This is a genomic window from Pseudomonas sp. JV241A, assembly GCF_900275665.1.
Taxonomy (GTDB): domain Bacteria; phylum Pseudomonadota; class Gammaproteobacteria; order Pseudomonadales; family Pseudomonadaceae; genus Aquipseudomonas; species Aquipseudomonas wadenswilerensis.
On sequence record NZ_OPYO01000015.1, the window covers coordinates 110720 to 164928 of the forward strand.

Genomic DNA, 54209 nt, shown 5'->3' on the forward strand with positions numbered 1-54209 from the left:
TCCACGCGTATCGGCCTGTATGGCAAGTGGGGTTCCGGCAAGACCAGCGTGCTGAATTTCATTGAAGAGCAGGCGCGCATTCGCAATGAAAGCAAGTCGGACGGTATCACCTGGGTGGTCGTACGCTTTTCAGCGTGGGATGCCGAAGGCCGTGACGGGGTGATCCAGCGGTTCTATCAGGCGTTGCTGGAGCAACTTGAAAAAGGTGCTTGGGCGGGCAAGTCATTCAAGGATCTGGGGCGTGGAATCGCCAGGCTACTGGGCAATGTTGCCGAGATTGGCAAGTCAGTTGCACAAGTTATGGACCCTATTACCGGGACGATGGTTAGCAAAGGCACCCAGATTGCCGAGCAAACGGGCCAGCTACTGAGTTCAAAGCTGGCCTTCAATCGCAAAGAGCTCGAAGCGCTATGTGCTGACCTCCAGCGCACACGCATCGTGGTGTTCATCGATGACCTTGACCGCGCCGACCCGACCGCGATCCCCAAGGCAATGCTGGCGTTGCGCGAGTTGCTCGACTGGCCGAGCTTCGCCTTCGTCCTGGCCTTTGACCTGGATGTTGTGAGCAAAGCACTGAGCCTGTACTCGGCCGCCTATGGTGAGAATGGGCAACGCTTTCTCGAGAAGATCATCGATATTTCCATCACCCTGCCGGAGCCTACACCAGAGCAGGCCAAGCGCTTGGCGTGGCGAGCATTTCGCGAATGTTGCCCCTTTATTCCCGAGGCAGCGTTCACGCGAATGGCTCAGTGGTTTCCTGCCAACCCTCGTCTGGTCAAAGCGATCACCCGTGACCTGGGGCAACTGAAAACCGTTGCGCGTCGCCACGGCGATGACGAGCTCGCGTGGGATGCAATCATTTTGCAGACCATCATCAGGCATGAAGCCCCGAAAACCCTCGAACGTCTGGAGCCGTCCTTGCTGGGCCTGGGTGGGCGGTCGTTGCGCGGCGAAACCGATGAAGAGCGAGAGGCGTTTGAGCGTGAAGCCATTCAACTGACGCTGGGAGCAACAGTACCTGATCTTGCGCCAGCTTTTGTGCGGCTGAAAAACCAGTTTTCAGCCCTGCACGATCTGCGAAAATTTACTAATCCCGCACGTGCACGGTACGAGATGGGGCTGCTGGCGCAGGAACCGGGTATCACCCTTCAGGAGCATCGGCGTTTCTTGAATGAGTGGGCCGCTGACTTCGACGACCAGCGAATCGATCTGCTTCTTGAAGAAGGGGGGGAGGCCGCTCAGGCTGAAGTGCCGGAGGTTGCCTTGAACCTGATCTGGTTGACGATTGATTCATACTGCCAGGGCATGCGTGAGCTGGCGTCTCAGATTGATCAGCGTGTCTATGACCAGCAACTGCAGTACCTTGGTGTTCAGCTCAAACTGCTTGAACACGTCTGGGGGGAGACGCCGCACCCAGCGCTCCATGATGTCTCTGGCCATTACGGTTTGTGCTGCAGTTTGATCGACGGGTTGTTGTCCCTGCGCGAGCGTGATGAAGGTCAGCCAAGGCAAGCGCAGTACCAGCGCGAAATCGCACTGGTGACGGCAGCGGCAACCACGTGCAGTGATCGTGTACGGCTATACGATTGGGCGATGGAAAAGTTGCTCGCCGGTGGCATCGCGTACCTGTATGACTCGCATAAAAGGACACGACTCGAAGGTGTCGCCAACCTGCTCAAGGATGATGCGGTATCGGATTTGTTGACGGTGTTCGAGGCCCCAATGGGCGTCGAACGGTTGTTCAAAGACCCTTCGCCAGCGGCCATTCAACGACAGTGGCGCTTGTTCAATGCCAGGTCACCCTTTTACCAGGAGGCTGGTCAGGCCAAGCTGATCGCATGGCTGGAAAGCACTGCCAATGACAGGCAGGCCGAAGGCGTCGTCGCTGGTAACATGCTTGATTATCTTGTGGGATTGGCGGTTCACAACCATACCGGCGCTGAGGGTGGAGGCCATGACGTGCAAAGGTTGCAGGCGCTGATTCCTGTTGCCTGGGACGCGGCGATGAAGCGTAGCGAGTACCACTGCTTCCCCAAACAGTTGCTCGATAAATGGGACAGTCTAGTCAATGCGGGCATCGACAAGAGCTGGATTCCACTGCCGCCAAATCTGGCAGAACTGGACAGGCAACGAAGCAACTGAGTTATGCCCGTTACCTGTAGAAAGCGCTCACGGCAGCAATGAAAACGGAGCAGCAGCACAGCACTGCTCCCAGTGCCTGCCCCCATCCGGCCAACGCCAAGCCCGCGCCAATCAACCCGTAATACAACAACCCAAACAACGCTCCCGCCGTCCCCCGGCAATCCCCGTACTCAACCAGCGCCGAGCCCAGCACCAACGGAATCGCCATGGCAAAGGCGCCGAGCATAAAGGCCATGGCCACGGCGATCAGCCAATGTTCGCCCAGCAGCAGTATCGCCAGCGCTGCCAGCAGGTTCACTGCGCACGCCAGATTGAGCAGCGTTGCCTGGCTGACACCACGCGCCAGCAATAGCGCATTGAGGCGCGCGCCAAGCAGCGAGCCCAGCGCCAGCAACACGCCGCTATAGCCAAACAGACTTTGCAGCTGCAAACGCTGGAAAATGAACGGCGCCAAGCTGTACCAACTGAACACGCCGATGTTGAACAACGCCACCAGCAGCGTCGCCAGCAACACCCGACGATCACCGAGCATGCGCCGCAAGGTGCCGATCAAACTGGCGCGATGGGGTACCTGTGGGCGGGTTTCCGGCATGGTTCGCCAGCTCCATAACAGCAACGCCAGCGCCAGCAGCAACTGCGCGGCCAGCACGCCACGGTAACCCAAAGCCTCGGTCAGCAGCGATCCACCGAGCACGCCAATCGCCGGGCTGATCGCCAGGAAAACGCCGATCAGGGAAAACACCCGCGCCAGTTCCGCACCGCTATGCACGTCCCGCAGCGCGGTTTGCGTCACCACCGAGCCGACCGCAGCGGCAAAGGCGGCAACCATGCGCGCGGCGAGCAGGCCGCTGAAGCTTGTGACCAGCAAGGCTGCCAGCGATGCCAGGCCGTACAGCAGCAAGCCGGCAAGCAATGTCGGGCGGCGGCCCCAGAGGTCGCACAGCCGACCCCAGACCAGCACGCCAATGGCAAAGGCGGCGAAGTACAGCGACAGGGTTTGCGCCGCCTGCGCAGGCGTTACCCCGAAGCCCTGGCCGATATCCACCAGGGCGGGGCTGTAGAGGGTTTCGGCGATCTGCGGGAACATCAGCAGGGCCGTGGCCAGGGTCAGCCAGGTGCGGTGGGTCATAAGTAGCGCCCGGTGAGAAAAAGGGCGCTCATGGTAGACGGCAGGCGATGGGTGTATTGTCGCGGTCTGGTCTAAAAATAGTGAATATCGGACAACCTGCATGGCCTGGCTGGAACCCACCGCCACTTTCGACCCGGACCGCTTCGGCGCGCCCATCGTCGGCATCTGCTCGGCCCTGGGCGAACACGATTCTGGCGTCCATCAGCACCGCCTGGGGCAGGTGCTGTTCACCCGCCAGGGCTGCGTGCGCATCGACGCCCAGGCGCCGGATCTGCTCTGTCTGCTGCCGCCGACCCGCGCGGCATGGATTCCCGCCGGCATAGCCCATCGGGCGCGGATGCGGGCGACCGTCGATTATCGCTCGGTGTACCTGGACCCCCGGCACTGGCCGCATTTGCCTGCTGAAGTGGTGATCCTTGACGTCAATCCGCTGTTGCGCGAACTGCTCGAGCGCATGGCCGAGGCACCGTTCGCAACCGACTGGAGCCAAGGCGCCGCCGCGCATCTGGCCGGCCTGTGCATCGCCGAACTGCAGGCCGCCGGGCAGCAGCCGATGCGTTTGCCGCTGCCCCGGGATCGACGCCTGGCCAGCCTGGTAGAGGGGCTTGAGCAGTTGCCGCCGCCGCTGCACGAACTGGCTCGCACGGTCGGCGCCAGTGAGAAAACCATCGGCCGTTTGATCCGCCGTGACACTGGTATGTCATATCAGCAATGGCGTCAGCAGTGGCGGCTGGTACGTGCGGTAGAGCAGTTGGCGATCCATCAACCGCTGTCCCAGGTGGCGCTGGAACTGGGCTTTGCCAGCGACAGTGCCTTCATTGCTTTCTTCAAAAGCATGACCGGCAGTACGCCTCGGGGTTATTGCCGCTGAGGCAACTGTTGCGCAATAAATTCGCTGCGCTGTAGCGCTTGTCCCGGCTGGAGATCCGTTACTGTCGTCACTCGGAGCTTACCAGGAGGGCGTGCGATGCTCGATATGCAAACGCTGGTCATCTTTGCTGGCGCGGTAACCCTGTTGCTGCTGTCGCCCGGGCCGAACATGGCTTTTGTCATCAGCCATGGGCTGTCCATGGGTTGGCGTGGCGGGCTGGCGGCGGCGCTGGGTATCAGCCTGGCTGACCTGTTGCTGACTGTGCTGACGGCTACCGGTGTCACCGCACTGATCGCCGCCTGGCCGCCGTCGTTCGACATCATCCGCTACAGCGGCGCGGTCTACCTGTTATGGATGGCCTTCAAGCTGTTGCAGCCGCGCACGGTGGGCATGGGCGAGGGGTCGCGTGAGACATCGCTGGCGGCGGTGTTGGTTGCAGCGACCTTGAACAGCCTGCTCAACCCCAAGGCGCTGCTGTTTTTTATCGTGTTCTTGCCGCAGTTCGTGGTGCCGGCCAAAGGCGCAGTGGCCCAGCAATTGTTGCTGCTGGGGCTGGTGCTGAGCGTGATTGCCCTGGTGTTTCATGTGGTGCTGGGGGCGTGTGGCGGAGTGCTTAGCCGTTGGTTCAGTGGCAAGGGGCGCCTGGCCAGGTTGCAGCCGCGCTTGCTGGCCAGTGTGCTGGCGTTGCTGGCGCTGCGGTTGATGTTGATGCAGCGCCCGGCGTGAATGCCCGGCTCCCACATGTGGGAGCTGGCCTTGCCGGCGATGGGCTGCAGAGCAGCCCTAGATTCAATCCTGCAGGTCGTCCTCGCTCATCCACTCAAGCGCATCCGCCAGCGCCACCTCGGCCACCCATTCACTGAAGCTGCGGGTCACTTGTTCATAGCTCAACCGCGAGCGTAGCTCGAGTTTGTCGGCAAACGACAAATGCACGGTGATGACCTTGTCTTCAATCACCCCGTCGCGCACCACGAAGAAGGCAAAGTCCTCCCGATCCTGGCGGCGGGCGAACAGGTAAACCTCGAAGTCCGCCCCGGTTTCCTTGGCAAAGGCCCTGGCGGCGAAGGCGTTCCTGGTCAGGTCAGGCGCTTGTTGCAGCGACGCCTGGGTATCGCAGAAATACCAGGGCTCCCAGTCGGTCAGGCCTTTGTGAATGAACCAGCGGTAGGCAAGCGGGTAGGGCATTGGCTTAGTCCGTTAATGAGTGCAGGCGCGCCGGTACTCGCCCGGCGTTACGCCATAGGCTTGCTTGAACTGCCGGTTCAGATGGCTCTGGTCAGAAAAACCCAGGGCGAAGGCGACGTTGAACGGCAGGCAGTCGTTTTTCAGCAGTTCACGGGCGCGGCTCAGGCGCCGTTGCTTGAGCCAGGCATGGGGCGGCAAGCCGGTGGCCTGGCGGAACACCCGGGCAAAGTGGAAGGGCGAGAGATTCACCGCTGTGGCGAGTTCTTCCAGCGATGGCGGATAGGCCAGGCGGTTGTCCATCAGTTCCTTGGCCCGGGCCACGGCGCACGGTTCGTTGCCGGGCGTGCGCGCCTCGCCCGCGCGGGCATGGCGCTGCACCAGCAGCAACACCGCCTCGCGCCAGGCGGTTTGTTGTTCCAGGGCGCTGGCGCCGTGCTCGGCCGAGCAGTGCAGCCAGCTGAAGGCCTTGGCCAGTTGCGGGTCGTGCAGCACGCTGGCGTCAAAGCGCGGCAGGCCGTCGCGCTTGAGTTCCAGTTCGTCGAGCACGCCGGTGATGCGTTCGCTGTCGGGGTAAAAGCCGCGATAGCGCCAGCCGTCTTCGCTGGCCTTGGCGCCGGTGTGCAGCTCGTCGGGGTTGATCAGGACCATGCTGCCGACCGGCGCCAGGTGTTCGCTGCCGCGGTGCCAGAAGCGCTGGGCGCCGGACTCGATGATGGTGATCACGTAGCCTTCGTGCACATGGGGGGCGAAGCGCTGCTGAAAATAACGCGCATGCAGCATCTCGGTGTCACCGAGCGCCGAGGCTTGCCAGAAACGGGTCTGTTCCTTGTGTGCAGGGTTCATGGGCTGCCGTTCAACCACCAACGAAAGACAAAAAAGAAGGCCATGCTCAGCAGCATGCTGATCAAGGTGCTGCGGGTCAACAGCACCAGCACTACGGCCACCAGCGAACCGATCAGGTACGGGTTGCTCAGGCTCAGGTCGAGCTGGTGGCCGGGCAGAAAGACGATAGGCCCGCAGATCGCGGTAAGCATGCCCGGTACGGCGAAGCCGAGGAACTGCCGGGCATTGGAGCTCAGGCGCAGGGGCAGGCGCGGTTCCAGAAAGGCATAGCGGTTGAGGAACACCAGCAGGCCCATGCCGATAATCAGGGCGAAGATCATGAGCGTGCTCCACTGAATTTCTGACAGATGAAACCTGCGCTCATGCCCAGCAGGCCGGCGGCCACCAGGCCGATGTCCCAGTGCCAGGCACTGAACAGCACCGAGCAGAACAACGACACCGCCACGCACACCACGGTGGGCAGGTTGCGCACCAACGGCGCGATCAGGGCGACGAAGGTGGCGACAATCGAGAAGTCCAGGCCCAGTTGGTCGAGGTGCGGAATGTTCTGCCCCAGGATGATCCCGGCCAGGGTGAACAGGTTCCAGGCAATGTAGAACGTCAGGCCCACCCCCAGGGCGTACCAGCGATTGAACTGCTGTTTGTCGTACTGGCTGGTGAGGGCGAAAAACTCGTCAGTGAGCAAGAAGCCCAGGCCCAGCCGCCAGCGAGTCGGCAGGCCCGACAGCACCGGGCGCATCGACAGCCCGTACAGCAGGTGCTGGGACGTCAGCAGCAGGGTGGTGAGGAGGATCGAAAACAGGTTGGCGCCGCCCTTGAGCATGCCGATCGCCACCAGTTGCGCCGCGCCGGCAAAGACGATGGCCGACAGGCCCTGGCCTTCCCAGGGCGTGAGGTTGGCTTCAATGGCCATGGAGCCGGCCAGCAACCCCCAGGGGGCAACGGCAAGGGACAACGGCAGGATGGCGATGGCGCCACGGATAAAGGCCTGGCGGGCGAACGGCGGACTGGGCATGGACGGCAGCAACAACCAATGAACACGGTTGTACAGCATGCCAGAGCCGGGCGCCGCTGACTTGAACGATCTTGCTGTCAGCGGCGGCGCAGTGCGCTCAGCTCAGTAGTGGTTGCTGGCCAGGCGCCGCTGCGCCGCGATGCAGCCATTGATGTCCACTGCTTTTTGCCAGTAAGCCTTGCTTTGCGCCGGGTCGGCGCTGGCCAGCAGGCGGTAGACCTCGGCCTGGTAGTCGCGCTGACGGCCCCACTGCATCGCCAGGCCTTGCGGTTGCTCGCGATGGCACAGCAAGCGCACGGCCGGTTGCGGGTAGTAGGGGGCGTAGAGGCTGGCCAGGTTCGGCACGCTTTCCAGCGCAGTGCGGTATTCGCTACGGCTGTAGTTCGGGCACCAGTTTTCGATGCCCAGCGCCGCCGGGGCGAAGCCCTGGCCCATGCTCGCTTCGAGCAGCGGGCAGGCGGCAGCCGGGATCTGCGCTGCCGGCAGGTAGGTGATGTAGTAGAGGGCCAGGCGGTACTGGGCGGCCGGGTGGTCAAGCTCCACGGCTTTTTTCAGCAGGCTCACCGCAGGCGCCAGGGTGCGGCCCAGGGCCTGGCCTTGCTGGGCGAGGTCCTGGTCGGTGGTGCTGGTCTTGAGGGTGAAACTGGTGTTCTGGTTGTCGGCCTGTTCCAGCAAGGTCAGGGCCTGGCGGTACAACAGGTCGGCATGCGGGTCGATCCGTACGCCGGCGGCCAGCGCCGAAGTTGGCAGCACGACGGCGAGCAGGCCGTGCAAAAGGGGCGAGCGGATCAAGGAAGTGCCTCTGGAATTCGGGGCCGGGCGGGTATGCATGGTGGTTTCGAGACGACTGCGCTGTTCAGGGTTCAATCCGACTGTCCATAGTGTGGCTTGAGGCTGGCCTGGAGGTATAGCGCATCATTCTAACCGCTCTCGGCCTACACCCGAAAGCGTAGCCCGTCAGGGCAACAGTTGCCGGAGGTTGTAGGCCAGCCCGGCGACGGCAATGGCCAACAGCACCACGGCACTGATTGCGCTGATCAAGCGTCGGTTGAGACGCTCGGCCAGGCGGCCGATGACCAGGATGTACAAGCCCAGAATGCCCAGGTCGAGCACCAGCCAGACCAGCCCCAACACCATCAGGCTTTGGCTGAACTGCTCGGTAACCTGGATGAACTGCGGGAAGAAAGCGACGAAAAACAGAATGTCCTTGGGGTTCGACAGGCCGATGGCAAAGCCTTGCCACAGCCCGCCCTGGCGGACGGGGGCCTGCTGTATGGCGAGCGCGGGCTGGCGCAGTTCAGCCAGTGCGCCGAGGCCCAGGTAGCCGATGAACAGGCAACCGAACATGCTCAGGGCGCTTAGCAACAGTGGGTTGACGGCTGCGCTGCTGAAGATCAGCGCAGCGGCCAGGGCAATCAGCACCAGCGAAGCACCGTTGGTCCCCAGGGCGGTCAGCAGTGCCTGTTTGCGTCCGGCGCGGGCGGTGGTGTTGACCACCAGCGCCACCACCGGGCCGGGGCTGGCGATCAAGAGCAAAACAGTCAGGGCGTAGGTGGCAAGCAGGGCACTGTTCACGGGCATTTCTCGATGGTTTTTACCGGGAGCGGCATTCTCTGCAGGCGCGGTTCGGTTGTAAAACGCCTGTTACTGTGGCCTTCTATTAGTTTTACTCATGCTTGAGGCGGCCATGACCGAACGCATTCCCGCATTGCAGGCGCTCAGGGCGTTCGAGGTGGCCGCACGCTATGGCTCCTTCACCCGCGCGGCCGAAGAACTGGCCCTGACCCAGGGCGCCATCAGCCATCACATCAAAACCCTCGAAGGCTTGTTCGACTGCGCATTGTTCGAGCGCCGCGGGCCGAAAGTGGCGCTCACCGAGCCGGGCCGGCTGCTGGCCCAGGAGCTCAAGGTCGGCTTCAAGATCATCGAGAATGCCTGCGGGTTGCTCAGGCAGGACCGTCAGCACCTGCGCCTCAAGGCGCCTTCGACCCTGACCGTGCGCTGGCTGCTCAAGCACTTGGCGACGTTCAAGCAAGGCGAAGAACACAGCAAGGTGCAATTGAGCAGTGTGTGGATGGACATCGACACGGTGGACTTCTACAGCGAGCCTTACGATTGCGCGATCCTGCTGGGCGACGGCCATTTTGCCGCGGACATCGCCAGCCTCAAGCTGTTTGACGAATGGCTGGTGCCGGTGTGCCAGCCCGGTTACCCGGCAGACCTGGTCCACTGCGAACTGCTGCACCCGTCGCCCGATCGGCGTGACTGGCGGCGCTGGTTGAATCGGACTGGGGGCGCTGCAATCAGCCTGGACCGCGGCCAGCTGTTCGATACCCTGGATCAAGGCATCGCTGCCGCCCAGCAAGGCCTGGGTGTGGCCGTGGTCGACCTGCTGCTGGCCAGCGGCGAGCTCGACGCCGGCCGCCTGGTCACGCCCTTTGCGCAGGCGGTGGCCACCGGCGAGGGTTATTACCTGACCTGGCTGCAGGCTAGCCCCAAGGCGCGCCAGGCGCAGAAGCTCGGCGAATTCCTACAGCAGCAGGTGCCGCGACTTCCCGCTCAGGGGCTTGATTATTTATATGACTAATACTGCGGCGCGCCGGCATCCAGCTGCAGTCGCGTGCTCATGAAGTCGATGAACACCCGCAGCCGTGGCGGTATTTGCCGCCCCGAGGGCCACAGCAGGTAGAAGCTGCCGCGCCGCTCCATGTAGTCATCGAGCACGGTCACCAGGTCACCGCGTTGCAGCTGCTGGCGTACGGTGAAATCCGGAGTGCAGGTGATGCCGCGATCGCGGGTGGCAAAGCAGATGCGCGTGTCGACGTGGTTGCAGACCATCGACACCGGGATGTCGTATTCGCGCCCGGCGGGCTCCTGGCGCAACGGCCATTGCTCGAGCTTGCCGGTGCTGGGGAAACGGTAGTGCAGGCAGGTGTGCCGGGCCAGTTCATCGGGATGAACGGGGGTGCCATTGCGCGCCAGGTACGCCGGTGAGGCGACCAGTACATGGTGGAAATGGCCCAGAAAGCGCGCGCTCAAGCGCGAGTCGCTGGGGGTACCGCCGCGCATCACCACGTCGAAACCTTCGCCGATGATATCGACCAGGCGATCGTCGAAATCCAGGTCCAGTTCGATGGCCGGGTACTGCGCCATGAACTCGCTCAAGGCCGGCATCACCAGTGCGGTGACTTGCGGCAGGCTGATGCGCAAACGCCCACGCGGCACCTCGCTGGCCTGGGACAGTTCAAGTTCGGTGGCTTCGATCTCGGCGAGGATGCGCCGGCTGCGTTCCAGGAACAGGCTGCCCTCGGCGGTCAGGGTGATGCTGCGTGTGCTGCGGTGAAACAGGCGCACGCCCAGGCGGCTCTCCAGGCGCGCCACGCGCTTGCCGATGGCCGAAGCGCTGACCCCCAGCGATTGCGCGGCGCCGACGAAGCTGCCGGTTTCTGCCACCCGCACGAACACCACGAAACCGCTGAGGCTATCCATCTGCTTTCCCTGATTGCGGACATCAATGTCCGTTATGAGCGGAATTGTACCCGTCTTTTTCCGCAGTGACCGCAGGCTTAAGGTTCGCCCATCTTTCCTACAGGAGTTTCACCATGACCCCGATGAGTTGCACGGCGGACGGGCCAGCCGCACTCGAACAGCCCTTGCCGGTCAGCGGCCTGCTGGCCCTGGCCATGACCGGCTTTATCGCCATCCTCAGCGAAACCCTGCCGGCCGGCCTGCTCGGGCAGATCTCCAGCGGCATGCAGGTCAGCGAGGCCATGGCCGGGCAGATGGTCAGCGTGTATGCCCTGGGCTCGCTGTTGACCGCCATCCCGCTGGTGACCCTGACCCAGGGCTGGCGTCGGCGGCCGGTGCTGTTGCTGGCGATTGTCGGTTTCCTGCTGTTCAACACCGTGACGGCGCTATCGAGTTCGTACTGGCTGACGCTGGTCGCACGCTTCATGACCGGCGTCGCCGCCGGCCTGGCCTGGGGCGTGATCGCCGGGCATGCACGGCGCATGGTCAGCCCCGAGCAGCAGGGCCGGGCCATGGCAGTGGCGATGATCGGCGCGCCGGTGGCGTTGTCGTTGGGGGTGCCAGCCGGCACCTGGTTGGGCGAACTGGTGGGGTGGCGCATGACCTTTGCCCTGGTGTCGGGGGCGACCCTGGTGCTGGTGGCCTGGGTGCTGTGCAAGGTGCCGGACTTCGACGGTCACGCCCCGGGTCAACGTCCCGGCATCGCTCAAGTTCTGCGTACCCCGGGAGTGCTGGCGGTGTTGCTGGTGATCCTCACCTGGGTGCTGGCGCATAACGTGCTGTACACCTACATCGTGCCGTTCCTGGCTTCGGTGGGGCTGGCAGCCAGCACTGGCATGGTCCTGCTGACCTTCGGTATCGCCGCCCTGGCGGGTATCGGCGTGGTCGGTGCGTTGATCGACAAGCACCTGCGCAACATGGTTTTGCTCAGCCTGTGCGGATTTGCCGTGGTGGCGCTGGTGCTGGGTTTTGTCAGCCAGTCGGCGCCGCTGGTGTACGTCAGTGTCGCGCTCTGGGGCCTGACCTACGGCGGCGCGCCGACCCTGCTGCAGACCGCCAGCGCCGATGCCGCCGGGGAGGGCGCCGATGTCGCCCAGTCGATGATCGTCACCGTGTGGAACTCGGCGATTGCCGCAGGCGGTCTGCTCGGTGGCGTGCTGCTCAGCCAGTGGGGCGTGGGCAGTTTCCACTGGGTGTTGCTGGGGCTGATCGCCTTGGCCTTGCTGATTGCCGGTCGCGCCCATGGCCACGGCTTTGCCCCCGGTGCACGGGTAGCGCGCTAAGTTCGGCAGCCAGCGGCCCAGGCAGGTAGAATCGCCGCATACACAGGTGTTTTCGAGGTTGCAGCGGTGGAGTTACAGCAGGGCTTTGTCCTGACCCGGCATTGGCGCGATACCCCGGCGGGGACCAGCGTCGAGTTCTGGCTGGCCACCGATCAGGGACCACGGCGCTTGCGCTTGCCGGTGCAGACGTCCGTTGCGTTCATTCCGGCCGAGCAGCGTGGGCAAGCCGAAGCGGTGCTGCGCGGTGAGCGCGACGTCGCGTTGCGCGAGCTGGCCCTGCGCGATTTCGAACAGCGGCCGGTGCTGGGCTTGTACTGCCGCCAGCACCGCCAGTTGATCCAGCTGGAAAAGCGCCTGCGCGCCGCCGGGGTGCAAATCTACGAGGCTGATGTGCGTCCGCCGGAGCGCTACCTGATGGAGCGTTTCATTACCGCGCCGGTGAGTTTCAGCGGCACACCTGATGCCAACGGTGTGTTGCTCGATGCCCAGCTCAAGCCCGCCCCCGGCTACCGCCCGAAGCTCAGGCTGGTATCACTCGACATCGAAACCACCGAGCGCGGCGAGCTGTATTCCATCGCCCTCGAAGGCTGCGGCCAGCGCCAGGTGTACATGCTCGGCCCGGCCAACGGCGACGCCGAGGGCGTGGATTTCGATCTCGAATACTGCGACAGCCGTGCCCGCTTGCTCGAGCGCTTGAACGACTGGCTGGCCGTGCATGACCCCGATGCAATCATCGGCTGGAACCTGGTGCAGTTCGACTTGCGCGTGTTGCAGCACCACGCCACCCAGCTCAAGGTGCCCTTGCGCCTGGGGCGTGGCGGTGAGGAAATGGACTGGCGCGAGCACGGCAGCCGCGCGCATTTTTTTGCCGGGGCCGCCGGGCGCCTGATCATCGACGGTATCGAAGGGCTGCGTTCGGCGACCTGGAGTTTCCCCTCGTTCAGCCTGGAGAACGTCGCCCAGACCCTGCTCGGCGAAGGCAAGGCCATCGACACCCCGTACCAGCGCATGGACGAAATCAACCGCATGTTCGCCGAGGACAAGCCGGCCCTGGCCCGTTACAACCTCAAGGACTGCGAACTGGTCACACGGATTTTCGCCAAGACCGAACTGCTGACCTTCCTGCTCGAACGGGCCACGGTTACCGGCTTGCCGGCTGACCGCAGCGGCGGCTCGGTGGCGGCGTTCTGTCATTTGTACATGCCCCTGATGCACCGCCAGGGCTTCGTCGCGCCCAACCAGGGCGAGCGCCCGGAGGAGGCCAGCCCCGGTGGATTCGTCATGGACTCGCGGCCGGGGCTGTACGAGTCGGTGCTGGTGCTCGACTACAAGAGCCTGTATCCGTCGATCATCCGAACCTTCCTGATCGACCCGCTAGGGCTGATCGAAGGCCTGCGCGAGCCGGGCGACGCGACCTCGGTACCGGGCTTTCGCGGTGCGCGTTTTTCCCGTACCCGGCATTGCCTGCCGGCGATTGTCGAGCGGGTCTGGCAGGGCCGCGAGGTGGCCAAGCGCGAGCACAATGCGCCGCTTTCCCAGGCGCTGAAGATCATCATGAACGCCTTTTACGGTGTGCTTGGTTCCAGTGGCTGCCGCTTCTTCGACCCGCGCCTGGCCTCATCGATCACAATGCGCGGCCACGAGATCATGCGCCGTACCCGCGAACTGATCGAGGCCCGGGGTTACGCGGTGATCTATGGCGACACTGACTCCACGTTCGTCTGGCTCAAGGGTGCCCATGACGAGGCGGACGCGGCGCGTATCGGTCGCGAGCTGGTGCAGCAGGTCAACCAGTGGTGGCGCGAGCATCTGCGTGACAGCTACGGCCTGGACAGTGCCCTGGAGTTGCAGTACGAGACCCACTACAAGCGCTTTCTGATGCCGACCATTCGCGGCGCCGAGGAGGGCAGCAAGAAGCGTTATGCCGGCCTGGTGCAACGTGGCGAGGGCGTTGAGGAGATGATCTTCAAGGGCCTGGAAAGCGTGCGTACCGACTGGTCGCCGCTGGCCCGGCAGTTCCAGCAGGAGCTGTACGAGCGGATCTTCAAGCGTCAGCCGTACCAGCAGTACCTGCGTGAGTATGTGCGCAAGACCTTGGCTGGCGAGCAGGATGAGCTGTTGATCTACCGCAAGCGCCTGCGCCGGCCGCTGGCCGACTACCAGCGCAACGTGCCGCCGCATGTTCGCGCGGCGCGCATGGCCGATGACTTCAATGACCGTCAGGGCAGGCCGCGGCAGTACCAGAATGGCGGCTGGATCAGCTACGTGATTACCGTGACCGGGCCGGAGCCGTTGGAGACGCGGCATTCGGCGATCGATTACGACCACTACCTGACCCGGCAGTTGCAGCCGGTGGCCGATGCGATTTTGCCGTTCGTGGAGGATGACTTCACGGCGCTGATCGATCGGCAGATGGGCTTGTTCTAGCCGGACCTGCATGCACTGACCCTGTGTGGCTTGCCGGCGATGAGGCCGGTGCAGGCAGCACATCAGGGGTTGACTGGATTGCGACCGCTGCGCGCTCGATCGCAGGCAAGGCCAGCTCCCACAGGTCCGGCGCTTGCCGGCGATGAGGCCGGTGCAGGCAGCACATCAGGGGTTGGCTGGGTTGCAACCGCTGCGCGCTCGATCGCAGGCAAAGCCAGCTCCCACAGGTCCGGCGTACACAGATCTACTGTGGGAGCTGGCTTGCCGGCGATGAGGCCGGTGCAGCCAGCACATCAGGGGTTGGCTGGGTTGCGACCGCTGCGCGCTCGATCGCTGGCAAGGCCAGCTCCCACAGGTCCGGCGTACACAGATCTACTGTGGGAGCCGGCCTTGCCGGCGATGAGGCCGGTGCAGGCAGCACATCAGGGGTTGACTGGATTGCGACCGCTGCGCGCTCGATCGCTGGCAAAGCCAGCTCCCACAGGTCCGGCGTGCACAGATCTACTGTGGGAGCTGGCTTGCCGGCGATGAGGCCGGTGCAGCCAGCACATCAGGGGTTGGCTGGGTTGCGACCGCTGCGCGCTCGATCGCAGGCAAGGCCTGCTCCCACAGGTCCGGCGTGCACAGATCTACTGTGGGAGCTGAGCAGCCGCTACTGAGTCCACACCACCCGCAGCAACGCCACCATCAACCAGGCCGTGGCCGCCAGGGCGGTAATGGTGCGCACATGGTTCCAGCGGTTCCACACCCGCGCATAGCTCGGCCAGGCACTGGCCGCCTCGCTACTGGCCGGCTCCAGGCGCGCCAGGCTCTGGTTTCGCGGCACGTTGAAGAGCATGGTCACCAGCACGTTACCAAGCAGGTACAGGCCGCTGCCAATGCCGATGCACAGGCTGCCCGGCAATGGCCAGCGCAACCAGGCCCAGGTCAGCAGGATCGCGCAGGTCACGGCGGTGCCGAGAAACAGCGAGAGGAACAGGCGGTTGAGCACCACCTGGTTGATCGATTGCATGGCCGTCACCGCACTCTGTGCCGGAATGCGCTCCAGGGCCTGCATGACGAAGTTGGAGAAGGCGAAGAACAACCCGCCCATCAACCCGCAACCCAGGGCGGTAACAAGGATCAGCAGCAATAGCAGGGTGTCGGCAATGCTCATGGTTCAGGCCTTTTTCCAGGGTGGTCGACGGGCATGGCAGACGGCCTTCAGCTATCCTCAGAATCGGATGACAGACCTTCCGGTGTGTATCCAAGGTCGCACTTGGTAATCGGAAGTTACCTTTGCCTTGCCCACTCATCTGGCCCTGTAGTTTAGGCTCGCAACCCGGATCTTTCGTCGCGATTTGTAGTCTTTGTTGCATGGAAATAGAAAGGAGATGCGCATGCTTGTTCGGTCACTGACCCTCGCCGCCTTGCTGGCCATTGTCGCCGGTCCCGCCCTCGCTGCCGATAGCGATGACCCCTTGGGCCAGGAGCTGTACAAGACCCGCGCCTTGGTTGTCCTTGCCCCCAGCACCGCCGACCCGACCCTTCGCGCGTTGAACAAGGCCCTTGAAGACCCGGCCACCAAGGCTGCCTTCGAGGAGCGCAAGCTGGTGCTGTACAGCGTCGCCGGCATGATCGGCAAGCGTGATGACAAGTTTCTGGATCAACAGGCGACCATGGCCCTGATCCGCAAGTTCAAGTTCAGCGCCCGGGATACGATGGTCACCCAGGTAGTACTGGTGGGCAAGGACGGCGAGCTGCACCGGATCGAACACACCGGCATCCTCGAGCCCAAGGCGATTTACGATGCAGTCGACCAGTTGCCGGCAGCGGAAAAAGCCATCGTGCCGCCGACCGTTGCCGATTTGAAGGAGGACGCTACCAAGGGCAAAGAGGCCAAGCCCGGCAAGGACGGTAAACCCGCCAAGCCGGCCAAGCCGGCACCACCACCCAAACCGCCGAAGCCGCTGGAGGATTGAGGTTCAACCAGAAGCGTTCAGACGTACAAAGAATGCTGTGTTGAATGCGCCGAACTGTTCGAGGAACTGTTCGGCGCTGGCCTCGGGTTGATAGGCGTGACGCAAAAAGAATTCGACCTCAGCGGCCAGTTGCGGACAAGCAATACGTAACTGGTCAGCATGATCCTCCAGGGTCAGCGGCCACGAAGGGTCCTTGTCACTTCGCAGCATGTTGCCGGCCCGCAATGCCTTGCGTGAGGCTGCCCGTTGCAGCCGGCGCAGCGTGTCTGCGTCGCCCGCATCGGCGATACCCTCGACATATCGCTCAAATGCAGCCTGCAGGTCGGCATTGACTGCCCGCGCGATGGCTGGTGAAGGCTTGAATGGCGCGAAGCACTGGGCGAGGTCCTCGCCCCAGATACAGCGGCAGTGATGCTTTAGCCAGTAACCCCAACTGTTGCGGTGTTCCTCGGCCAGCACCTGGTCACGGGTGCCGATGTCGAAATCGATCTTGCTCACCAGTGGGTGCCGGTCCTGCAGCTCACCTCTGACCCGTTCAAGCTGCTGCAGGTCATTGGCGTTGGGGCAATGGTTGAGTATCAGGGTCACGTCCAGGTCCGATTCACCTTCGCGGGCATCGCCACGGGCAACGCTGCCGTAGAGGTAAATGCCACCGAGCAGCGTATGGCATCGGTTTTCGAGGGTGCGGCAGAGATCGTCGAGCACAGGCCGGTAGGCGGGTTGTAGCGCTATCGGCGCAAGCGTGACGATAGCGCCGTTGGCATCCACCCCACCGATGTACTTCTCCATGAACACCCGCTGGAAACCCTGATCGACGGCGCGATGGGTTTCGCGATACCCAAGCGCTTGATACAGCCCCAGGTTCTCCGCCATCGCCTGGTTGGTGTACAGGCGAATCCGCGGCAATCCCAGCTGGCGGGCGCGGGCTTCGGCATGCTCGATCAGCTGGCGGCCATGACCGCGGCCCTGGGCTTCGGGATGCACCGCGACATTGTCGAGGAGCATTGTCTGCGCTTCGACGATCAACACCAGCAGACCCACTACCTGTCCCTGGTCTTCCAGCACCTGAACCTGCCGGCGGGTGACCAACTGCGCGTAGTCTTCCTGCATCGGGCCGGGCTTGGCGCCGATGCGGGCGATGTAGGGGCTGTAGGCCGCCTCGATCAGGGCATCGATGGCGGGCAGGTCTTCAGTGGAGGCCAGGCGGATCATGCAGCGAGTCCTTGGGCGAGCGTGCGGTTCACTACGCTAACACTAACTCCCGGTCTTGACCTTGCTCCACACCCGGGTGCGGATGCGCTCGTATTTGAGTGGCAGCGGCTCCAGGGCGAACAGGGTATCGAGCACCGCCTGGGGCGGGTACACCGACGGGTTGTCGCGGATCTTCGCTTCCACCAGCGGTGCGGCGTCCTTGTTGGCGTTGGGGTAGCCAAGGTAGTTGGTCGAGGCAGCGATCACCTCGGGGCGCAACATGTAGTTGATAAAGGCCAGGCCTTGTTGCGGGTTGGGCGCGTCCTTGAGCAGCACCATGCTTTCGAGCCAGAACGGCGCGCCTTCGCGGGGAATGCTGTAGCGGATGTCGCGGCCATTCCTGGCGTTATCGGCGGCAAGTCTTGCGTCAAACACCCCGCCGGACCAGCCCAGCACCACGCAGACATTGCCGTTGGCCAGGTCCGAGATAAAGCGCGAGGAGTCGAAGTAGGCGATATGCGGGCGCACCTTGAGCAGCAGCGCTTCGGCCTTGCGGTAGTCCTCGGGGTTCTTGCTGTTGTAGGGCAGGCCCAGGTAGTGCAGGGCGATGGGGATGATCTCGCTGGGTGAATCGAGCATCGCCACGCCACAGTCGGCCAGCTTGGCGATGTTTTCTTCCTTGAAGATCAGGTCCCAGGAGTTGAGCGGCGCATCGGCGCCCAGGCGGGCCTTGATCTTGTCGACGTCGTAACCCAGGCCTGTGGTGCCCCACAAGTAGGGCGCGGCGAAGCGGTTGCCAGGATCGTTGCCCTGCAGTTTGGCGAGGATCTGCGGGTCCAGGTGCGCCAGGTTGGGCAACTGGCTGCGGTCGAGCTCGGCCAGCACCCCGGCCTTGATCAGGTTCGGCAACAGGTCGGCGCTGGCGAATACCACGTCATAGCCGCTGCGCCCGGCCATCAATTTGCTCTGCATCACATCGCTGTTGTCGAACACGTCATACACCGGGGCGATGCCCGAGGCCTGCTGAAATTCCTTGGTGGTGTTGGGGGCTATGTAGTCGTACCAGTTGTAGATGTGCACGCTGGGCGTGGCGGCCTGGGCTGCAGCGAGGTTCAGCAGCGCGGCCAGGGCCAGGGGCAGGCGACGGATCGACTTCATGGGGGCACTCCGGGATCTTGTTATTGTAAGGGGGCGCTCAGGGGATCAGCAGTTCGCGGCGGCCATCGGCGTGATCCACCCTTTGGCCGGGCAGTTGCAAGCGCCGGTCGGCGAGGTAGTCGTAGTCGCGGCGGGCGTGCTCTAGTTGCTGCAGGTCCAGTTCGACCACCTGCCGGCAGGCTTCACGACCGGCTTCGAACAGCAGGCGCCCGTGCGGGTCGACCACCGCGCTGCCGCCGGCGAATACCAGGCCGTCATCGCCTGGGCCGACGCGGTTGACCATCAGCGCGAAGGCCTGGTTTTCCTGGGCGCGGGCCATGATCGCGGTGCGATGCACCGGGCAGTAGGGGTCCATGTTGCCGTTGGTTACCACGATCAGGTCGACGCCCAGTTGCGCCAGGGCGCGGCTGCTTTCTGGCAGCTCGATGTCGTAGCAGATCAGCAGGCCGATGCGCAGGCCTTTCCAGCTCACCGTGGTGTAGCGATCGCCAGGCTCGAACAGGCCGCGTTCCGAGGGCCAGAGGTGGGTCTTGCGGTAGCGCAGGGCGATGCCTTCGGGGGTGAGCAGCAGCGAGGTGTTGTAGAAGCGGTCTTCGGCTTTTTCGGCCAGGCCGATCACCACCGCGACCCCGCGTTCGCGTACCGCTTGCAGCACGGCCTGGACGCTGGGGCCGTCCACGCTTTCGGCAACCTCGGGCAACTGCGCGGCGCTGGCAAAACCCATCAACTGGGTTTCCGGGAACACCAGCAGGTCGGTGTCGGCTGCACAACCGGCAATGGCATCCAGGGTGCGTTGCAGGTTGTAGGTGGTATCGCCGTCGCGGCCGGCGAGCTGTATCAGTTCGATCTTCATCGGGGTTCCTTGCGTGGGGCTGGAACCGAGTATGCGGCGCGACGGCGTGGGCGGTAATCACGTTGATGGAGTAACCCTGAATGGGTAATGGCGCTCAGATCTCCCGTTCAACAAAGGCGAAGTCGTCGTCGATCAACTGCTGCAGGTACTCATCGAAGCTCTCGGCAATCACTTCATAGCTGTCCGGGTCGTGCAGGTAGCGCAGCACCTGGCCGACGGTGCCGCCGGCGGCGGGGTTGAAGTCGATGTACAGCTTCGAGGTGCCGCCGTTGTTCATGCAGTGGGAGAAGCACAGGCGCTGGTTCATGCCCAGGTCGATGTCGATGCCTGGGCCGACGGTTTCCGGGTATTCGTCCAGGAAGTCGCCGTAGATGCCGCGAATGCTGTCGGTATAACCTCTGGCGTCTTCGAGGACCTGCTCGGCGGCGCTGAGGTAGTAGGGGTACTCGAACACGTCCGAACCGAGGATCAGGACGATGACCGTGCCGCCTGGGTAGTCTCGGAAATGGGTCCCGTCGATATGGCCGAGCAGTTCCAGCAGGCTGGCGGGGCACAGCGGGTAAAGCTCAGTGAGCTTCTGCAGGCCTTCGGCCGAAGCGCCGTGGGCAAGGTTCAACTGCTCAAGCGACTCGCTTGGCAGCGCCTGACGCAGGCCGGTGAGGTACGTGGTGACGAGGGACATGAGGGGCGGTTCCTTCCTGAAAGAGCACAGATGATAGCCAGGCTGGCGTAAATTCACCGGGATTGCGAGCGCTGCACGCTCGATCGCGGGCAAGACCCGCTCCCACAGGGTTTGTGCAAGACCTGTGGGAGCTGGCTTGCCAGCGATGCGGCCGGTGGGCCAGCTTTAGTGCGGCGCTCTTCCAAGCCCTTCTATCATTCGCATAGAATGATAGAAATTCTCATTTGCTCTTCGAGTCGCCATGACCGATTCCAACCCCGCCCTGCGTCAGCAGGTCAGCCACCTCTACCGGGCTCATCACCGCTGGCTGACCGGCTGGCTGCGCCCGCGGGTGGAATGCCAGGACCTGGCCGCCGACCTGGTGCAGGATGTGTTCGTCCGCGTGCTCAGCGCCGACGATGCCAGTGACCGCCTGCGCGCCGTGCGCGAACCCCGGGGCTACCTGGCGACCATCGCCCGGCGCCTGATGATCGATCATTTTCGCCGCGCGCGGCTCGAGCGCGCCTGGCTGCAGGCGCTGGCCGAGCAGCCCGAAGCCCTGGACATCTCCGCCGAAGCCCGGGCCATCCTGCTGGAAACCCTGTGCGAGCTGGACGGTATGCTTGCCGGCCTCGGCGCCCGGGTACGCAAGGCTTTTCTGCTTTCGCAACTGGACGGCATGACCTACAAGGCCATCGCCGAAACCCTTGGCATCTCGGTGGTTACGGTCAACCGCGACATCGCCAAGGCCCTGCACCATTGCACGCTGTACAGCCTGCAACACGAGGTCGACTGATGGCCGCCCTGGACTCGCGCCAGCTCGCCGCCCTCGAGCAGGCCGCCGCCTGGCGTGCGCGCCTCGGTGATGAAAGCGCCGGCAGCGCCGAACACGCCGCCTGGCACGCCTGGATGCAGGCCGACGAGCAGCACCGCTGGGCCTGGCAGCAGGTCGAACGGGTGCAGCAACGCCTGCAGCAGATGCCCACGCGCCTGGCCGGGCGCACCCTGGAACTGGCCGGCCAGCAGCCGGCGCTGGGCCGTCGTGGTGTACTCAAGGGGCTGGTACTGATGGCCGGTGCCGGTGGGCTGGGCTGGAGCGGCTATCAGCAGGCGCGCCAAGGCCCCTGGTTCGCCGACTACCACACCCGTACCGGCGAACGCCTGAGCCTGACCCTGGACGATGGCAGCCAGGTCCAGCTCAACACCGCCAGCGCCCTGGACGTACGTTTCGACCCTCAGCAGCGCCTGCTGGTGCTGCGCGACGGCGAGGTGCTGATCACTACCGCCAAGGACCCGGCCAATCGACCCTTCCGGGTACAAACCCGTCACGGCACGCTGCAGGCGCTGGGCACGCGTTTCTCGGTGCTGGCCGGCGAAAACACCACGCGCCTGGCCGTATTCGAAAGCCGTGTGCAGGTGCTGCCGGGCGAGCAGGGTGGCGGCGCGCTGCTGGAGGCCGGAGAGCAATGCCGTTTTGCCAACCCGGCGCTGGTGCTCAGTTCGCCGCTGGAAACCAACCTGGACGCCTGGAGCAAAGGCCTGCTGATCGCCAACGAGCAGTACCTGGGGGCGTTTGTCGCCGAGCTGGCGCGCTACCGCCGTGGCTGGTTGCGCTGCGCGCCGGAAGTGGTGGGGCTGCGCATCAGCGGCACCTTCAGGCTCGACGACCCGGCGCAGATCTTCCGCGCCCTGGAAAGCACGCTACCGGTAACGGTCAGCCAGCGCACGCCGTATTGGGTGACGGTAAAGGCACGCCAGTAAAAGTATTTTTCATGCAAATGATATTAATTCGTCTTGTCGTTCGACTTATGGAAGGCAGGCCCACTGCCTGAATGCCAACCAGAAGAGAACGCATCGAATGAGAACCCGCCGGATTCACCACGCCCTGCGCTGTTGCGCGCTGTTGTTGCCCTTGAGCATGGCCCAGGCCGAATCGGCCACGCGCAGCTACGACCTGGGGCAGGACGATCTTGGCCAGGTGCTGACCCGTTTTGCCGCCGAGGCGGGAGTGGTGCTGTCGTTTGACCCGGCGCTGACCCAAGGCCAGCGCAGCGAAGGCCTGCATGGCCAGTATGGGGTCGAGGAGGGCCTGCGCGCCTTGCTCGCCAGCAAGGGCCTGGCGGTGATCAAGGAAGCGGACGGGCGTTACAGCCTGGTACGGGAAGTGAGCGAGGCGGGTGCGATCAACCTCAGCGCCACCGAGGTCACCAGCAACCAGTTGGGTACCATCACCGAAGAGAGCCGCTCCTACACCCCCGGCACCATTGCCACCGCCACACGATTGGTACTGACCCCGCGCGAGACGCCGCAGTCGATCACCGTGGTGACCCGCCAGCACATGGATGACTTCGGCCTCAACAACATCGACGACGTGATGCGCCACACCCCGGGCATCACCGTCTCGGCCTATGACACCGAGCGCAACAGCTACTACGCGCGCGGCTTTGCCATCAACAACTTCCAGTACGACGGCATTCCCTCGACCTCGCGCAACGTCGGTTACTCGGCCGGCAACAGCCTCAGCGACATGGCCATCTACGACCGCGTCGAAGTGCTCAAGGGCGCTACCGGATTGCTGACTGGCGCAGGCTCCCTGGGCGCCACCATCAACCTGGTACGCAAGAAGCCCACCGCCGAGTTCAAGGGCCACTTCGCCCTTGGTGCCGGCAGCTGGGACAACTACCGCAGCGAACTGGACGTCAGCGGCCCGCTGACCGACAGCGCCAATGTGCGTGGCCGGGCGGTGGCGGCCTATCAGGACAAGCACTCGTTCCTTGATCACTACCAGCGCAAGACCAGCGTCTACTACGGCATCCTCGAGTTCGACCTCGACCCTGACACCTTGCTGACCGTTGGCGCCGACTACCAGGACAACAACCCCAAAGGCTCCAGCTGGTCGGGCACCGTGCCGCTGTACGATGGCAATGGCGACACCAACAATGTTTCGCACCACTTCAACAACGCGGCGAAATGGAGCAGTTGGGAGCAATACACCCGCACCGTGTTCGCCAGCCTCGAGCATCACCTGGACAACGGCTGGGTGGCCAAGGCCCAGCTCGATCACAAGATCAACGGCTACCACGCGCCGCTCGGCTCGATCCAGGGCTACCAGCCACGCAAGGACGGCACCGCCGGCATCTATGCGCAGAAGTACACCGGCGAGACCGTGAGCGACTCCCTCGACCTGTATGCGAGCGGGCCGTTCCAGTTGTTCGGCCGCGAGCATGAGCTGGTGATCGGCAACTCCTTCACCGCCTCGCGCTGGAAGGGCAACGACTACCGCAATGTCACCCATGCCAACAACAACATCGCGGACTTCCCCAACTGGGACGGCGACATTGGCGAACCCGACTGGGGCCCGGTGGCGGCGCGCACCGACGACAAGGTGCGCCAGAACGGCACCTACCTCACAGCACGCCTGCACCCGACCGACGACCTGACCCTGCTGCTCGGCGGGCGCCTGGTCAACTACAGCTACGACGGTCTCGAGGACAACAACAAGGAAAACGACCGCCTGGTACCGTACGTTGGCGCGGTCTATGACCTCAACGACACCTACTCGCTGTACGCCAGCTACACCGATATCTTCATGCCCCAGGACGCCTGGTTCCGTGACCGTACCAACCGCCTGCTGGACCCGGACGAAGGGCAGAACTACGAACTGGGTCTGAAGGGTGAATTCCTTGACGGCCGGGTCAACGCCAGCCTTGCCTATTTCGAGATCCATGAGAGCAATCGTACGGTCGAGGACAACCAGTACAACGGCAACCCGACCAACCCCGACGTGGCCTTCGCCTGGATGGGCGTGAAAGCCAAGACCAAGGGCTTCGAGGCCGAAGTCTCGGGCGAGCTGACGCCAGGCTGGCAGTTGCAGGCCGGTTACACCCACAAGGTGATTCGCGATGACGATGGCCAGAAGGTTTCGACCTGGGAGCCGCAAGACCAGGTCAGCTTCTACACCAGCTACAAGCTCAAGGGCGCACTCGAGCGGCTGACCGTCGGCGGTGGTGCGCGCTGGCAGGGCAAGGGCTGGCAGGTGCTGCACAATCAGCCCAAGGACATCGACGAGGAATTCGCCCAGGATCCGTTCTGGCTGGTGGACCTGATGGCCCGCTACCAGTTCACCGATAGCTTTTCGGCCACAGTGAATGCCAATAACCTGTTCGATAAACGCTATTACACCAATATCGGTTTTTATAATTCGATGTCTTATGGTGACCCGCGCAACTTGATGTTGACCACCCGCTGGGATTTTTGACTGGCTAAATAAAAACGCCCCCTGAACCCTATGTAAATACTGTCAGTAGGGCGCCTGCAGCTCCCACAGCAAATCTGTGTACGCCGTACCTGTGGGAGCTGGCTTGCCAGCGATGAGGCCGGTTCAGCCAACATCAGCCGTCGTCTGAATTGCGACGTTCGTGCTCCAGCAACCAGCGCTTGCGTTCAATCCCACCGCCATAACCGGTCAGCGCGCCGTTGCTGCCCACCAGCCGATGGCAGGGGATGGCCAGGCTCACCGGATTCAGTGCATTGGCCAGGCCTACTGCCCGCGCGGCTGCGGGGTTACCAAGCTGTGCGGCGATCTGCCCGTAGGTGCGGGTGCTGCCCACCGGGATCGCTCGTAACGCCGCCCAGACGCGCTGCTGGAACAGGGTGCCGCCAGCGTCAATGGGCACTGCATCAAACGCCTGCAATTGGCCCGTGCAGTAGGCCTGCACGGCATCGGCGAGCGCCGCCAGCCCCGCGGTTTCACGCAACTGCACGCCTGTGCCGAAGCGGCTACGCAGCAGCCGCAGCAGGCGTTTTTCGGGCGCATCGAATTCCAGTGCCAACAGTTGCTGGCCGTCACTGACGATCAGCACCTGGCCCATCGGCGCCGGCAAGTGCAGGCGGCGCAGCAGCAGTTCGCTCATCAGCATTCCTCGTTCAGGCGTGTTCGATCAGCATCACGGCCAGGGTGTCGGCGTCCAGCGCGTCGAACAGATGCGGGGTATCGGCCGAATAGCTCATGTAGTCGCCGGCCGCCAGTGTCACCGCCTGCTCGACCGGCCCCACTCGGGCGCGGCCGTGGCACAGGATCACATGCTCAAGGGTACCCGGTGGATGCGGTTTTGACAGCCGTGGCTCACCTGGCTGCACCCGCACCCGGTAAATATCGCGCTGAGCCCCCGCCGGGCAGGCGGCGAGCAAGGTGGCGGCGTAATTGGCCTGCTCGGCGTGGCTGGCGGCGCCTTCATTGGCGCGAATCACCTGCACATGCTGACGCGGCTGGCCCATCAGCCGGCTGACCGGCACCTGCAACGCGCCGGCCAGGGCCCAGAGGGTTTCCAGGCTGGGGTTGCCGACCCCGGACTCCAGCTGCGACAGGGTGGACTTGGCCAGGCCTGCGCGCTTGCCCAGTTCGGTCACTGACAGGCCCAGGCGCTCACGCTCGCGGCGGATGGCGCTGGCCAGCAAGAGGATGGGGGAGTGTGCTTCGATCATTTGTTCGCTATACCGGTCAATTGTTCGTCTTGACGAACGGTTTTCATCTGTTCAGCATAACGGACCTTTGTTCGATATGACAGGAGTCAGCTCGCCATGCACCTGAAAACACGCGGCACCCTGGAGATGACCGCCGCCATGCTGATCTCCGGCACGGTTGGCTGGTTCGTCCTGGCCGCAGACCAGCCTGCGGCCGCCGTGGTGTTCTGGCGCTGCCTGTTCGGTGCGTTGGCACTACTGCTGGCCTGTGCCGGGCTGGGTTTGCTGCGGCGAGGGAGGATTAGCCGGCGCCAGGCATTGGCGGCGGCAGTCGGCGGGGTGGCGCTGGTGCTGAACTGGGTGTTGCTGTTCAGCGCCTATGGGCATGCCTCGATCGCTGTGAGCACCGTGGTCTATCATACCCAGCCGTTTATGCTGGTGGGCTTGGGCATGCTGTTGTTCGCCGAGAAGATGACCGCTGGCAAAGCCGGCTGGTTGCTGGCGGCGTTCGCGGGAATGCTGCTGATCGTCATGGCCGGATCGAGCGCTGATGCGGTCGCCGGTGATTACCGTCTGGGCGTGCTAATGGCGCTGGGTGCGGCGTTTTTCTATGCGATTGCCGCCGTTATCACCAAGCGATTGCACGGTGTGGCGCCGCAATTGATCGTGCTGATCCAGATGCTGGTCGGTGTAGGGCTGCTGGCGCCCTTTGCGCAGGTGCCGGGGTTGACGCGTGCGCCCGCTACCTGGGCCTGGCTGGCCACCATCGGCATCGTCCACACCGGGCTGATGTCGACCCTGCTGTACAGCGCTATCCAGAAGATCCCCACCAGCCTGGTCGGCGCCTTGTCGTTCATCTACCCGGTGGTGGCGATCCTGGTCGACTGGCTGGCCCTGGGGCACCCGCTCAGTGCGCTGCAACTGGCCGGTTCCGGCTTGATTTTGCTGGCGGCGGCGGGGATGACCTTTGGCTGGACGCTGCGGATCACGACCGCTACGCGGCCGATCGCTGGCAAGGCCAGCTCCCACAGGGGGCGCTGAGCGTCCCAGGACTATCCCTCAGAACCACCGATCGTTGCGTTTGCGCCCACGGCTCAAGGCCGGCAGGATCAAGCCAGCGAGCAGGCCGGCACCGGCGATGCCGCCGCCGTAGACCATATAGCGCATCAGCACCTGCTTGTTCTCGTCACCCAGATGCGCCTGGGTGCTGCGCAGTTCCGACTGGGTATCGCCGAGCTCGGCATTCAGCGCCTTGTTGCGTGCTTCCAGCTCGTCGATCAGCGCCTTGCGCGAATCAAGCGTCTCCTGCATGCCTTGTACGCGGGTTTTCCAGCTGTCGTCGATGGTCTTCAACTGCTCGCTGAGCTGGGTCACCTGCCCGGTCAGTTGCGGCAGGCGTTCGGCCTGGCCGGGCACGGCCTGCAGGTCACTGCTGGTGATCCACACGGTGTCTCCGGACTCGCCGCGCACCTGGCTGTAGTTGCCCTGAGTGGTCAGCAAGGTGACCTTTTGCCCGGACTTGAGGTTGCCAACAATGCGGTGGCCATCGGTGGGGCCGCTGCGCACGTAGGTGGTCAGGCTGTCGCTGACCCAGCGTTCGCTGCTGGGCGCGGTTTCTTCGGCGTGCAGCGGGTGGGCAAGGACCAGCAGGGCGCCTATCAGGCTACCGCTCAGCAGGCGGCGCGCGCCCGGGGTGCAGGAGGAAAACAGCGCGGGCGCCGCAGAAACAGGACGAGAGATAGGCATGATGGTCTTCGCGTGAAATAAACAATAAAAGCCCGATGACTGGGCCGGTGAAGAGTCGGCGTGCGCGCAGGCCGCCAGCTGAAAGACCATATTTCTGCAGGCAGGTTCACTGAAGGGGGTAGGAAAATAGCAGCAAATGTTGCGGGCACTGGCTGTGCCCGCAAGCGGGGGAGGGGCTTGAATCAACTCACGACGCGGTAGCAGGGCACGTATTCGGCACCGCCCGGCAGCTTCATCCGGTGCTGGTCGACGAACGCCTGCAGCAGGTGGCCGAGGGGTTCGAGCACGGCACTGTCACCCTTGATTTCGTACGGGCCTTTCTCTTCGATCAGGCGGATACCCTTGTCCTTGACGTTGCCGGCGACAATCCCGGAAAACGCCCGGCGCAGGTTGGCGGCCAGTTCGTGCGGCGGCAGCTCGCGGCTGAGCTTGAGCCCGGTCATGTTCTCGTGGGTCGGGTCGAAGGGGCGCTGGAAGCCTTCTTCGATCTTCAGCAGCCAGTTGAAGTGGAAGGCGTCGTTGCGTTCGCGGCGGAACTGCTTGACCTCCTTGAGCCCGTCAACCATCTGCCGAGCCACTTCGACCGGGTCGTCGATGATGATCTGGTAGTGCTCCTGGGCCTTCTCGCCGAGGGTGGCACGCACGAACGCATGCAGCTGCTGCAGGTACGGCGCGGCGCTTTTCGGCCCGGTGAGGATCACCGGGAACGGCAGGCCGCGGTTGTCCGGGTGCATGAGGATGCCGAGCAGGTAGAGGAACTCTTCGGCGGTACCGGCGCCTCCGGGGAAGATGATGATGCCGTGGCCGACGCGTACGAAGGCTTCCAGGCGTTTTTCGATGTCCGGCAGGATCACCAGTTCATTGACGATCGGGTTGGGCGCTTCGGCGGCGATGATGCCCGGCTCGGTCAGGCCCAGGTAGCGGCTGCCGCTCATGCGCTGCTTGGCATGGGCGATGGTCGCGCCCTTCATCGGGCCCTTCATCACGCCCGGGCCGCAGCCGGTGCAGACGTCCAGCTTGCGCAGGCCCAGCTCGTGGCCGACCTTCTTGGTGTACTGGTATTCCTCGGTGCTGATCGAGTGGCCGCCCCAGCACACCACCATTTTTGGCTCGACGCCCGGGCGCAGGGTGCGGGCATTGCGCAGCAGGTGGAAGACGTAGTCGGTGATGCCCTGGGAGCTTTCCAGGTCGATGCGCTGGCTGGCCAGTTCGCTTTCGGTGTAGACGATATCGCGCAGGGCGCTGAAGAGCATTTCGCGGGTGCTGGCGATCATTTCGCCATCGACGAAGGCATCAGCCGGTGCGTTCAGCAGTTCCAGGCGCACGCCACGGTCCTGCTGGTGAATGCGCACCTCGAAGTCTTTGTAGGCTTCGAGGATGGTCTTGGCGTTGTCGACGTGCGCGCCGGTGTTGAGGATTGCCAGCGCGCACTGGCGGAACAGGGTGTACAGGCTGCCGGAACCGGCTTCACTCAGTTGCTGTACTTCACGTTGAGACAGTGTTTCCAGGCTGCCTTTTGGGCTGACAGATGCATTGATAACTTCACGTTGGGGCATTCTGGGTTTCCTGTGAGCGGGTAAACGTCCATCTTCAGAACACCACCATACCGACAATTTGTCGCAGCAACGAGTGCCTTTCGCTGTCAGGCCTTGTCGGCAACACCTGGGGCGGCTCGCCAGCCAGCGGCCTGCAGGGCATCGAGCAACTGCTCGGGTTTGAGTGCCAGTACCTTGCTGCCATGGGCTTCGAGGTCGGTGGCCGCCAGCAGGGCATTGACGATGGCTTCCTCCACGGCATCGGCCGCCGCGCTGAACAGCGCCGAGATATGATCGTTGTTGACCATCTGCACCGTGCTGGTCGGCGGCCCCGGGTGGCCAAAGTTGGCCGCCGGCAGGCTGTTGCCGGTCGAGAAAGCGATGAAGATGTCGCCACTGGAGTCTTCGGTGCCGCCGCCGACCCGTGCCAGCCCGACACTGGCCCGTTGCGCCAGGCGCGTGCACTGGTGCGGCAGCAGCGGCGCGTCGGTGGCCAGGGTGATGACGATCGAACCCATGCCCGGCTCGCCGACGTTGCGCGGTGCGCTAAAGGGCGAATGCACTGCACCCAGCACCTGGCCGACCGGGTAGCCGGCTACCCGCAAGGCGCCGCGCACACCGTAGTTGGCCTGCACCAGCACGCCGACGGTCCAGCCGCCGGCCGCGCTGTCCAGTACCCGCGAAGCGCTACCGATACCGCCCTTGAATTCGTGGCAGATCATCCCGGTGCCGCCGCCGACGCAACCTTCAGCCACCGGCCCCGATTGCGCAGCGGCAAGCGCCGCGTGGACATGCTCGGCAGTGACATGCTGACCCCAGATGTCGTTGAGCACGCCGTCGTAGGTTTCCAGTACCGTGGGCATGCACCAGTAGGTGCGCGCCTTGCCCATCTCGCGCTCGGCCGCCACCAGCGCATCGCGGACCACACCGACGCTGTGGGTGTTGGTGTAGGCAATCGGCGTGGTCAGCAAGCCGGCCTCGCGAATCCACTCAAGGCCAGTGGCATCGCCATTGCCGTTGAGTACGTGCACGCCGGCAAAGCACGGCTGCAGGCTGGCGGCCCGGGCCCGGGGCTCGATCACCGTGACCCCGGTGTTGACCGCGTTGTCGCCGCTGCCGCGCTGCACGGTGTGATGGCCGACACGCACGCCCGGTACATCGGTGATGGCGTTGAACGCGCCAGGGGTGCCCACGCCGATACGAATGCCCAGATCACGTACACGCATTGATTCACAGCTCCTGTAGGAAGGTTCGAAGGGCCCGCAATGGCCGTTGCTCGCACAGCATGACAAGTACTCGGGCAACGGCAATACTGCGTGCCGGTGTGCAGAGTCTAGGAACTCGACCTGCCGCTGGCGATTCCCCCCAATCGTTACCCCCTAGGAGTTACCGGTGAACCTGCTATTCGAAGCCGCCGCCCATCACCATGGCCTGGCCCGGGTCATCGACCAGCTGGGCAGGCCGGGGTTCTGGCACCAGCTGATTGTGCTGCTCGATCAACTGGTGCCTTGCGACACCGCCCTGGCCTTGCTGGTGGAGCGCGACGGTGCGCCGCGGGTGCTGGAGGAATTCGACCGTGGCTTTCGCGATGCGCCTGCGGCGGCGCCACTGTACCTGGGCGGCCTGTACCTGCTCGACCCGTTTATCCAGGCCATGCGCGACGGCCTGGCCGATGGCGTGTACCGCATGGAAGAGGTGGCGCCGGACGAGTTTCGCAAGAGCGACTACTTCAACAACTACTTTCGCGCCCTGGTCGGCGAGGACGAGCTGCAGCTGATCCTCAACCTCGAACCGGGCAAGGTCCTGGCCATTTCGTTGGGTGCCAACCAGCGTTACCAGACGGCGACCATCGGCCAGCTGACCCTGCTGGCGCCGTGGCTGCTGGCCCTGATGCGCCAGCACTGGCAACAGCAGCATCCACAGCAGGTCAGCGAGCATTCGACCCCGGTCGAGCGTGCCCTGGAGCATTTTGGCAGCGACACCCTGTCGGCCCGCGAACTGGAAACGGCCCGCCTGGTGCTGCGCGGCAACTCCAGCAAGGCCATCGCCAAGCGCCTGGACATCTCCCAGGAGACGGTCAAGGTGCATCGCCGCAACCTGTACAGCAAGCTTGGGGTGTCGTCCCAATCGGAGCTGTTCAGCCTGTTCTTGCAACACCTGGGACAACACCACCATCAGGAGTGAATGATGCTACGGATACTGGGCAAGGCTTCATCGATCAACGTGCGCAAGGTGCTGTGGACCTGCGCCGAATTGCAGCTGCCGTTCGCGCGCGAAGACTGGGGCTCGGGCTTTCGCTCGACCGCGGAGGAGGCGTTCCTTGCGTTGAATCCGAATGCCATGGTGCCGGTGATTCAGGACGGCGATTTTGTGCTGTGGGAGTCCAACAGCATCATCCGTTACCTGGTTTCGCAGTACGGCGGCCAGCAGCTGTACCCGGCCGAACCGAAGGCGCGGGCGCGGGTCGATCAATGGATGGACTGGCAGGCTACCGACCTCAATGGCGCGTGGAGCTATGCCTTTGTCTCGCTGGTGCGCAAGGCGCCGACCCACCAGGACCCTGAAGCGCTGGCGGCGGGTTGTCGCAACTGGGCGCGCAACATGACCCTCCTTGAGCGTCAGCTGGAGCGTACCGGAGCCTATGTGAGTGGCGCGGACTTCTCCCTGGCCGACATTCCCATCGGCCTGTCGGTCAACCGCTGGCTGCAGACCCCGCTGGAGCGTCCGGCGCTGCCGGCGGTCGAGGCTTACTACGATCGCCTGAACGAACGTGAAGGCTATCGCTTGCATGGGCGCAACGGTTTGCCTTGAGGTCAACTTTAAACCCTGCGTCGGGCCTGTGGGAGCCGGACTTGCCGGCGATCGAGCGCGCAGCGGTCGCAATTCAGGCAACGCTGGATGTGCTGGCTGCACCGGCTTCATCGCTGGCAAGCCAGCTCCCACAGGTCCGGTGTACACAAATCCACTGTGGGAGCGGCGGTGCGACGCCTCGACTTGCCCCGCGATTCTACTGATCCAAAGCCGTGAGGATCCGATGCGCCACCTTCACCCGCTCGGCAATCGGGTAGTTCTTGTTCGCCAGCAACACGATGGCAATGCGTTTTGACGGCACAAACGCCACGTAGGCTCCAAAACCATCGGTCGAACCGGTCTTGTTCAACAGGGTGTCGGCCGGCAGCGGCCGCGCCGGTTTCAACCAGGTCACAGGTTGCGGCTCCAGCACCATCGACGGCGCATTGCCGGCCTGCAACTGCTCAAGGCTAACCGGGTAGGCATACTGCTCCCAACCCAGGCCCTGGGTCATTTCACCGACCTGGTAATAGCCGGTCTGCGTCGTGGCGATGGCCCGCTGCAGCGGTTTGCTCAGGCTTTGCGGCTGGATGTTCAGGTCCAGGTAATGCAAGAGATCCACAGCCGTCACTTTCAAACCATAGGCTTCGGCATCCAGCGGCCCGGGGCCGACGCGCACGGGTTGATCCTGCTTGTTGTAACCCTGGGCGTAGTTGCCCATCTGCGCGGCAGGCACCTGCAGGTAGCTGTGCTGCAGGCCCAGTTGCGGTAGCAGCTGTTTTTCCATCAACTCGGCAAACGGCGTACCCAGGCTTTTGGCCGCGAGGTAGCCGAACAGGCCAAGGCTGGGGTTGGAATACAACCGGTGGGTGCCAGGTGCGTAGTCGGCTTTCCAGTGACCGTAGTAACCGGGCAGGTCGGCCTCGCCCTTGATCTCATCCGGGAACTGCAGGGGCAGGCCGCCGGCGCTGTAGGTGCCGAGGTTGAGCAGGGTGATGCCATCGAATGCCGTGCCTTTGAGCGCCGGCCAGTGTTTGCTGGCCGGGTCGCCGAGGCTCAGCTTGCCACTGGCCTGGGCAAAGCCTGCGAGGGTGGCGGTGAAGGTCTTGCTCAGCGAACCGATCTCGAACAGGGTGTCGGCGTTCACCGCCTGGCCGTTTTGTTTCGACGCTACCCCGTAGTTAAAATAGTGCTGTTGGCCATCGACGCTGATGGCCACGGCCATGCCGGGGATCGCCTGTTGCTGCATCAGCGGGCGGATGGCGCCGCTCACTGTTGATTCCAGCGGCGTCTCGGCAAAACTTTGCCCAGCGACCAGGCAAAGGGCAAGGGAGGCCAGAATCCCTGGCTTGAGGTTGGTTGTTTGGTGCATGATCGGCAACCTTTCCATAAGTGGACTGTTGTGAGCCTGGCTGCAGCAGGGAGCGCCAATCTAGGCGCTTTGCGCAGGTTGCACAAACGATGATATTTCGCAGCAGCCATTAGAAAAATTTGGGAGTCTGCATGATCCGACCGCACCTGCCCCTGAACGCCCTGCGGGCGTTCGAGGCTTCGGCCCGGCACCTTAGTTTTACCCGCGCGGCCATCGAGCTGTGCGTGACCCAGGCGGCGGTCAGCCATCAGGTCAAGAGCCTCGAAGCCCAGCTCAAGGTCACCCTGTTCAAGCGCCTGCCACGCGGGCTGATGCTCACCAGCGAAGGCGAGACCTTGCTGCCGGTGCTGCGCGAATGCTTCGACCGCATCGCCCAGACCCTCGACTGCTTCGACGGCGGCCACTACCGCGAGGTGCTGACCGTGGGTGCGGTGGGCACCTTTGCCGTTGGCTGGCTGCTGCCGCGCCTGCCCGAGTTCCAGGCCCTGCACCCGTTTATCGATTTGCGCCTGTCGACCAACAACAACCGCGTCGATGTCGCCGCTGAAGGCCTGGATTACGCCATTCGCTTCGGTACCGGCGCCTGGCATGGCATCGATGCGCAGCCGCTGCTGGAGGCGCCGCTGTCGGTACTGTGCGTGCCGTCGATTGCACTGCAGTTGCATACCCCCGCCGACCTGCTGCAACAAACCCTGTTGCGCTCCTACCGCAGCGATGAATGGGCCGAATGGTTCCAGGCTGCCGGGCTGTCTGGCGCCGTGCAGCCTTCGCGGACCATGGTCTTCGATTCGTCGCTGGCGATGATGGACGCGGCCCTGCAAGGCGCCGGGGTGGCCCTGGCGCCGCCGTTGATGTTCGAACGGTTGCTGGCCAGCGATGCCATTCGCCAGCCGTTTGCCCTGGGCATCAGCACCGGCAGTTACTGGCTGACGCGCCTGCAGTCGAAGGCCGAAAGCCCGGCGATGACGGCATTCAAAGCCTGGCTAGTGAAGGCGGCTACAGGCTGAAGCGTGACGGCCGGCAGCCGTGCAGCTCGGGCGCAAGCTGGCCATCGATCAGCTCTTGCGCAACCAGGCGACCGACCACCGCTGCCAGGGTCACGCCCGAATGCATCACCGCCAGGTACAGCCCGCTGACAGCGGGCAAGGCCCCGATGATCGGAATGCGATCATCCGGCATGGGCCGCCAGCCAACCTCGGTGCTGATCAGTTCAAGCTCCTGGCCGCCGTGCAAACTTTCCCGAATGGTGTGCAGCGCCCGCTGGGCAATGGCTTCGGGGCCGTCTTCGCCGTCGGCGTCGAGGTAGTCTTCGGCGGCCAGGATCAACTCAGGCGTCGGTTGGCGGATTTCCAGTTCGCTGCTGGCGATCAGCGTGTGCACCAGCCGCTCTTGTGCCCGCAGGCGGATCAGGATCGACGGCGACGGGTGCAGCGGCAACGCCACGCCCAGGGGCTGCAACAGGGCCTTGCACTCGGTGCCGGCCGCCACTACCAGGCGGTCGCAGGCGATCTGCCCGCCAGTCGTGGCGAGTGCCTCGACGGCGCCGCCACGGCACTCAATCGCCAGCACCTGCGTATTGCTCAGGACGTTGGCGCCGTTGGCCTGGGCGCGTTCCAGCAGCAGGCGGGTCATTGCTACCGGGTCAATGGAGCCTTCCTGCGGGGCGAAAAACGCTTGCTGCGGCGGCGCTTTGAAATACGGCTCAAGCTGTTGAACGCGAGCGGGTCCGATCCGCTCGACACCGGCAACCGGTGCTGGCGCCTGGCTGAACGACAGCGCGCCGATCCAGTTGATCGGCACCGTGCCCAGCTCGCTTTGCAGGCGGTGATACTCGGTAATCGCCAGGCCGCGCAGTTCGGCAAATTCGCCGGGTTGCGGCGCTGTGGCGTTGATCCAGCCAAAGGCCCCGGAAGTCACCCCCAAGCCTGGCTGGCCCTTGTCGATCACCGTGACTTGCGCGTGCTTGCTCAAGTGATAGGCAATCGAGGCACCGATGATGCCGGCGCCGATCACCACCACGCTCGGGCGTTGAATGCCTGTTGTCATTGGCGATTCTCCGGCCAGGTGGCGGTCGGAAAGTAGCTTTCCATGCCCGGCTCCTTGTGCTCGACGCCGTCGCGCTGCCAGTAGCAGGTCAGGCGCGCGTAGTTGTCCAGGTCACCGTGGATCAGGCAGGTCGAGCGGTGCCCGGGCCAGGTGAAACGCAGCACTTTGGCCTTGGCAATGGCCGCAACCTCGACCTGGCCGATGGCCGTCCGGGTCTTGCCGTCGATGGTCTTCGCCAGCACCAGTTGACCGTCCAGATAGCGCAGGGTGGCCCGGCCCGAATACGTGGCGCCGTTGTCCGGTTGTTTGCCGACCAGTGCATAAGGCCCGACCACAAAGCCGTAGAGCGGGTCCGGATAGTCTTCATCATCGGCCACGCAAACCGTGCCGATCAGTAAAAGGCTCAGCAGCAACAGCCTCATAGCGGCAACGCCTGCAGCACCACTGCGCTGACAAACGAAAGCAGCGCCAGGCTGATGCCGATCAGCGGAATTCTGAACCAGTAACGCCAGGCAAGCACGGCCATGCTGGCCAGGAACAGCACGCCCAGGCCCAGCAGGAAACCATCACGCAACAGCGCCAGCGGCGCCGCCAGGGCCAGGTAGCCATACACCAGACCAAACAGCATGGCGCCCAGGCTGTGACTGGCATTGAAGCCGACCCAGGCCCTCCACACCGTTGTCTGCCGGGTAATCACCGGAGCGACGTTTTGCATGTGCTCGGCCAGGGCTGAATCGCGCGGCTGGAACTTGTTGCTGGCGAAGGTGTAGAGCAGGTGTACCGTCCCCAGCAGCAGGACGATAGCGGCACTGGCGCAGATCAGCAGTTGGGCGATCATGGGCGGTCCTTGGCTTGAAGTGGTAAGGGTAATTGCGTTTCTACTGGGTTGGCACCAGATTGCTGGAAATCAATTGGGTGCAACCAAAGCTTGGTTTTACCGCCGCAGGATCGAGTGGAATAAGCACTGAGCCGCTAGTCAGCCCCGACCCAGCACGCCGTGTGCGATCCTTGGTAACAATGGGGGCGGGCCAACCCATCCTTGCATGATTGGCAAGCGCCACGGGGCTGGGATGGTGATGGGTATTGTCTTGACCAAGCGACAGGGTCAGATGTGCCGGCACCAAAGTGCTCGCTGCCGGCGGCATTCCGGCTCGTCCACCATGGTGACTGGCAACCAGGGAGACCAGATCGGGCCTAGGGTCCGGCCAGCGAATCTTGTCATACTCGATGTCACCTGGCAGCAGAGTGGCCGCTGCGCAGTTCGGGTAGTCCATCACAAACCAGGCTAGCCCCTGGTTGTTGCGATTGTGCGGAGTTCGGCTAGGGTCAGTGCGGGTGATGGTGCCAGCGCTGAAAGTGATCTGCTCGAGTGAATTGGGCCATACCAGCGGGTAGTACAAATGCGCAAAGAAGCGCAAATGAGAGGGCCCCAGCCCTGAGTTGTTACGTGGCGGTGGCGGCTGCGGAATAATCCAGGGCCGGCTCATAGCTTCAGGCTTGAACACCATGTTGGCTGCCTGTAGGCCGAAGTTGTAGTCCATGTTGCCTACCGCATAGCCCCAATGGTCGAAGTCCCAGTGAGACAGCACTACTGGAGCGAAGAGCTCGCCATCGTTGCAGCATCGATGATCAATCAGCAACGCTGGGCGATCGGCGGGGCGTGTGCAGGCATTGCTGCTCGTTGGCCAGCCCAGGTCATAAAACAGGCAAGGGTGGCCATGGACATCAATCAAGGCATTGGCATTGCCTTGACCGATGTCGTAGGCCACTACCCAGCGGGACGTACCGGCCTGGCGGGCGGCGGCATCAAGTACGCTATGGAGGGTTGCTTCATCTGCTGATAAACCGTGCAGATAAGCGAGTTGTTGAAGCTGGGGCTGTGCTGCGCGGATGCCGGTCAACGTAAATCGATGAGACGTTTGCTCCTGCAGCTCGGCCAAACTCAGAAACTCGGCAACCACCGCATTTTCAGGTGGCGGTGTGTTTGTGTGGTCAAGCGTGAATTTCAACCAGAAGCCGCGATAGAGCGGAGTGGGCTGATTGCGCCATACGATTGATTGAGTCAGATCCTGAATATCGACTGTTAGCAACAATGTCTGCTGCAGATATTCATTGTTGGGCCCCACGTTTGACCAGGTTTTATAGCTCAGCTGATCGACGGCGTTCCTAGTTATACAGTCAAGAACCGCTAGCGTTCTCGAGCCATCCAGCACAATATCTTCGATCATCGCGTAATGGGTGAACGTCATTCACTTTCCTTCCTTGGTAGTTCCTGCATAAGCGCCGATCAGTGTCTGTTCGGGTTCACTTCAAAGCCAGCTGCCGGGTAATGGTCGGGTCGCTGATCCTGTCGTCGTCGATCAGCAACATGGCCTTGGAGAGGATGATCGACAGCAGGGCATCGCCCTCGAACGGCAGGTACTGCGGCGTGGTCTGTTGGCGCGCCTTGGCGTCGGGGACGATGCACAGGTACTGATCGTTGGGCAGCATCAGGATATTGCCCGAGCCCAGGTGGATCTTGTAGCTGCGCAGCTTGCCGGTGACTTCCAGGAAGCGCCCGTGCAGGGCCCATTTGTCCTTGAGGCGGGTCATGCGCGGCAGCAGTTTTTCCAGCAGTTGCTTGCGCGTTTGTGCGGTGGCGCCCAGTTCGCCGAACGAATGGTTGTGCCAGTAATCGCGGTAGCGGCCGTCCGGCCCGCCGTCGGCCCACAGCGGGTCGTTGGCCAGCGAGGCGACGCCGACGAACAGGTCGACATCGCGCATCACTTCGCTGAGCACCAGCGCCGGCACCTGCTCCAGCGGCAAGGGCGCGGCGTCTTCGGCGTTGTCCCAGCGGTTCATGGCATAGCCGCCGCCACCGGCATGGGCACTACGCTGTGCGGCGTCGATGGGGTAGAAGCGTACCTGGTCGGTGCTCAGGCGCAGGAAGGCCCCGGCTTCGTTGGTGTCGACGCCGTAGTCGTCGCCCACGCCCTCGATCCAGAACTCGGCGCGCAGGCCCCAGGCCGGCAGTTCACGGGTGGCCGGCGGGTAGGTGTCATCGACCATCAGCCGCAGTTTGTTGCGCCAGCCGCGGGCGGCGGCCAAGGCGTGGAACTGGTGCTGACGCAGAATGTGCGCAGCGAAGCGGTTGGAATAGGTGGCGGTGTTGCGCTCGGCTTCGGTCAGCAGGTAGACCTCGCGGTGGGCCTGCTTGAACGGCTGGGTGATCTGCAGCGTTTCGATGCGCTCGCGCCAGGCGAGGATCTCTTCCAGCGGGCGGCCGATCGGGTGCCAGAGGCGCACTTGGGCGTCGCTGGAAGGGCTGATGGTGTTGCCCTCGAGGCTTTGCAGGCGGTCCTCGCTGAACACCACGGCGTGCTGCTGGCCGCTTTCGCTGATCACCCAGATCAGCCGCCGCGCCAGGGTGCCGATCAGCGGATGGTCAAGGTAGCGCTCCTGCCATTGGCCGAACGCCCAGTGCTTTTCCAGCAGGAACAGGCTGTCCAGGCGCTCGGCCTGGGCCGGGAGCATGGCGCCGATGTCCTTGACCGCACCTTGCAGCTCCTTGAGCTCCTCCTTGTAGTCAGCCTTGACCTTGGCCGGCACCGATTTCTGCGGCGTGCCGTCGGAGCGGAACCAGCTCAGGCTGGCGCTCTTGCCGTCGACTTTGAGTTCGGCGACAAAGGCGCCGTCATCGAAACTTTCGCGGCGCAGGCCGACCTGTTCCAGGCCGTAGGTCGGCACGCCGAGCTCTTCGATCTGGTCACGCGGCAGCTGCAGGGCTTCGGCGGCGCTGGTGAAGGCCTTTTCGATTTCCTTCTGCGCGGTACCGAACTTGACCCGCACCTTGAGCAGGGCCAGTTGCCCGACGGCTTCGCTGCTGGGGATCGACGACAGGGCGAATACCGCTGCGTTGCCGACCTTGGGCGCCCGCGGGCCGATGCCGCGCACCTTGCGGTAGGCGCTCAACGCGAGGCGGGCGATGGCCCGGGTCAGTTCGCTGTCGGCCAGCGGCGCGCTCATCCATAACAGGCCGCGCAGCACCGTGGCATTGCCATCGTGCATGCGCGCGCGGTCATCGCTGCTTTCCCAGCCAACGTTGAGCAGTGCACCGCAGCGCCCGGCATCGACCCGCGCAAACCAGCGCAGCAGGGTTTCCCGCAGCGAGGCTTCACCGACCTTGAGCAGCAGCGCCTGGGCGTTCTTCAGCCATTTCGCCGACGGCCGCGCCGAGGTCGCCGCAGCGGCCTGACGCAACAGTGCCAGCCAGTCTTCGCGCCCCTCGGGGCTGAGTTGTTCGAGGTCTTCGAGGGCCAGCTGGGTCCAGTGTTCGCACGGCGCCAGCACCTGCCAGGCGCCGTTGCCCAGCAGCGGGTCGAGCTTGGCCATCAGCTGTTCGCCGAAGTTGCCGTAGTGACCGAGGTCAGCGCACTGGCTGCGCAGCATGATCAGCAGGTCGCGCAGGTCGTCGGGCACTTGTTGGTAGTTTTGCGCAATGACCCAGTCAGTCACGGTCAGGGTCGGCAGGGTGCCGTAATAGGCAAAGCGGTAGCTGGTGAACCACTGCAGCACAGGCTCGGCCAACTGGCCGACGTCGGCGCCGTTTTCCATCAGCCAGGTCATCAGCGCCGGTAGCACGCCATAGTCGAAGATGTGCGAAAAGGCATGGCCGGCACTGGCCGTGCTCAGCTCACCGTTGTAGGCCACCACCCGTTCGATCAGGGCCAGGACCAGGCGCGTACGAAACGCCGGGTCGGCATCCAGGGCCATGATCGCCGGCAGTTTGCTCAAGGCAAAGACCATGGCATCGGGGCGGCCATGGATCTTCTGCACCAGCGGCAGCAGTTCGCTGATCAACTCATGTTCGTGGCGCAGTTCGGAGCCGGCCAGCAGCGGGTAGCCGTCCGGGCCGATGTGTTCGACCGGGCCCAGCTCGGATTGCGGGCGGTCATGGCGAAACGCCTGAAGTTGTTCGAGTGCCATGGTTCAGCCTCCTACCAGTGGGGTCAGTTTGATGAAATTGACCACGCTGTCGTGACGGATGGTCAGGACTTCGTCGAGGCTTTCGGCCTGACGCTCGTCGAGGAGGATGAAAAAGCCGTTGCGCTCGAAGGCGTCGCAGGCGATGTCGACCTGCTTGCGCCAGTCGATACTCGGGCGCTCAATCGGGCGCTCGCCATTGAGCGCGGCTTCCAGCGACTCGGGGGTGACCAGGCGCTGGCGCCGGCTGTGGTCGGTTTCATGGTTGCGCTGCTGGACTTCCTGATGGACCCGCTCGCGGATCAACTGGCGCACGGTGATGGTGTCGGTGGCAAAGTGCAGGGCGAAATCATCGAAGACTTCGCCCGAGACCGACTCGTCGCGGACGGTGAGCGTTGCCATGGGAACTCCTTTTCTGGCAAGAGGCAAAACGGATAGGCGCAAGGGTATCAGGCTGGCCAGGCGATTTCGACGTGCAGGCGCTTACTGATCGCTGCCGGTTCGCGCGCGAAAGAACTCACCCGGTGGCAAGCCGAACTGCTTGCCGAAGGCGGCGATAAACGCTGATAGCGACTCATAGCCGCAGGCCAGGGCCACGTCGGTGACCCGCTCGCCGCGCTCAAGGGCAGGCAGGGCGCTGAGCAGGCGCATGCGCTGGCGCCAGAGGCGAAAGCTCAGGCCGGTTTCACGTTGAAAACGGCGGCTCAGGGTTTTCTCCGAAACGCCTGCTTGCCGCGCCCAGTCGGCCAGCCCGGTAGGCGAGTCGGGTTGCGCCTGCAGGTGGCTGCACAGTGCGCGCAGGTCACGGTCGAGCGGCAGGGGCAGCATCAACTGCTGCTGTTCGGCGCTGTCCAGCTGGTCGAGCAACACCTGCACCAGGCGCCCGTCAGGGCCATCGCTGTCGTACTCCACCGGCAGTTCGCTGAAGGTGCGGATCAGCTCGCGCAACAATGGGTCGACCGCGATGACCCGGCATTGCGGGTCGCTCCAGCTCGGCGGCGCTGTTTCCAGGTAAAGGCTGCGCAGGCAGGTGCTGTCGGCACAACTGACCCGGTGCTGCACCTGCGCCGGTACCCACACCGCCCGCTGCGGCGGCACCAGATAGAAACCCAGGTCGGTGTGCACCTCCAGTACGCCGCGAATGGCGTAGGACAACTGTCCCCAAGGGTGCGAGTGGCGGTAGCCGAGCACCACGTTGGGCAGCGCCTGTACATGGCCATATACCGGGCGTGGCAGTGCGGTCAGCTGCTCCAGTGACTGCGGGGTGACTGCGGGGTGTTGTCCTTTTGGCGACACTGGCGGGGCGCTGGCGTTAGTGAAAGTCGGGCAAAGACCTTAACGTCTGCAACGCCACAATAACAAGCCGGGAGCGGCCATGAAGTACCTGCGGATGCTGTTCGACAATTTCACCCTGGCGTTGCTCGGGGTCATCCTCATTGCCACCCTGTTGCCTTGCGAAGGCAGTGGCGCCGTGGTGTTCGGCGGGCTGACCAACCTCGCCATCGGCCTGCTGTTCTTTTTGCATGGCGCCAAGTTGTCGCGCGAGGCGGTCGCCGCCGGTGCCGGGCATTGGCGCCTGCACCTGCTGGTATTTGCCTGCACCTTCGTGATGTTCCCGTTGCTGGGCATGCTGTTCAAGCCGTTGTTCCTGCCGCTGGTGGGCGATGAACTGTACCTGGGCGTGCTGTACCTGTGTGCCTTGCCGGCCACGGTGCAGTCGGCCATCGCCTTTACCTCGCTGGCCCGCGGCAACGTGCCGGCGGCGATCTGCAGCGCGGCCGCGTCGAGCCTGCTGGGCATCGTACTGACGCCGTTGCTGGTGGTGCTGCTGATGGGCGTCGAAGGTGACAGCGGCTCGAGCCTGGATGCAGTGCTGAAGATCGTTGCGCAACTGCTGGTGCCGTTCGTGGCCGGGCAACTGGTGCGGCGCTGGATCGGCACCTGGGTAGCGCGCAATGCACGCTGGTTGAAGCGCGTCGACCAGGGTTCGATCCTGCTGGTGGTCTACACCGCCTTCAGCGATGCGGTGGTCAGCGGCCTGTGGCATGCGGTACCGCCGTCGCGGTTGCTGGGCCTGGCGCTGGTCTGCTGCCTGCTGCTGGCCGTGGTGCTGTGGCTGACCAGCGCGCTGGGGCGCTGGCTGGGTTTCAACCTCGAAGACCGCATCACCATTTTATTTGCCGGTTCGAAAAAGAGCATGGCCACCGGCGTGCCGATGGCTCAGGTGCTGTTCGTTGGCGGTGGCATCGGCGCGATGATCCTGCCGCTGATGCTGTTTCACCAGATCCAGTTGATGGTCTGTGCGGTGCTGGCTCAGCGTTACGCCGCGCGCAGCGAAGCGTCGACGCTTACAACAGAACTCCTTTGACCGGTTGCAATTGCGCCGGTGCTGCTTCGCCTTCCAGTTCGCGCACGGCGATTTCCAGGTTGCGGCACATGGCATCCAGGGCCAGGTCGTTGGGCTGGGTGTCGAACGGGTCGGCAATCTGGTCCCCCAGGGCATCCAGGCCGAAGAAGGTGTAGGCCAGCACGCACACGGCAAAGGGCGTGAACCAGCCGATGCTGTCGACCAGGCAGAACGGCAGCAAAAAGCAGTAGACGTGGACGATGCGGTGCAACATGAGGATGTAGGGGTAGGGGATGGGCGTGTTCTTGATCCGCTCGCAGCCGCCCAGCACGTAAGACAGTCGGTTCAACTGCTGATCGAGGTTGGCCTGGATCACCTCGCCGGCACCGGCGTCGCGGGCCTGGGCCATGAAGCGCTGGCCGAGCACGCCGAGCAGGCGGCTGGCGGGCGCGTCGCTAGTGGCCAGGGCAGTGCGTGTAGACGTGTCGAGCAGGCGCTGGCGGTCGGCACTGGCCGGGGTGCCGCGTAACTGGTCGCGCAGCACGTAGGCGAAGGCGATCAGCGGGTCGAGCAGGGCGCGGCGCTGGCTGGCGTCTAGGTCGGGCAGCAGGCTCAGGGTCTGGCGGGTCAGGTTGCGGCTGACGATCAGCAGCTCGCCCCACAGCGTGCGCGCTTCCCAGAAGCGCTGGTAGGCCACGGTGTTGCGAAAGCCGAGGAAGATCGCCAGCGTCAGGCCCCAGAGGGTGAAGGGTGTGGCGGTGAGGATTACCTTGTACTCGAACAGGGTGCCGTGGGTGGCCACCACCGCCGAGCTGATCAACACGGTGTACAGCACCTTGCGCCAGATCGCCGGGATGATCGAGCCCTTGAGCGAGAACAGCAGGACGCGGATGGAGGGTTTTTGCGGCTGGATGATCATGCGAGGCAAGCCTTGGCAGTGGCGCGAAAATATCCGCGCCACTGTAAGGCAAAGGCGCCTGCGGTAGCTAGGCGCTGCAGAAGGTGAGGTGCCTACCAACTCACCTGGACAGGCTAGGCAGTTGTTAAGGTGAAGTTGTCGAGGTAGGCGTAGTCTCGGCAGATGACCACGATCCAGGCAATCTGTTCGCCGTCTGGAGCGTTGTATTTCACCTCATGGTGCCTGGGCTCTCCGGTGTATGACAAAGTGGTCAGCAGGTTGCCATGCAGCCCATAGAACTCGACCTCACCAGGAAATTGCCTCCAGGTCCAGAAGAACTTCAGCTCGGAGCACGGGAGCACGGGAGTGATCTGCAGTTTTTGCGGATTGTTCGGCTGATGGTGCTGTTGGCGTTGAAGTGTGATGGCTGGACCTTCTCGCATGCCGGGTTCTGCGGCTGTCGGTTCGATGAAGGCTTTGATGCCCAGAGGGTCTTCGAGGAGCTTGATGGTCATGGTCTTGCTTAGCAGTTGAACTTCCTCACCCTGGGAAATCGTTTGTGCAGGCTGGCCATCGAGGTTTTCGGTGATGGTAACTGGGTATATCTGGATATCGTCGAAGCTGAAATCCGCGCCATGGTCACTGCCGTTGCCGGTATCGTCACGACCGATAAGTTCGATAGCGTGGGAATGTTCGCGGGCGCGGAACTGCCAGCGAAGGATCTGCCATTCAGGTGCGGTGACAGCAAACTCGCCCTCGAGGGGGATGCCATCCAGCTCAAATGACAGGTGAGGGGTCTTGGAGCTGTTGCCGTTGCGTTTTACCCGCATCGACAGACGATAGACGGTGTCGGGCGCAAGGCCTGTCAGTTCCTTGCTGATCACCCTGCCCAACAGGTTACCGGCAAAATTTTCGAAGTGCGCCCAGTGGTTGGCGCCGTCGGAGGTCACCGCCAGGGTCTGGCCGTTGGGGCCTTTCTGCCAGCCGTTCCATGGGTCAATGCCGGGTTTGAAATCGGTGAGATCGATAAACAGTGCCATACGTCCTGCCTCCGGGGTGGTGCCTGTCGGTCGACAGGCCTCGGTGCATTCGAGCACCGCCAGGGCGTGCTGACTACTGGCAAAAATGCTAGGTGCCGCGGCTATTCATCGAGCCCTTGAGCGAGAACAGCAGGACGCGGATGGAGGTTTTTTGCGGCTGGATGATCATCAAGGCAGGCCCTGTACAGTAGCGCGAGGATTTCCGCGCGCTACTGTAGGGCAAAGCCGGGAGGGTTCACAGTCTGGCGTTGATGGAGCAGGATGGGCTCATACCATTGAGCACAACCTGTGCAATGGGGCTACAAGCTCCACAGGGTGAAATAGGCCAGCAATGAGGAGTCGTTGGCGTTCACTTCGATACGGGCGATATCAGTGTGCCCTGGCGCGGCATACTCAATCCAGTTGTTAACTGCGTTTCCGGAGGGGCGAGGAAGGGTTTGTGTATTTTGCAGGATGCCTTGAGCGTCATAGAACCTTACTTCGCCTCTTTCGTTGCGACTTCTCCACTCGAACCTGACTTTCTCGCACAGCCAGGCAAGGCTGATATTAACCTGCAGTGGCGAAGCCGGGGCGCCATCTACGTAGTGAATTGACAGGTACTGGTAGTCGTTCCCCGTAGGTAGAATGCCTGTTCTACCCCCCGGCTCAGCCTGCAAGCTTACGGTCATGGTCGGTAGCGGAAGGCTTTGGCCGTTGCTGATGTACTGGTTCGGGTAGCCATAGAAGCGCTCAGCGGTCTGCTTCGGGTAGATGCGGATATCGTCAAAGCCGAGGCCGTCTGCCAGCTCCCCCGTGATACCGTGCCCGAGCAGCTCCAGTCGGTGCTCTGCGCGGGCGGCCTGGAATGTCCAGCGCAGGGTCTGCCAGTGCTGATCACGCACTTCGAACCGCTCCTCCAGAGGCTCGCCGTCCAGCTCGAACCACAGGGTAGGCGTCAGCAGATTGTCGTGATGGCGTTTGACGCGCAGGGACACCCGGTATGTTTCTCCGGGTTCGAGTCCTGTCAACGTTTTGTTCAGGAGTCGGCTGGTGTTGTCAAAACTGACAAAGTGGTTCCCGTGATCGCGATTGATGATCAATTTGCTGCCGTCCGGACCTCTTTCCCAACCATTCCACGGATCCTCGGGAATTTCGAAACCGGTGTGCTCGATAAACAGTCCCATACGCCCTGCCTCCGGGGTGGTGCCTGTCGGTCGACAGGTCTCGGTGCATTCGAGCACCGACAGGGCGTGTTGACTACTGACAAAAATACTAGGTACCCCAGCTATTCATGGCAGCAGTGGGGTGGTTGGGCGGCACCTTCATAACGGTCGTGGTGGCGCACCCAGTCCATGGTGCCTTCCTCGTTGCGGCCCTTGGGCATCAGGTCGAGGAAGTTGTAGGTGCCGACCAGGATGTCCAGGCCCCGGGCAAAGCTTGAGTAGGTGTGAAACAGCGTGCCGTCGGCGTCGCGGTAGAACACGCTAAGGCCCGGCAGCTCGGTTTCCTCGCCCGCGTAGGGTTCATAGTTGTACTGATCGCTGCCCTTGCCGCCGACGCCGAAGTCCTGGTTGAAACTGCTGGCATGGGACGAGACCCAGGGAAACTTCCAGCCCATGCGTTGCCTGAACGCCTGGAACTGGGCGTACGGTGCACGGGATACCGCCACCAGCGACACATCGTGATGGGCCAGGTGCAGGTTGGCGCCGTCGAAGTGGTCGGCCAGGAACGAGCAGCCGGGGCAGCCTTCCTCCCAGCCTTCGCCGAACATGAAGTGGTAGACCAGCAACTGGCTGCGGCCGGCGAACAGGTCGCCGAGGTCCAGGCGGCCCTCGGGGCCTTCGAAGCGGTAGTCCTGTTCGACCCGTACCCAGGGCAGGGCGCGGCGGGCTTTGCTCAGTTCATCGCGCTGGTGGGTCAGGGCCTTTTCATGCAGCAACAGCTGGCGGCGGGCGCTGAGCCATTCGCTGCGCGAGACCACCTGGGGGTTTTGATGGTTGTCCATGGGTACGGCTCCGCTGGGGGATGTACTCATGGTCGATTGCCGGGTGGGGGATTCGACAGGGGTGAGTGCAGGGCTGATGAACGGTGGTGAAGCTATCGCCGGCAAGGCCGGCTCCCACAGAGACCTGTATGCACCGGGACCCTGTGGGAGCTGGCCTTGCCAGCGATGGGCGCGCCGCGGTCTTCAGCCAGACATCCGCCCGATCAACGCCCACAGCCGCTCATCCTCGAAATCCTTCACCACCAGTTGCGCACCGGCCTCAAGCAAGGCCTCGGGCCGCTGGCTGGTCGACAGCCCGACGGTGAAGATCCCCGCGCCACTGGCCGCCTTCACCCCCGGCACCGAGTCCTCGAACGCCAGCGACTGTGCCGCCCGCGCCTGCAGGCGCTCAAGGCCGGTGAGGTAGGGCAGCGGGTCGGGCTTGGCCCGGGCCAGTTCTTCGGCCACCAGTACATGTTCAAAGCGTTCATTCAGGCCCATGGCGCCGAGCATGTGCACGGCGTTGGCCCGCGGCGCGTTGGTGACCACGGCAACGCCGATGCGCTGGCGCTCGGCATGCTCGAGCAGGCGCAGCAGGCCGGCGGTAGGCTGCAAGGTGGGCGACAGGGCGCGAAAGCGCGCCTCCTTGCGGTCGGCAAACTGCTGGTGCTCGCTCACCGGCCGGTCAGGGAACAGGTAGCGGCACAAGTCGGCATTGGCCCGGCCGCTGACGTGGGCATCGAACTCCGCTTCGGTGAACACCCGGCCTTCTTCGAGCAACAGCTGTTGCATGGCCAGCAGGTGGAGTTTGTCGGTATCGGTCAGGGTACCGTCGAGGTCGAACAACAGGGCATCAAGCATGGTCGGCTTCCGCTGCGGTGGTCGAGCATGATAACCGGATCAGCGGGGCTGGCCAGATGCGTAGGAAAAGAGTACAAATGTACTCCATGAATAAACTATCGCCCAAACGCCGCGCTATCCTCGACTTCATTCGTCAGCGCATCGCCGATCAGGCCCAGCCGCCGAGCCTGGCCGATATCGCCACGGCCTTCGGTTTTGCCTCGCGCAGTGTCGCGCGCAAGCATATCCAGGCGCTGACCGAAGCCGGCTTCATCGCGGTCACCCCCAACCAGGCCCGTGGCATTCGCCTGGCCGGCGCCTTGCGCCGCCCCGAGGTGCTGGAGATCCCCGTGCTCGGCCAGGTCGCCGCCGGCCGGCCGATCGGCCCGGACGTGGATATCCACGAACAGCTGATGCTCGACGCACACTTGTTCAGCCGCTCCCCGGACTACCTGCTCAAGGTGCGGGGCGACTCGATGATCGACGACGGCATCCTCGATGGCGACCTGGTCGGCATCAAGCAGCAGGCCGACGCCCGTGACGGGCAGATCATCGTCGCGCGCCTGGACGGCGAGGTGACCATCAAGCGCTTCGAACGCGCCGGCGGGCATTACCGTCTGCTGCCGCGCAACCCGGCGTATGCCCCCATCGAGGTTGGCCCGGAGCACGACTTCGTCATCGAAGGGGTGTTCTGCGGCCTGGTGAGGCGCGGCTGATGGGCGCGGTGGTCAGCCTCGACGGCCTGCTCGACCAGCAACGGGTCTGGAAGGGCCGGCCGCAGGCCTTGCCCCAGGGCCTGCAGCCCACCGGTCATGCTGCCCTGGATGCAGCACTGCCCGGTGGCGGCTGGCCGGCCGGGGCACTGACCGAACTGCTGCTGGCGGCAGAAGGCTGTGGCGAGCTGCAACTGCTGTGGCCCAGCCTGGCGCGCCTGACCCAGGCCGGCGAGCGGGTGGTGCTGATTGCCCCGCCGTTCATTCCCTACCCACCGGCCTGGCAGGCGGCAGGGGTCGATCTGCAGTGGTTGGCGGTGGTCCAGGCGGGGCCAAGCGAGGTGCTCTGGGCCGCCGAGCAGTGTTTGCGCTCGGGCAGTTGCGGCGCCGTGCTGTGCTGGCCGCATAAAGCGGATGATCGCGCCTTGCGCCGCTTGCAGGTCGCTGCCGAAAGCGGCCAGACCCTGGCCTTCGCCTGTCGCCCGCAACAGGCCGCGCTCAACCCGTCGCCGGCGGCACTGCGCATTGCCGTCGATGCCCAGCCGGCCCAATGGCGGGTGCTCAAGTGCCGGGGCGGCCTGGCCCCGGCCACGCCCATTGCCTGTCCTGGGCGAGGCTGATGGATCATGCTCTGGGCCTGTATCCTGCTGCCGCAGCTGGCACTCGACGCCGTGCTGCGTGCTCGCGACGACGTCGACACGCCGCTGGTGCTGCTCAGCGGCCCGGCCCAGCGCCGGGTCTTGCAGGCGGTCAATCCACCGGCGGCCGCCTTGGGCCTGCGCGCCGGACAGTCGCTGACCACCGCCCAGGCCCTGGCCGGCAGTTTTACCTGCGTCGAGCACGACCCGGCGGCCATCGAGCAGTGGCAGCAATTTTTGGCCGCCTGGGCCTACCGCTTCAGCTCCCAGGTCAGCCTGCATTACCCGCGGGTGCTGTTGCTCGAAGTCGAATCCAGCCTCGGCCTGTTCGGGCCCTGGCCAGCCTTTGAAGCGCGGCTGCGTGCCGAGCTGAGGGCCCTGGGTTTTCGTCACCGTATTGTCCTGGCCAGCAACCCGGTGGCGGCGCGCATGCTCGCCAATGTTCACGATGGCCTGGCCCTGGAGTGCCCGCAGCAAACCCGCGTGGCGCTGGAGCAGATGCCCATCGACCGTGTCGGCCTGCCCGCCGAGGCCGCCAGCGCCTTTGCGCGCATGGGCCTGCGCCAGCTCGGCCAGGTCCTGGCCTTGCCTCGTGACGCCCTGGCCCGGCGCTTTGCCGCACCGGTGCAACTGCACCTGGACCGCCTGCTCGGGCGGCGACCCATGGCCCTGGAATTCTATTTGCCGCCGGACCGCTTCGATGCGCGCCTGGAACTGAACTTCGATGTCGAATCCCATCAGGCCTTGCTGTTCCCCCTGCGCCGGCTGATCAACGACCTTGCCGCTTTCCTTGCCGGGCGTGACAGCGGCGTGCAGCGCTTTGCCCTGCACCTGGAGCATGCCGAAGGGCCCGACACCTGCGTGTCGGTCGGCCTGCTGGCGGCCGAGCGTGACCCGTCGATGCTGTTCGAGCTGGCCCGTGGCCGCCTTGAGCAACTGCAGATTGCCGCACCGGTGCGCAACCTGCGCCTGCTGGCCGAAGACCTGCCGGCGTTTGTGCCACAACGCACCGAGCTGTTCGACCCGCGCCCACAGCAGAACCAGCCCTGGGAGCAACTGCGCGAACGCCTGCGCGCACGGCTTGGCGACGAGGCGGTGCGCGGTCTCACGGCCCAGGCCGATCACCGCCCGGAATGCGCCTGGCACAGCGGTAACGGGCCGCGTCAGGCGCCGCCATTGTCGAGTGCGCCGCGCCCGGGCTGGTTGCTGGTCGAGCCCCAGGCCTTGCCGGGGACTGGCGTGCACCTGCTGACCGGCGCCGAGCGCATCGAGTCCGGCTGGTGGGACGGCGGCGATGTGCGCCGTGACTACTACCGGGTGCGCACCGCCAGCGGTTTGCAGGGCTGGGCCTACCGCACCCTCGGTGAAGACGGCCCGTTGTGGCTGCAGGGCTGGTTCGCATGAACACGCCGGGTTACGCCGAACTGCATTGCCTGTCCAACTTCAGTTTCCAGCGTGGCGCCTCCAGTGCCCAGGAGCTGTTCCAGCGTGCCCGCCAGCATGGCTACCAGGCCCTGGCGATCACCGACGAGTGCACCCTGGCCGGTATCGTCCGCGCCTGGCAGGCGGCCAGGGCGGCGGACCTGGCGCTGATCGTCGGCAGCGAAGTGCGCCTGCACGACGGCCCCAAGCTGGTGCTGCTGGCGGAGAACCTCACGGGTTACCAGCACCTGTGCAAGCTCATCACCCTCGGCCGGCGACGGGCGAAGAAGGGCGAGTACCAGTTGCTGCGCGAAGATTTCGACAAACCCCTGGAAGGCCTGTTGGCGCTATGGGTGCCGGACGGCGCCGAGCATGACCTGGCCACCGGCCGCTGGTTGCGCAAGGTGTTCGCCGAGCGGCTATGGCTGGCGGTCGAGCTGCACCGTGGCCCGGATGACCCGCGGCGCCTGCAACAACTGCTGGCCCTGGCCGACAGCCTCGGCATCGCCGCGGTGGCCAGCGGCGATGTGCACATGCATGCCCGTGGCCGCCGCGCCCTGCAGGACAGCATGACTGCCATCCGCCATCACTGCAGCGTTGCCGAGGCCGGGCAGCGCCTGTTCGCCAATGGCGAGCGGCACCTGCGCCCGCTGGCGCAACTGGCCGAGCTGTATCCGCCGGCATTGCTTGAGGAAAGCCTGCGCATTGCCGCGCGTTGCCGTTTCGACCTTGGCCAGTTGCGCTATCAGTACCCCCGCGAACTGGTGCCTGAAGGCCAGACGGCCAGCGCCTGGCTGCGTCATCTGTGCGAGCAGGGCCAGCGCTGGCGTTGGCCCGAAGGTATCGGCGACAAGGCTCGCCAGTCCCTGGAGCATGAGCTGGAACTGATTGCCGAGCTCAACTACGAAAGCTACTTCCTTACCGTTCACGACATCGTCAACTTTGCCCGGGGCCAGGGCATTCTCTGTCAGGGGCGTGGCTCGGCGGCCAACTCGGTGGTGTGCTTCGTGCTCGGCATCACCGAGCTCGACCCGATGAAAAGCCACCTGCTGTTCGAGCGCTTTTTGTCCCGCGAGCGCGACGAGCCGCCGGACATCGACGTCGACTTCGAACACGATCGCCGCGAAGAGGTGCTGCAGTACGTGTTCCGCCGCTATGGCCGTCACCGCGCGGCACTCACCGCAGTGGCCAGCACCTATCACGCCGCCGGTGCAGTGCGCGATATCGCCCGGGTGCTGGGTTTGCCGGTGCAGCAGATCAACGCCCTGGCTGATTGCTGCGGGCGCTGGAGCGACCGCCTGCCACCACCCGAGCAACTGCGCGAAGCCGGTTTCGACCCCGACAGCCCGTGGCTGCGCCGGGTGCTGGCGTTGACCGGCGAGCTGATCGGTTTTCCCCGCCACCTGTCCCAGCACCCGGGTGGCTTCGTGATTTCCGAACAGCCGCTGGACAGCCTGGTGCCGGTGGAAAACGCCGCCATGGACGAGCGCACGGTGATCCAGTGGGACAAGGACGACCTCGACCTGGTCGGCCTGCTCAAGGTCGATATCCTTGCCCTGGGCATGCTCAGCGCCTTGCGCCGTTGTTTCGACCTGCTGTATCGCCATCGCGGCCGCGAGCTGACCCTGGCAAGCATCCCGGCCGACTGCACGGCGACCTACGACATGATCGGCCGCGCCGACACCGTCGGCGTATTCCAGATCGAGTCGCGGGCGCAGATGGCCATGCTGCCGCGGCTCAAGCCGAAGAACTTCTACGACCTGGTGATCGAGGTGGCTATCGTCCGCCCCGGGCCGATCCAGGGCGACATGGTTCACCCCTACCTGCGCAGGCGCCAGGGGCTTGAGCCGGTGAGCTATCCGTCCGAGGCGCTGAAGCAGGTCTTCGAACGCACCCTCGGTGTGCCGCTGTTTCAGGAACAGGTGATGGAACTGGCCATGGTTGCCGGCGGTTACTCGGCGGGCGAGGCCGACCAGTTGCGCCGGGCCATGGCCGCCTGGAAGCGCCACGGCGGCCTGGAGCCGCACCGCGAACGGCTGACCCGGGGCATGCTCGACAACGGCTACAGCGCAGCATTTGCCGAACGCATCTTCGAGCAGATCAAGGGCTTTGGCAGTTATGGTTTTCCTGAATCCCACGCCGCCAGCTTCGCCTTGCTGACCTACGCCAGTTGCTGGCTCAAGTGTCATGAGCCGGCGATCTTTGCTTGCGCGTTGATCAACAGCTGGCCCATGGGCTTCTACAGCCCCGACCAGATTTTGCAGGACGCCCGCCGCCACCGTATCGAGATCCGTCCGGTGGATGTCTGCCACAGCGACTGGGACTGCAGCCTGGAGCCGGGGGCAGGGCAGGCCCTGGCCATTCGCCTGGGCCTGCGCCAGGTGCGCGGCTTTCGTCAGCAGGATGCCCAGCGTATCGAACAGGCCCGGGCCGAGCGCGGCTGGCGTGATGTCAGCGACCTGTGCGAGCGGGCGCGCCTGGATGCCCGTGGCCGTGAGTTGTTGGCCGATGCCGGGGCCTTGCGTGGCCTGGCCAGCGACCGCTACCGGGCGCGCTGGAGCGTGGCGGCGGTGCAGGCGCAGTTGCCGTTGTTCGCCGGCATCGAGGCCCCGCTGGAAGAGCCGGTGGATTTACCGCAGCCGTCGCTGAGCGAGGACATGTTCGCCGACTACGCCAGCGTCGGCACCACCCTCGGCCCGCATCCGCTGACCTTGCTGCGCCGCCGCCTCAATGCCCTGGGTTGCCGCAGTGCGCAGGCGCTGGAGCAGGCCGGGCACGGCGACCGGGTCAGCGTGGCGGGGCTGGTGACCGGGCGTCAGCGGCCGGGGACGGCCAGCGGGGTGACTTTCGTCACCCTTGAAGACGAGTTCGGCAACGTCAACGTAGTGGTCTGGCGCGACCTGGCCGAGCGTCAGCGCCGGGTGCTGGTGGGCTCGCAACTGCTGCGGGTGACTGGGCGGCTGGAGTGCGAGAGCGGGGTGCGGCACCTGATTGCCCAGCGCCTGGAGGATCTGAGCCCGCTGTTGCAGGGGCTGGATGTGCGGAGCCGGGATTTCCATTGATTGGGGCTGCTACGCAGCCCATCGCCGGCAACGCCGGCTTGTGTCTTGAGGTAGGAATAGAATCAGAAGTGAGAGCGGTGAATGGCAAGCTGTACGCCGGTAGTGCTTAAAGCACGTGTGGGAGCAAAGCTGCCATTCACCTCTCCACTCTGGCCCGAGCCCGAACAGTTGATTGAGCGCCTCTCGAATCACAAGCGTGGGCCAAGCCAGAGCGCTCTCACAACTGAGTGTAAGAGGGTTCAGCCATGTTGTCTTCTGTTGGAATCGACACTGCCAAAGCCACTTTGGAAATCTGCATCAAGCCTCAGAAAATCCGCTTCGAAGTGGCCAACAACTCCGCAGGCTTCGAGGTGTTGCTTGAGCGTCTGAAGGACTTCAATATCAGTCGAGTGCTGATCGAAGCGACAGGCGGCTACGAGAAAGATGTGTTGATCGCCCTGGCCTCAGCAGGACTGGAAACCATCTGCATCAACCCAGCCCGTGCCCGAAAATTCGCCGATGCCATGGGTAAAAAAGCCAAAACCGACAAGATCGACGCCGAAGTCCTTGCGGACTTCGCTGCACACCTCAGCGCCCCTCAAGGCCAACCGGTCAGCCCTGAACGCGAAGAGCTGCGAGAGCTGGTGAAGCAGCGCGCCCAATTTGTGCAGAGCCGTGATGACGACAAGCGGCGTCGCCAGCAATGTCGCTCGGCAACAGTGATGGCCCACTTCGATGAGCATATAGAGCAGCTGAAAGTGCTGATCAAACGCCTCGACGAAGAAATTGATCAGGCGATGGTGCAACTGGACGATACCAGGGCGTGTCAGTTATTGGCAGTGACCGGAATCGGTCGAGTAACCGCCGCAAATCTGCTCGCCTCACTGCCTGAACTGGGGCAGTTGGACCGCCGTCAGATCGCCGCTCTGGTGGGCGTAGCGCCTTACAACAACGATAGTGGTAGCCATCGAGGGCACCGCCAGATATGGGGTGGTCGGGCCCATGTAAGGCGAGTGCTGTACATGTCGAGCTGGATCATCATCCGTCACAACACAGAATTTAAAGCACGCTACGAAGCACTTCGGGCACGTGGCAAGTGCGCCAAGGTGGCACTCGTAGCTTGCATGCGGGTGCTGATTGTCAGGC

51 protein-coding genes (1 of these 51 cut by a window edge) are annotated in these 54209 nt (G+C 63.9%); 20 read left to right on the forward strand and 31 right to left on the reverse strand.

Annotated elements, in window-relative coordinates; translation table 11 throughout:
• Positions 1-2142 carry the 3' portion of a P-loop NTPase fold protein gene (locus JV241A_RS10125; RefSeq protein WP_166675679.1) on the forward strand. 138 nt of this gene lie to the left of the window's left edge, so the window shows 2142 of its 2280 coding nt (coding positions 139-2280); the start codon falls outside the window, past its left edge; the stop codon is at positions 2140-2142.
• A gap of 10 nt (positions 2143-2152) precedes the next feature.
• Here the strand turns inward: JV241A_RS10125 and JV241A_RS10130 are convergent, their stop codons facing one another.
• Positions 2153-3271: an MFS transporter gene (locus JV241A_RS10130; protein WP_134062301.1), complete on the reverse strand. Its 1119-nt coding sequence runs from the start codon at positions 3269-3271 to the stop codon at positions 2153-2155.
• Positions 3272-3371: 100 nt separating this feature from the next.
• Here JV241A_RS10130 and JV241A_RS10135 point away from each other — a divergent pair, with 100 nt between their 5' ends.
• Entirely contained in the window at positions 3372-4142 is a 771-nt protein-coding gene (locus JV241A_RS10135) for a helix-turn-helix transcriptional regulator (RefSeq protein WP_134062303.1), read from the forward strand.
• Between the two features lie 96 nt (positions 4143-4238).
• A complete protein-coding gene (locus JV241A_RS10140; RefSeq protein ID WP_115087287.1) occupies positions 4239-4868 on the forward strand; it encodes a LysE family translocator in 630 nt (209 codons plus the stop codon).
• Between the two features lie 63 nt (positions 4869-4931).
• Here JV241A_RS10140 and JV241A_RS10145 read toward each other — a convergent pair whose 3' ends face one another.
• The 6 genes from JV241A_RS10145 to JV241A_RS10170 form a co-directional block, all read right to left on the reverse strand.
• Entirely contained in the window at positions 4932-5327 is a 396-nt protein-coding gene (locus JV241A_RS10145) for a hypothetical protein (RefSeq protein ID WP_115087286.1), read from the reverse strand.
• A gap of 12 nt (positions 5328-5339) precedes the next feature.
• Positions 5340-6170: an AraC family transcriptional regulator gene (locus JV241A_RS10150; RefSeq protein WP_115087284.1), complete on the reverse strand. Its 831-nt coding sequence runs from the start codon at positions 6168-6170 to the stop codon at positions 5340-5342.
• Positions 6167-6490 carry an AzlD domain-containing protein gene (locus JV241A_RS10155; protein WP_038994745.1) on the reverse strand — a complete coding sequence of 108 codons (324 nt, stop codon included), beginning with the start codon at positions 6488-6490 and terminating at the stop codon, positions 6167-6169. The genes JV241A_RS10150 and JV241A_RS10155 overlap by 4 nt, the downstream gene beginning before the upstream one ends.
• Entirely contained in the window at positions 6487-7185 is a 699-nt protein-coding gene (locus JV241A_RS10160) for an AzlC family ABC transporter permease (protein ID WP_115087663.1), read from the reverse strand. The genes JV241A_RS10155 and JV241A_RS10160 overlap by 4 nt, the downstream gene beginning before the upstream one ends.
• Positions 7186-7287: 102 nt before the next feature.
• The gene (locus JV241A_RS10165) at positions 7288-8016 is read right to left on the reverse strand and encodes a sel1 repeat family protein (RefSeq protein WP_115087662.1); all 729 of its coding nucleotides are present in this window, start codon (positions 8014-8016) and stop codon (positions 7288-7290) included.
• Between the two features lie 126 nt (positions 8017-8142).
• Positions 8143-8760 carry a LysE family translocator gene (locus tag JV241A_RS10170; protein ID WP_115087661.1) on the reverse strand — a complete coding sequence of 206 codons (618 nt, stop codon included), beginning with the start codon at positions 8758-8760 and terminating at the stop codon, positions 8143-8145.
• A gap of 112 nt (positions 8761-8872) precedes the next feature.
• Between JV241A_RS10170 and JV241A_RS10175 the strand changes: the two genes are divergently transcribed.
• On the forward strand, positions 8873-9772 hold the full coding sequence (locus tag JV241A_RS10175) for a LysR substrate-binding domain-containing protein (protein WP_134062305.1): 900 nt from the start codon (positions 8873-8875) through the stop codon (positions 9770-9772).
• Here the strand turns inward: JV241A_RS10175 and JV241A_RS10180 are convergent.
• Positions 9769-10674: a LysR family transcriptional regulator gene (locus JV241A_RS10180; RefSeq protein ID WP_115087279.1), complete on the reverse strand. Its 906-nt coding sequence runs from the start codon at positions 10672-10674 to the stop codon at positions 9769-9771. The genes JV241A_RS10175 and JV241A_RS10180 overlap by 4 nt on opposite strands.
• A gap of 122 nt (positions 10675-10796) precedes the next feature.
• On the opposite strand from JV241A_RS10180, the gene JV241A_RS10185 reads away from it, so the two are divergent.
• Positions 10797-11996 (forward strand): MFS transporter, encoded by a 1200-nt coding sequence (locus tag JV241A_RS10185; RefSeq protein WP_115087660.1) that lies wholly within the window; start codon positions 10797-10799, stop codon positions 11994-11996.
• Positions 11997-12062: 66 nt separating this feature from the next.
• Positions 12063-14423 carry a DNA polymerase II gene (locus JV241A_RS10190; RefSeq protein ID WP_134062307.1) on the forward strand — a complete coding sequence of 787 codons (2361 nt, stop codon included), beginning with the start codon at positions 12063-12065 and terminating at the stop codon, positions 14421-14423.
• Positions 14424-15075: 652 nt separating this feature from the next.
• On the opposite strand, the gene JV241A_RS10195 is transcribed toward JV241A_RS10190, so the two are convergent.
• Positions 15076-15579, reverse strand: a complete 504-nt coding sequence (locus tag JV241A_RS10195) for an anthrone oxygenase family protein (RefSeq protein ID WP_115087277.1) — start codon at positions 15577-15579, stop codon at positions 15076-15078.
• A gap of 223 nt (positions 15580-15802) precedes the next feature.
• Here JV241A_RS10195 and JV241A_RS10200 point away from each other — a divergent pair, with 223 nt between their 5' ends.
• Positions 15803-16384, forward strand: a complete 582-nt coding sequence (locus JV241A_RS10200) for a DUF4174 domain-containing protein (RefSeq protein WP_134062309.1) — start codon at positions 15803-15805, stop codon at positions 16382-16384.
• Between the two features lie 3 nt (positions 16385-16387).
• Here JV241A_RS10200 and JV241A_RS10205 read toward each other — a convergent pair whose 3' ends face one another.
• From JV241A_RS10205 to JV241A_RS10220, 4 genes are all read right to left on the reverse strand, one after another.
• Complete coding sequence (locus tag JV241A_RS10205) at positions 16388-17596, reverse strand: GNAT family N-acetyltransferase (RefSeq protein ID WP_134062311.1); 1209 nt, start codon at positions 17594-17596, stop codon at positions 16388-16390.
• A 42-nt stretch (positions 17597-17638) separates the two neighbouring features.
• Positions 17639-18733: a polyamine ABC transporter substrate-binding protein gene (locus tag JV241A_RS10210; RefSeq protein WP_115087275.1), complete on the reverse strand. Its 1095-nt coding sequence runs from the start codon at positions 18731-18733 to the stop codon at positions 17639-17641.
• A 37-nt stretch (positions 18734-18770) separates the two neighbouring features.
• The gene (locus JV241A_RS10215; protein ID WP_134062313.1) at positions 18771-19586 is read right to left on the reverse strand and encodes a carbon-nitrogen hydrolase family protein; all 816 of its coding nucleotides are present in this window, start codon (positions 19584-19586) and stop codon (positions 18771-18773) included.
• Between the two features lie 94 nt (positions 19587-19680).
• Positions 19681-20268 carry an SMI1/KNR4 family protein gene (locus JV241A_RS10220; protein WP_134062315.1) on the reverse strand — a complete coding sequence of 196 codons (588 nt, stop codon included), beginning with the start codon at positions 20266-20268 and terminating at the stop codon, positions 19681-19683.
• A gap of 241 nt (positions 20269-20509) precedes the next feature.
• On the opposite strand from JV241A_RS10220, the gene JV241A_RS10225 reads away from it, so the two are divergent.
• From JV241A_RS10225 to JV241A_RS10235, 3 genes are all read left to right on the forward strand, one after another.
• Positions 20510-21043 (forward strand): sigma-70 family RNA polymerase sigma factor, encoded by a 534-nt coding sequence (locus tag JV241A_RS10225; RefSeq protein WP_115087272.1) that lies wholly within the window; start codon positions 20510-20512, stop codon positions 21041-21043.
• The gene (locus JV241A_RS10230; RefSeq protein ID WP_115087271.1) at positions 21043-22008 is read left to right on the forward strand and encodes a FecR domain-containing protein; all 966 of its coding nucleotides are present in this window, start codon (positions 21043-21045) and stop codon (positions 22006-22008) included. Before JV241A_RS10225 ends, JV241A_RS10230 begins: the two co-directional genes overlap by 1 nt.
• A 97-nt stretch (positions 22009-22105) precedes the next feature.
• The gene (locus JV241A_RS10235; RefSeq protein ID WP_134062317.1) at positions 22106-24505 is read left to right on the forward strand and encodes a TonB-dependent siderophore receptor; all 2400 of its coding nucleotides are present in this window, start codon (positions 22106-22108) and stop codon (positions 24503-24505) included.
• A gap of 133 nt (positions 24506-24638) precedes the next feature.
• Here JV241A_RS10235 and JV241A_RS27805 read toward each other — a convergent pair whose 3' ends face one another.
• Positions 24639-25160 (reverse strand): methylated-DNA--[protein]-cysteine S-methyltransferase, encoded by a 522-nt coding sequence (locus JV241A_RS27805; RefSeq protein ID WP_115087658.1) that lies wholly within the window; start codon positions 25158-25160, stop codon positions 24639-24641.
• 13 nt (positions 25161-25173) lie between these two features.
• A complete protein-coding gene (locus tag JV241A_RS10245) occupies positions 25174-25731 on the reverse strand; it encodes an XRE family transcriptional regulator (RefSeq protein WP_010221765.1) in 558 nt (185 codons plus the stop codon).
• A gap of 96 nt (positions 25732-25827) precedes the next feature.
• On the opposite strand from JV241A_RS10245, the gene JV241A_RS10250 reads away from it, so the two are divergent.
• On the forward strand, positions 25828-26751 hold the full coding sequence (locus JV241A_RS10250; RefSeq protein WP_115087269.1) for a DMT family transporter: 924 nt from the start codon (positions 25828-25830) through the stop codon (positions 26749-26751).
• Between the two features lie 18 nt (positions 26752-26769).
• On the opposite strand, the gene JV241A_RS10255 is transcribed toward JV241A_RS10250, so the two are convergent.
• The 3 genes from JV241A_RS10255 to JV241A_RS10265 form a co-directional block, all read right to left on the reverse strand.
• Positions 26770-27456, reverse strand: a complete 687-nt coding sequence (locus JV241A_RS10255) for a TIGR04211 family SH3 domain-containing protein (RefSeq protein WP_134062319.1) — start codon at positions 27454-27456, stop codon at positions 26770-26772.
• Positions 27457-27638: 182 nt separating this feature from the next.
• On the reverse strand, positions 27639-29012 hold the full coding sequence (gene ppnN / locus JV241A_RS10260) for a nucleotide 5'-monophosphate nucleosidase PpnN (protein WP_134062321.1): 1374 nt from the start codon (positions 29010-29012) through the stop codon (positions 27639-27641).
• An 86-nt stretch (positions 29013-29098) separates the two neighbouring features.
• Complete coding sequence (locus tag JV241A_RS10265) at positions 29099-30217, reverse strand: P1 family peptidase (protein ID WP_134062323.1); 1119 nt, start codon at positions 30215-30217, stop codon at positions 29099-29101.
• Positions 30218-30383: 166 nt separating this feature from the next.
• On the opposite strand from JV241A_RS10265, the gene JV241A_RS10270 reads away from it, so the two are divergent.
• Both JV241A_RS10270 and JV241A_RS10275 read left to right on the forward strand, forming a co-directional pair.
• Positions 30384-31175 (forward strand): helix-turn-helix transcriptional regulator, encoded by a 792-nt coding sequence (locus JV241A_RS10270; RefSeq protein ID WP_134062325.1) that lies wholly within the window; start codon positions 30384-30386, stop codon positions 31173-31175.
• A 3-nt stretch (positions 31176-31178) separates the two neighbouring features.
• On the forward strand, positions 31179-31802 hold the full coding sequence (locus tag JV241A_RS10275) for a glutathione S-transferase (RefSeq protein ID WP_134062327.1): 624 nt from the start codon (positions 31179-31181) through the stop codon (positions 31800-31802).
• A 196-nt stretch (positions 31803-31998) separates the two neighbouring features.
• On the opposite strand, the gene ampC is transcribed toward JV241A_RS10275, so the two are convergent.
• Positions 31999-33153, reverse strand: a complete 1155-nt coding sequence (gene ampC, locus JV241A_RS10280) for a class C beta-lactamase (protein ID WP_115087263.1) — start codon at positions 33151-33153, stop codon at positions 31999-32001.
• 131 nt (positions 33154-33284) lie between these two features.
• Here ampC and JV241A_RS10285 point away from each other — a divergent pair, with 131 nt between their 5' ends.
• The gene (locus tag JV241A_RS10285) at positions 33285-34160 is read left to right on the forward strand and encodes a LysR family transcriptional regulator (RefSeq protein WP_134062329.1); all 876 of its coding nucleotides are present in this window, start codon (positions 33285-33287) and stop codon (positions 34158-34160) included.
• Here JV241A_RS10285 and JV241A_RS10290 read toward each other — a convergent pair.
• The 7 genes from JV241A_RS10290 to JV241A_RS10320 form a co-directional block, all read right to left on the reverse strand.
• A complete protein-coding gene (locus JV241A_RS10290) occupies positions 34150-35199 on the reverse strand; it encodes an FAD-dependent oxidoreductase (RefSeq protein ID WP_134062331.1) in 1050 nt (349 codons plus the stop codon). The genes JV241A_RS10285 and JV241A_RS10290 overlap by 11 nt on opposite strands.
• A complete protein-coding gene (locus JV241A_RS10295; RefSeq protein ID WP_134062333.1) occupies positions 35196-35621 on the reverse strand; it encodes a hypothetical protein in 426 nt (141 codons plus the stop codon). Before JV241A_RS10295 ends, JV241A_RS10290 begins: the two co-directional genes overlap by 4 nt.
• On the reverse strand, positions 35618-36037 hold the full coding sequence (locus tag JV241A_RS10300) for a hypothetical protein (RefSeq protein WP_134062335.1): 420 nt from the start codon (positions 36035-36037) through the stop codon (positions 35618-35620). Before JV241A_RS10300 ends, JV241A_RS10295 begins: the two co-directional genes overlap by 4 nt.
• 40 nt (positions 36038-36077) lie before the next feature.
• Positions 36078-37448 carry a hypothetical protein gene (locus JV241A_RS10305; protein ID WP_134062338.1) on the reverse strand — a complete coding sequence of 457 codons (1371 nt, stop codon included), beginning with the start codon at positions 37446-37448 and terminating at the stop codon, positions 36078-36080.
• Positions 37449-37503: 55 nt separating this feature from the next.
• The gene (locus JV241A_RS10310; RefSeq protein ID WP_134062340.1) at positions 37504-40164 is read right to left on the reverse strand and encodes a DUF4132 domain-containing protein; all 2661 of its coding nucleotides are present in this window, start codon (positions 40162-40164) and stop codon (positions 37504-37506) included.
• A gap of 3 nt (positions 40165-40167) precedes the next feature.
• Entirely contained in the window at positions 40168-40563 is a 396-nt protein-coding gene (locus JV241A_RS10315) for a hypothetical protein (RefSeq protein WP_115087258.1), read from the reverse strand.
• Positions 40564-40644: 81 nt separating this feature from the next.
• Positions 40645-41457, reverse strand: coding sequence for a helix-turn-helix transcriptional regulator (locus tag JV241A_RS10320; RefSeq protein WP_115087257.1), 813 nt, complete (start codon positions 41455-41457; stop codon positions 40645-40647).
• Between the two features lie 79 nt (positions 41458-41536).
• On the opposite strand from JV241A_RS10320, the gene JV241A_RS10325 reads away from it, so the two are divergent.
• A complete protein-coding gene (locus JV241A_RS10325) occupies positions 41537-42529 on the forward strand; it encodes a bile acid:sodium symporter family protein (RefSeq protein WP_115087256.1) in 993 nt (330 codons plus the stop codon).
• Here the strand turns inward: JV241A_RS10325 and JV241A_RS10330 are convergent.
• The 5 genes from JV241A_RS10330 to JV241A_RS10350 form a co-directional block, all read right to left on the reverse strand.
• Positions 42510-43427: a bestrophin family ion channel gene (locus tag JV241A_RS10330; protein WP_115087255.1), complete on the reverse strand. Its 918-nt coding sequence runs from the start codon at positions 43425-43427 to the stop codon at positions 42510-42512. The genes JV241A_RS10325 and JV241A_RS10330 overlap by 20 nt on opposite strands.
• A 113-nt stretch (positions 43428-43540) precedes the next feature.
• Complete coding sequence (locus JV241A_RS10335; RefSeq protein WP_115087254.1) at positions 43541-44446, reverse strand: hypothetical protein; 906 nt, start codon at positions 44444-44446, stop codon at positions 43541-43543.
• Positions 44447-44745: 299 nt separating this feature from the next.
• Positions 44746-45609 (reverse strand): hypothetical protein, encoded by an 864-nt coding sequence (locus tag JV241A_RS10340; RefSeq protein ID WP_115087253.1) that lies wholly within the window; start codon positions 45607-45609, stop codon positions 44746-44748.
• A gap of 101 nt (positions 45610-45710) precedes the next feature.
• A complete protein-coding gene (locus JV241A_RS10345) occupies positions 45711-46430 on the reverse strand; it encodes a thioredoxin family protein (protein WP_115087252.1) in 720 nt (239 codons plus the stop codon).
• A 183-nt stretch (positions 46431-46613) separates the two neighbouring features.
• Entirely contained in the window at positions 46614-47270 is a 657-nt protein-coding gene (locus JV241A_RS10350) for an HAD-IA family hydrolase (RefSeq protein WP_115087251.1), read from the reverse strand.
• 77 nt (positions 47271-47347) lie between these two features.
• Between JV241A_RS10350 and lexA the strand changes: the two genes are divergently transcribed.
• The 5 genes from lexA to JV241A_RS10375 all read left to right on the forward strand — a co-directional run.
• Positions 47348-47965, forward strand: a complete 618-nt coding sequence (gene lexA, locus JV241A_RS10355) for a transcriptional repressor LexA (RefSeq protein WP_177414860.1) — start codon at positions 47348-47350, stop codon at positions 47963-47965.
• On the forward strand, positions 47965-48582 hold the full coding sequence (gene imuA, locus JV241A_RS10360) for a translesion DNA synthesis-associated protein ImuA (protein ID WP_115087250.1): 618 nt from the start codon (positions 47965-47967) through the stop codon (positions 48580-48582). Before lexA ends, imuA begins: the two co-directional genes overlap by 1 nt.
• Positions 48583-48588: 6 nt before the next feature.
• On the forward strand, positions 48589-50004 hold the full coding sequence (locus tag JV241A_RS10365) for a DNA polymerase Y family protein (RefSeq protein WP_134062344.1): 1416 nt from the start codon (positions 48589-48591) through the stop codon (positions 50002-50004).
• The gene (locus JV241A_RS10370; protein ID WP_205125908.1) at positions 49980-53084 is read left to right on the forward strand and encodes an error-prone DNA polymerase; all 3105 of its coding nucleotides are present in this window, start codon (positions 49980-49982) and stop codon (positions 53082-53084) included. Before JV241A_RS10365 ends, JV241A_RS10370 begins: the two co-directional genes overlap by 25 nt.
• 245 nt (positions 53085-53329) lie before the next feature.
• On the forward strand, positions 53330-54209 hold an 880-nt coding region (locus tag JV241A_RS10375; protein ID WP_134062348.1), incomplete at its 3' end, for a transposase.

What these genes read in the sequence shown, in the direction of transcription:
- JV241A_RS10300 (WP_134062335.1), bottom strand. Translation starts at nt 36,037, where the DNA reads ATGATCGCCCAACTGCTGATCTGCGCCAGTGCCGCTATCGTCCTGCTG.
- JV241A_RS10165 (WP_115087662.1), bottom strand. Translation starts at nt 8,016, where the DNA reads ATGCATACCCGCCCGGCCCCGAATTCCAGAGGCACTTCCTTGATCCGC.
- JV241A_RS10215 (WP_134062313.1), bottom strand. Translation starts at nt 19,586, where the DNA reads ATGAAGATCGAACTGATACAGCTCGCCGGCCGCGACGGCGATACCACC.
- JV241A_RS10310 (WP_134062340.1), bottom strand. Translation starts at nt 40,164, where the DNA reads ATGGCACTCGAACAACTTCAGGCGTTTCGCCATGACCGCCCGCAATCC.
- JV241A_RS10335 (WP_115087254.1), bottom strand. Translation starts at nt 44,446, where the DNA reads ATGGCACTGTTTATCGATCTCACCGATTTCAAACCCGGCATTGACCCA.
- JV241A_RS10225 (WP_115087272.1), top strand. Translation starts at nt 20,510, where the DNA reads ATGACCGATTCCAACCCCGCCCTGCGTCAGCAGGTCAGCCACCTCTAC.
- imuA (WP_115087250.1), top strand. Translation starts at nt 47,965, where the DNA reads ATGGGCGCGGTGGTCAGCCTCGACGGCCTGCTCGACCAGCAACGGGTC.
- JV241A_RS10180 (WP_115087279.1), bottom strand. Translation starts at nt 10,674, where the DNA reads ATGGATAGCCTCAGCGGTTTCGTGGTGTTCGTGCGGGTGGCAGAAACC.
- JV241A_RS10160 (WP_115087663.1), bottom strand. Translation starts at nt 7,185, where the DNA reads ATGCCCAGTCCGCCGTTCGCCCGCCAGGCCTTTATCCGTGGCGCCATC.
- JV241A_RS10145 (WP_115087286.1), bottom strand. Translation starts at nt 5,327, where the DNA reads ATGCCCTACCCGCTTGCCTACCGCTGGTTCATTCACAAAGGCCTGACC.
- JV241A_RS10350 (WP_115087251.1), bottom strand. Translation starts at nt 47,270, where the DNA reads ATGCTTGATGCCCTGTTGTTCGACCTCGACGGTACCCTGACCGATACC.
- JV241A_RS10140 (WP_115087287.1), top strand. Translation starts at nt 4,239, where the DNA reads ATGCTCGATATGCAAACGCTGGTCATCTTTGCTGGCGCGGTAACCCTG.
- JV241A_RS10305 (WP_134062338.1), bottom strand. Translation starts at nt 37,448, where the DNA reads ATGACGTTCACCCATTACGCGATGATCGAAGATATTGTGCTGGATGGC.
- JV241A_RS27805 (WP_115087658.1), bottom strand. Translation starts at nt 25,160, where the DNA reads ATGAGCGAACTGCTGCTGCGCCGCCTGCACTTGCCGGCGCCGATGGGC.
- JV241A_RS10345 (WP_115087252.1), bottom strand. Translation starts at nt 46,430, where the DNA reads ATGGACAACCATCAAAACCCCCAGGTGGTCTCGCGCAGCGAATGGCTC.
- JV241A_RS10325 (WP_115087256.1), top strand. Translation starts at nt 41,537, where the DNA reads ATGAAGTACCTGCGGATGCTGTTCGACAATTTCACCCTGGCGTTGCTC.
- JV241A_RS10135 (WP_134062303.1), top strand. Translation starts at nt 3,372, where the DNA reads ATGGCCTGGCTGGAACCCACCGCCACTTTCGACCCGGACCGCTTCGGC.
- ppnN (WP_134062321.1), bottom strand. Translation starts at nt 29,012, where the DNA reads ATGCCCCAACGTGAAGTTATCAATGCATCTGTCAGCCCAAAAGGCAGC.
- ampC (WP_115087263.1), bottom strand. Translation starts at nt 33,153, where the DNA reads ATGCACCAAACAACCAACCTCAAGCCAGGGATTCTGGCCTCCCTTGCC.
- JV241A_RS10265 (WP_134062323.1), bottom strand. Translation starts at nt 30,217, where the DNA reads ATGCGTGTACGTGATCTGGGCATTCGTATCGGCGTGGGCACCCCTGGC.
- JV241A_RS10255 (WP_134062319.1), bottom strand. Translation starts at nt 27,456, where the DNA reads ATGCCTATCTCTCGTCCTGTTTCTGCGGCGCCCGCGCTGTTTTCCTCC.
- JV241A_RS10365 (WP_134062344.1), top strand. Translation starts at nt 48,589, where the DNA reads ATGCTCTGGGCCTGTATCCTGCTGCCGCAGCTGGCACTCGACGCCGTG.
- JV241A_RS10330 (WP_115087255.1), bottom strand. Translation starts at nt 43,427, where the DNA reads ATGATCATCCAGCCGCAAAAACCCTCCATCCGCGTCCTGCTGTTCTCG.
- JV241A_RS10275 (WP_134062327.1), top strand. Translation starts at nt 31,179, where the DNA reads ATGCTACGGATACTGGGCAAGGCTTCATCGATCAACGTGCGCAAGGTG.
- JV241A_RS10155 (WP_038994745.1), bottom strand. Translation starts at nt 6,490, where the DNA reads ATGATCTTCGCCCTGATTATCGGCATGGGCCTGCTGGTGTTCCTCAAC.
- JV241A_RS10290 (WP_134062331.1), bottom strand. Translation starts at nt 35,199, where the DNA reads ATGACAACAGGCATTCAACGCCCGAGCGTGGTGGTGATCGGCGCCGGC.
- JV241A_RS10245 (WP_010221765.1), bottom strand. Translation starts at nt 25,731, where the DNA reads ATGATCGAAGCACACTCCCCCATCCTCTTGCTGGCCAGCGCCATCCGC.
- JV241A_RS10210 (WP_115087275.1), bottom strand. Translation starts at nt 18,733, where the DNA reads ATGAAGTCGATCCGTCGCCTGCCCCTGGCCCTGGCCGCGCTGCTGAAC.
- JV241A_RS10150 (WP_115087284.1), bottom strand. Translation starts at nt 6,170, where the DNA reads ATGAACCCTGCACACAAGGAACAGACCCGTTTCTGGCAAGCCTCGGCG.
- JV241A_RS10175 (WP_134062305.1), top strand. Translation starts at nt 8,873, where the DNA reads ATGACCGAACGCATTCCCGCATTGCAGGCGCTCAGGGCGTTCGAGGTG.
- JV241A_RS10250 (WP_115087269.1), top strand. Translation starts at nt 25,828, where the DNA reads ATGCACCTGAAAACACGCGGCACCCTGGAGATGACCGCCGCCATGCTG.
- JV241A_RS10230 (WP_115087271.1), top strand. Translation starts at nt 21,043, where the DNA reads ATGGCCGCCCTGGACTCGCGCCAGCTCGCCGCCCTCGAGCAGGCCGCC.
- JV241A_RS10285 (WP_134062329.1), top strand. Translation starts at nt 33,285, where the DNA reads ATGATCCGACCGCACCTGCCCCTGAACGCCCTGCGGGCGTTCGAGGCT.
- JV241A_RS10235 (WP_134062317.1), top strand. Translation starts at nt 22,106, where the DNA reads ATGAGAACCCGCCGGATTCACCACGCCCTGCGCTGTTGCGCGCTGTTG.
- JV241A_RS10340 (WP_115087253.1), bottom strand. Translation starts at nt 45,609, where the DNA reads ATGGGACTGTTTATCGAGCACACCGGTTTCGAAATTCCCGAGGATCCG.
- JV241A_RS10185 (WP_115087660.1), top strand. Translation starts at nt 10,797, where the DNA reads ATGAGTTGCACGGCGGACGGGCCAGCCGCACTCGAACAGCCCTTGCCG.
- JV241A_RS10200 (WP_134062309.1), top strand. Translation starts at nt 15,803, where the DNA reads ATGCTTGTTCGGTCACTGACCCTCGCCGCCTTGCTGGCCATTGTCGCC.
- JV241A_RS10130 (WP_134062301.1), bottom strand. Translation starts at nt 3,271, where the DNA reads ATGACCCACCGCACCTGGCTGACCCTGGCCACGGCCCTGCTGATGTTC.
- JV241A_RS10315 (WP_115087258.1), bottom strand. Translation starts at nt 40,563, where the DNA reads ATGGCAACGCTCACCGTCCGCGACGAGTCGGTCTCGGGCGAAGTCTTC.
- JV241A_RS10220 (WP_134062315.1), bottom strand. Translation starts at nt 20,268, where the DNA reads ATGTCCCTCGTCACCACGTACCTCACCGGCCTGCGTCAGGCGCTGCCA.
- JV241A_RS10195 (WP_115087277.1), bottom strand. Translation starts at nt 15,579, where the DNA reads ATGAGCATTGCCGACACCCTGCTATTGCTGCTGATCCTTGTTACCGCC.
- lexA (WP_177414860.1), top strand. Translation starts at nt 47,348, where the DNA reads ATGTACTCCATGAATAAACTATCGCCCAAACGCCGCGCTATCCTCGAC.
- JV241A_RS10205 (WP_134062311.1), bottom strand. Translation starts at nt 17,596, where the DNA reads ATGATCCGCCTGGCCTCCACTGAAGACCTGCCCGCCATCGATGCCCTG.
- JV241A_RS10295 (WP_134062333.1), bottom strand. Translation starts at nt 35,621, where the DNA reads ATGAGGCTGTTGCTGCTGAGCCTTTTACTGATCGGCACGGTTTGCGTG.